Origin of the sequence: Winogradskyella flava (assembly GCF_014243395.1) — a bacterium.
GTDB classification, from domain to species: Bacteria; Bacteroidota; Bacteroidia; order Flavobacteriales; family Flavobacteriaceae; genus Winogradskyella; species Winogradskyella flava.
In genome coordinates this window covers 865071-922741 of record NZ_JACLCP010000001.1, presented here as the reverse complement: position 1 = coordinate 922741, position 57671 = coordinate 865071, and the positions used below count along the sequence as shown (strand labels likewise).

Below are 57671 nucleotides of genomic sequence, written 5' to 3'. Positions count from 1 at the left end.
ATTTCTAATTCTCAAGAATTAGAAAAATATAAATGGTCTAACCGTATTCTATTAGTTGTTTCTAAGACTGAAACATTTAACAAGGCTGAACTTCAAATTAAGAATTTATTGCTTAAGCCTAAAGAACTATCTGAGCGAAAATTATTAATCTATAGAATACATCCTAATACATACAGAATTGAGAACTCGAACGACAGTGACTGGATTATAAACTCAAAATTATATAAAACCTACAATGCTAAAGATGATGAATTCAAGATGGTCTTAATAGGCTTGGATGGTGGCATTAAACTCAGTCAGAATGATGTTTTAAGCACTGAGGCCTTATTTTCGAAAATTGATAGTATGCCAATGCGTGCTTCAGAATTAAAGAATAAACAATAAAAAAGCCTCAGTATAACAACTGAAGCTTTAATCTCTGTACAGGCGGCGAGACTCGAACTCGCACACCTCGCGGCACTAGATCCTAAGTCTAGCGTGTCTACCAATTCCACCACGCCTGCAAAAGGACTGCAAATATAAACAATACTTTATAAATTCAAATAGCAATTAAACAAGAAAATAGTCGTCCTAGTTTTCTTATTTTTGTTAGAAATCTGATTCACTTATGCAAACCATTCAATCTTATATAAACGAAAATAAAGATCGCTTTCTCAATGAGCTTATTGAATTATTGAAAATTCCATCTATTAGTGCAGATTCAGCGTATAAAAATGATGTTCTAAAAACGGCAGAGATCATAAAGACCAGCCTAGAAAATGCTGGCTGCGACCATGTTGAAATTTGTGAAACGGATGGTTATCCTATAGTATATGGTGAAAAAATTATAAATAAAGACCTACCAACAGTTTTGGTATATGGACATTACGATGTGCAACCACCAGACCCTTTGGATTTATGGAATTCACCACCTTTCGAACCAGTTATTCAGAAGACAGAGTTGCATCCTGATGGCGCCATATTTGCAAGAGGTGCTTGTGATGATAAAGGCCAAATGTACATGCATGTTAAGGCCTTGGAATATATGACCAAGAATGATGAGCTACCTTGTAACGTGAAATTTATGATTGAAGGCGAGGAGGAAGTTGGCAGTGAGAATCTAGGCATTTTTGTGACTAACAATAGAGAAAAACTCGAAAACGATGTTATTCTCATTTCAGACACAGGAATGATCGCCAAAGACGTGCCGTCAATAACTACAGGCTTGCGTGGCTTAAGTTATGTAGAGGTTGAAGTCACTGGACCAAATCGCGATTTACATTCTGGTTTATATGGTGGTGCCGTAGCAAACCCAATCAATGTATTAACTAAGATGATTGCTACGCTTCATGACGACAACAATCATATAACGATTCCCGGTTTTTACGACAATGTAGAGCATCTCTCTGAGTCAGAGCGTGCCGAAATGGCAAAGGCACCCTTTTCATTAGATAGTTATAAAAAAGCATTAGATATAGACGCTGTTTATGGCGAAAAAGGATACACCACGAACGAACGTAATTCAATTCGACCTACATTAGATGTCAACGGCATTTGGGGAGGTTATATCGGTGAGGGCGCTAAAACTGTGATTGCCAGTAAAGCCTATGCGAAAATTTCAATGCGGCTAGTACCTCATCAAGATTGGGAGGAGATTACCGAACTATTCAAATCTCATTTTGAAAGTATCGCACCAGATGCTGTTAAAGTAAAGGTAACACCACATCATGGTGGACAAGGCTACGTGACACCAATTGACAGTATTGGTTATAAGGCGGCTTCAAAAGCTTATGAACAGACGTTTGGCAAAGTTCCGATACCTCAGCGCAGTGGCGGAAGTATTCCTATAGTTTCATTATTTGAAAAAGAACTTAATAGCAAAACTATCTTGATGGGCTTTGGTCTCGATAGTGATGCCATTCACTCACCTAACGAACATTTTGGCATTTGGAATTACCTTAAAGGCATCGAAACTATTCCTTGGTTTTATAAATATTTTACCGAACTAAAAAAGTAAACCTACTCTTTCACAATCTTAAAGGTTGAGGATTTTGTTTGTGATTTGAGATTCACAAAATAAACTCCAGAAGACATGTCTTTGAGTTCAATTTCAATGTGTTGCTCTCTGGAGTTAGCTTTTCTGACCATTTTTCCAGAAATATTATTAATTGTAATATTCAACTCTGACTTTGTGAAGTTGTCGATCTTAATAACTGAAGTTACGGGATTAGGATATAATTTTATATCGTTTGGTGAAAATTCATCTGTGGATAACACGGCAAAATTAATACAAGGACTCATCTCTGTACAACTCCCATTTATAACTTCAACTGCATAATTTCCGCTTGCTGAAGGTGCAAATGTTTGGTTGGTTTCTCCCGGAATCATAATATCCGTATCACAATTAAACCACTGATAATTAGCCGCAGCTTCATTTGCGGTTAACGTTGTTGGTGACTGTGTTACCGAATTATCTAAATTCAATAGATTAGCTTGCGTTGCCATATAAGCCAGAACTAATTTTGTAAGTTCGGTCATATACTGAAAATCGATGTCCTCTGTTCTATCACCTGAGGTATGATAATCTGGTGTTTGATCATTTGTTTCCCAAGATTCACCCACCAAAACTGCAGAATAGCCCTGACTCCAAAATCGAGCGTGATCACTAGCTGTTGTTCCTGGGTTAACAACAATTTCATTCAAATCGAAAGTGTAGGTATTCAAAATACTAATTAAGTCGTCCTTTATTGCAATAGAATTGGCAATGTTTCTTACATCGATGTCAAAATCATTATCGCCTATTGTGCCAGGAGCATCACCATCATAACCAATCATATCCATATTTATGACACCAAGGATATTATCCCTCGAATTACCATTAGTTTCATCGGCGGCCTGTTGTGCATAAAAGTTGGCTCCAAGTAAACCTATTTCCTCTTCATCCCAAAGGGCGTAAATAATGGTATTATCTGTGCACTGTCCTGATAAAATCCTTGCAATTTCCAATACTGCTGAAACTCCGGTAGCATTGTCATCCGAACAGAATGTCGTCACCGAATCGTAATGCGCACAAACAATGTAAATGTTATCTGGATTTGTTTTTCCTAATTGTGTGGCAATAACATTCTTTCCAGTGCTATTAAAATTTTGAAACTCAACCGTAAGATTAGGTAAGGATTCTAGCTGTTCCTTTATAAAAGTCGCAGCTAAATCATTATTGCTTTGAACCCGACTTGTTATAGTTTGTGTTGTTCCATTAATAATTGCTGATCCCTCTCCCGAAAGTATCTCAACGTTGGTTTGCAGGTTCGCAGTACTAATTGCATTCATAAGGTCCTCAATGGATTGTCCATATGAAAAACCTATTATAAGAAAACATAAATACGAAAGAAGTGACCTATTTACCATAAAAAATTTTCTTTTTCTAACCATAACAAATATAAGGATTCGGTGTGCTTTTTAGGCTATAATTTTGAATATTAAAAATTTTACTCTACATTTGTAGAGTTAATTCTAAAAACGTAGAAGATGCAGCTTTCAAAAACCGAAGAACAATTAATGCAATACCTCTGGAAACTAGAAAAAGCTTTTATGAAAGATTTACTAGACATCTATCCAGAGCCTAAACCAGCCGTAACGACGGTTGCCACTTTGTTAAAACGAATGATTGGGAAAGGTTTTGTGGATTATAAAACCTATGGCAAGTCTCGCGAGTATTTCCCCTTAGTAAAGAAAGAAGATTACTTCTCAAGACACGTCAACGGGCTGATCAAAACGTTTTTTAATGACAGCGCCTCACAATTTGCTTCATTTTTTACAAGAAAGACGGATTTAACTAAAGAAGAGTTGGAAGAATTAAAGTCTATCATAGATCAAGAAATTAAAAATAAGTAGTCATGGTAACTTATCTATTAAAATTTTCGGCATGTCTTTTGGTCTTTTGGCTGGTCTATATTTTTATACTGGAGCGCCAAAAAATGCATTTTTTCAAACGATTTTACCTTTTAGGCTCTATAGTATTAGCTTCTATAATTCCGATGTTAACGATAACACATTATGTAGAACCCATAGTTAACGAGTATGAAGCTTTACCAAATAATATGCCGATTGAAGCATACCCAACAGAAATAGCTATCGAAGCTACACCAATCTTAAGTTTGGAAACTATTCTTTGGATCATATATGGCATTGGTGTAGTATTATTTGCTTTGCGTTTTGCGGTAAATCTATTCAAATTATACCAGAGAATTTCAGAAAACGAACGAGTACCTCAACGTTCTTTCATTTATGTATTGTTGAAAGACTATCGTATTCCACATTCATTTTTCAAGTATCTCTTTTTGAACAAATCGAAATTTGAAAATAATACTATTCCAAAAGAAGTTTTACTTCACGAAGAAACGCACGCCAAGCAATTACATAGTTTAGATATTATAATAGTTGAACTATTACAAATCGTATTCTGGTTTCATCCGCTAGTTTATATTTTAAAACATCACATAAAACTTAATCACGAGTTTTTGGCCGACCAAGCTGTTCTAAATCAAGGTACAGAAGCCAAAAACTATCAGAGTATTTTACTACAATTTTCATCAGGTACTCAAGAGTATCAATTCTCGAGTGCTATCAATTATTCATCAATTAAAAAACGATTTACAGTTATGAAAACACAAACGTCAAAAACCAGAATGTGGCTGAGCACACTGCTAATTTTACCAATCATTGCCATTCTTTTTTTCAGTTTTACTGAAAGAGAATATGTCCAGAGAGAAAAGCCAGATACTACAAAGGCAATTAAAAAAGAATTGGAAAAAGCTAACACCTACAAGTTGGAGTATGTTGGAGAGAATATTATTGAAGTATATTTAAAAAAATATGAGCAATATGAATCTCTAAGGGTTAAAAAACCACACTACATCAACAAATCGAACGAAGAACAAAAAGAAATGGATGCTTTGTTTTCCGATCTTGGAGGTATGTATTTTAGAATGTCAAAGACCAATAAAGCTAAAGTAAAAAGGCCTATCCCTCCAATTCTTCCATATGCTAAAATTACACTTAACGGTAAAACGTATTTCAAGAAAAAAAGTGAATTAAGTGAACAGGAAAAATCGACTTTGCCGCCTCCGCCTCCGCCATCTACTAAAAAGACAAAAGGTGGCCCTAACGATGGAGACACTCAAGAAGTATATAACCCTTCATTTATAGAATATGTCATAGAAATGGAAGAACTAGGAGCTTCTTTCTATCTGGATGACAAAAAAATAACGTCTGATGAGGCTAAAGCAATTGCTAAAAACAATAAAGGCAAACGTACTGCAATGACAACTCAGAGAGATGAGAATGGCCAATATTTGGTTAAGTTGTCTTCTTCTGAAAACAAGACACTTTATGCCAGAAGTATTGAGCTAAAAATATTAAATAATAATGCTTATTTAATAGATGGTATAAAAGCAACGAAGAAAACATTTGTGGAGGTGTTGAACCAACTGCATCAAGATATTACTTTCGAAGAACGCAATAAGATCATGAATATCCATGTAAGTTCATCTCATACAATTTCTGACAAAGAAACTTGGTTTATCTATAATTCACTGCAAGACTATGGGTTCTATCGTATTGTAACTCCTAATCAAGAAATAAATAGAGTAAAGGGCAATACGCCTTTTGCAATTGAGAGTCATATTTCAAAACAACAAAACGCCACAAAAGAACAAATTACCGAATACAATACTTGGGCAAAAAAACTAAATAAAAAAAATAACAATCTTGATAAGGTACATGAAAATGATAAACATGAGGGCTACCTCATAATTAGCCCAAAAGATTTTAAATATTATAAATCTATTTATGATAAAATGTCTGAAAAACAAAAAAGGGAATCTGAACCTCTACCACAAGGAGTCTTATTAGTTCAGAAACAAGACATGCCACAAAAAAACGCCACAAAAACTCAACTTGCAACATATAATAAGCTCGCCAAATATTATAACTCCATGATTGAGGAAGGTGGAAACATTCGAATTCAAATGAAAGATGTTGAAAAAATGAAGTATATATATGGTTTAATGAGTGATAAACAAAAGAAGAGTGCAGAGCCATTTCCTGATTTCCCTAAACCTCCACCTCCGCCAGAACCTGCAACTATTCAAGTTATCGAAGAGCAAGACATTCCAATACCACCACCTGCTGTCGATGCTCCTGAACCAATTGAAATTATTGAAGAAGGGGGAATTATGCCTCCACCACCTCCACCTGCACCAGAATCTCCTTTAGATTTTGTAATCAGAATGGCTAAAACCAATGCTAAATTTTATTTCAACAACAAACCGGTTTCTTCAGATAAGGCCATAGAACTTCTTAAGAACAGTACCAAGTTGAATGTAAGCGCTAAAAATACAGGTACTAAACAGCCTTTAATCTATATTTCCGAAAACCAATAGCCATAAAAGTGAAATAGAAAATAAAATACAATTATTTCTAAAGAAAAATTAAAAAGCCTCGATCCATGAGGCTTTTTTTTGCATTAAGCATGTAACAAATAGTATGTTTTAGCGTTCTAATAGACAATCAATCAAAAAACAATCCACATGTTAAAGCAATTCTTTATCCTGTGCTCAGGAGCAGATACCGATATTTTAAACGACTGTTCTATAGGTGAGCAAAACAAGTATGCTGGCATTGGTGCAACCGTTTTCTTTACAGCGCTGATGGCTACTATCGCCTCTAGTTATGCACTTTATACGGTTTTTGATAATCTCTACACCTCTATTTTTTTCGGAATAATTTGGGGCTTACTCATTTTTAATTTAGACCGCTATATTGTTTCTACAATCAAAAAACGAGATAATGTCTTAGATGAGATTCTACAAGCTACTCCAAGGATTTTTCTAGCAGTGATTATTGCCATAGTAATTTCTAAACCTTTGGAATTGAAGATTTTTGAGAAAGAAATCAACCAAGTGTTATTAGAACAAAAAAATGAGTTAACCTTGGCGAATCAAAACCAAATAGCAGAGCAGTTTAATCCTAAAATTGCTGATTTACAAGGTCAAATTTTAGGTCTACAGTCTCAAATTGACACTAAAGAAGCCGAGGTAAATGCACTTTATCAAACTTACATCACGGAAGCTGAAGGGACTTCTGGGACTCTGAAATTAGGTAAAGGCCCAGTTTATAAAGAAAAACGCGAAAAACACGATGCAGCTTTGGCAGAACTGCAGCAACTTAAAACAGATAATAAGGGTAAGATTACTGCAATAGAAAACGAAATCATTGCCTTACAAGGTGATTATAATGCTAATGTCGCCAAAACACAACCAGTCATTGATAATTTTGATGGTTTAATGGCAAGAGTAAATGCTTTGGGAACACTACCTTGGCTGCCTTCCTTTTTTATTTTCTTACTGTTTTTGGCCATTGAAACGTCTCCAATAATTGCAAAATTATTATCACCAAAGGGTGAATTTGATTACAAATTAGAAGACCAAGACACCACAGTGAAGAGTTGGACGATGCAACAAGTTGCTGAACGTAAGCTTTTAGTTAAAACGGACAATGATATTAACAACAAGGTCTATACCGAAATTGCCGACGAAGAAGAGGTGATGAACTACAAACGCAAAAAGGCAAGAGAACTGATGCAACATCAAGCGGATGCGTTTTTGAAAAAGCAGAAAGGTGTGCTGTAAATAATTTTTACTTCACTCAAAATGAGAAATCATTACTTTTAGGAAACTAAAATCTAATCGTGATGAAATACACATATCTATTTCTGTTTGTTATTCTAGTGAGCTGTGGCTCTATGCCTAAAACATATCAGAATACTTTTGAAGCGGATAAAGCCCACATAATAAAAGTCATGAAAGCGCAAGAGATCGCATGGAACAATCATGATCTCGAAGGTTTTATGCAAGGCTATTGGAAAAGTGATTCGCTTAAATTCTACGGAAGCAATGGTTTAACTCTAGGCTGGGACAATACATTAGCAAACTATAAACGAGGTTACCCAACAAAGGCAGAAAGTGGTTCGCTAAACTTTGTAATTAATGATGTTTCAAAAATTGAAAAAGGTAACTATTGGGTTATGGGTGAATATCATCTAAAACGCGAGATTGGGGATGCCGATGGTGTATTTATTATAATATTTAAAAAGATAAATGGTACTTGGAAAATTATTGCAGATATGTCATGCTAGAGCATAGAAAAAGTGTTTCCGAGAGTATTGATCTGTCACGAAAAATACTAGTCAGAAACACTTTATGATATATAAACCTGCTTTTAGGCAGCAACTATATTACTCTCTTCGGATTTAAAGTGCTCATAAAGTTCCTTACAACCTAAGCCTATTATAGATAATCGCTTTGATTTTGTAATAGATTCGTTGTGTAATTTGGCCAAGGCCATGACTCCGGATCTATCAATACTTTCCACACTTTCGATATCAAGTAGGATATTGTCGAGCTTATCGAAAATATTCGCAAAATGTGCATTGAACGTCTTGATGTTCAATTTGTTTAAGTTCCCTTTAATCTGAAATCGATTATTGTAGCTGGTAATTTGTAAGTCCATAATACATAGTGTTAATTCATTAATAAAAATCTAGGGCTATTAATCTGTAAATTTGGTGCTAATAATCAGAGGGATGACTACAATATCCGACTTTATCATGCGGTGTTTTGTATAAAATCGACAAATGGTAAAATTGACTAGATAATTTGGAAAAGCTTGTTTATTTTTTCGACAAACAACACATTTTAAGCACAATAGAAGTAAGAAAGTATAACAAGAATGCTATTTAGATTGAAGCTTCTTAAAATGTGCTTCAAAATCAACTGGTTTATGAACAACCTTTGTTGAAACAGGATATTTTTCTAGGAGGTGAGATGGCCTAATTGGTCGCTTTACGAAATCACCACCACAATTCGGGCAGACTTCTTTTAAAAGCGCAACACAATCTTTACAGTAGGTGCATTCAAATGTGCAAATCATTGCTTCCTTAGAATCGTAGGGTAATGATGTATTACAATTTTCGCAAGTTGGTCTTATCTCTAACATTTAAATTCTATGATTACATTTAAAAACTTCTCTATAGTTCCACTGAGCTTGTCGAAGTGTAATTCCTCATTCTTCGGAATAACTCGAAGCGACAAACTTAAGTTTTCTTAACGTATTGAGTAATAATAACGATTTGCTGACCATCGACTTTACCTTCAATATAGGACTCATTATCGCGATCTAATCTTATATTTCTAACAGCTGTACCTTGCTTGGCTACCATGCTAGATCCTTTTACTTTAAGATCTTTGATTAGCACTACGGAATCACCCGTTTCTAAAATGACACCATTGACATCGCGATGTACGGTTGTATTTTCATCATCTTCACCATCGCCAGACGCCTTTGCTAAATCCAGAATTTCATCTTCTAGATACATCATACCCAATAAATCTTGAGGCCAATCTGCTTTAATACGATTCAGCATTCGCCATGCCATAATCTTTACAGCATCATGTTCACTCCACATACTATCATTAAGACACCTCCAATGATTTACGTCTATTTTATCGCTATCATCCATCTGCTCAATACAAGTACTACATGCATATAAAGCTGAATTTAAATGATTCTCTTTAATATCTGGAACTCGATAAGTATTGAGATGCTCTGCATTACCGCATAGCTCACATCTATTATCACTTCGGTGCTCTATTTCTTTAATCAACGACATCATAAGTTATTGCAACAAATATAATGATAGGCTTTCTTATTTCATTAGATATTACGCTACGAAGCTAATTTCTTTGATTCCGCATCCTTAGGTTCAATAAAAACCTCCAACATTTTTGCTCCTTGAGAATTAAAGATAACGTCTTTACTATTTGCTGGAATTAGAATTGTTTCGCCTTTGAAAATAAACTCTGTATTATTATTTACAGTAATCTCAGCGACGCCTTCTACACACATAAAAACAACAAAGGAATCAACCTTACTGTAGTCCCTTTTGTGAAGACCTTTTAATTTAAAAATACTAGTGGTAAAAAACTCACAGTCTACGAGATTGATGGGTTTATCTTTTTTTATTTTATAATTACTTTTACCATTTGTACTAAATTTTTTGGTGGCCTTTTTTGCCATATCTGTATGTAGTTCTCTTTGCTCTCCCTTATCGTCTTTCCTGTCCCAATCATATACACGGTACGTGATATCACTTGTTTGTTGAATCTCAGCGACTAGAATACCCGCACCTATAGCATGTACTTTTCCTGCTGGTATAAAATAACAATCACCTTGCTTCACTTTTTCCACATTGAAAATTGAATTTACATTTGACGCATTAATATTATCTAGAACTTCAGTGCTAATTTTATTATTCTTTAAACCCAAAACTATTTCGGCATCTTTTTCATTTTCCATAATGTACCACATTTCTGTTTTTCCATATGAATTATGATGCTCTTTTGCCATTGTATCATCTGGATGCACCTGTACCGATAAATTAGTCTTTGCATCCAAAAATTTTATTAATAATGGGAAGTTCTCACCAAATGCTGAAATATTTCCCTCACCAAGGAAATCACCCTTAAATAATTTAATTAAATCATTCAATGACTTTCCTTTATATAACCCATTTGAAACTATAGAAATATTGTCTTGAACACCAGATATTTCCCAACTTTCGCCAATATGCTTTGAGTCTGAATTTTTATTCATGAATTGCGACAATTTTTCTCCTCCCCAAATTTTTTCTTTTAATATTGGTTTGAATTTTATTGGATAAGCTCTCATAATTATAGTTTTATAGTATTGATTGTTGCATGTTGCTGCTTTTGTCTAAATCATCATATTTAAAATAATCCAGAACTGAAAACACACTTTTAAATAGTGTTGACTTGGTGCGCTGTTCACTTTTATTTTTTTTATCGAAAGCAATTATTTCATCTTTTTTTTCGCATAGTGACGCCACAATCTTATTGAGATTATAATTATGCTCGATTAAAACACTAGTATCGATAAAACCAAGATGATTTAAATTAAAATCGTTGAACATAAATCTTGCTCCAGCGCGCTTTGCAGCTTCCTTAGATACTTTCTTTTTTATTTGAACTATGGATACTCTATTTGCACTTATATCTTTGATTTCTAATAGTTTTTCCAGAGTTTCATCTTTGCTTTCATTGTCTACAAAGCATATTTTAATGTGGTCTGCCGCATCAATATGCTTGACAAATTCCTTGGGATTTATATCTATTTCGTTGTTGTGAAATATGATGATTACGCCTATGTTCATTTTAAATCATTTTATTTTTAAATAATTTCAAGTTCGTTCTTAATTTTATAAAATGGTTGGTCTTTTTTACCTCTGTATACCAAAGCTATTTGTGCTAATTGCATGACGATTTTCACAGAGTCTTTTATAGATAGCTTAGATCCATCTGCATGTATCCATCGTTTAAGCGGTTGTTCGCAAAGCATAGATTTAGCTGTTTCTATCCCAAAATGTATTGTAATGCGTTTAAAAATCTCTACATCAAAAATCCATTGGGTTACAAACTTTTTTCTAAAAGCAATATCGATGACATCCTTATGAAAGATTTTAGCTCCACATTGTGTGTCTTTAAAATCCATTGAAAGAATTTTCCTGATTATGAAGTTGATCGTCAGACTAATTATTTTTCTGGCTGATTCTTTGGTAATATTAGCTCCCATTCTAGAAATTCGAGAACCACTTACAATCTTAAAACTTGAGTTTTCTATAGTCTTAACTAAATCATCAAAATCAGTGAGATCTGTTGATAAATCGGCATCTAAGAAGCCTATATAGTCTAAATCTTCTTTCTCTGCCATATGCAGCATTCCCAGTCTTACTGCTTCAGCTTTGCCTCCGTTTTTTTCACAATCATAAACCGTAATAAAATCTTCTCTACCTTGTCTAAGCTTATGTAGAACTTCTAGTGTCTTGTCTTTACTCCCATCATTGACAAAACACAAATGATAGCCAGAATTTTTATCTATAAAACTCAAAAACTCATCACTTAACAAACGTTCTTCCTCGTTGTAACAAGGGATAACAACACCAACACAACGTTGTTGTATTATAATACCAGAACTTGTGTTTATAACATTCTTTAGTTCAGGTGCTCCTATTAATCGCTTTACCCTTGCACATATTTCATTTAAGCTTAAAGGCTTTTTCATATAGTCATTTACACCGAGGTCAAAAGCATTGGTGATTACCTCATCATTTGTATTGCCTGAAAGCATCATTATTGGTGTTTCAGAGGATTTAGCAACACGTATATGATTTATAACATCTAAACCTGATACCACTGGCATATTAACATCCACAATAACTAGATCTGGATTAAAAGAATCAAATAGCTGTAATCCTTGTTGGGCATCTGTTTCAATTCTAACATCATATCCCAAATCTGTTAATCGTTTTTGTAATGGTAACAATACTAGCTGTTGGTCATCTATAGCTAAAACTTTCATAATAGTTTTTTTTGTTATTGATAGGTCAAAAGTACTTGAGAAGACGGGCTTAAAATTTTAATTTAGACAAGTGAAATGCTAAGTGTAGACGAATGGTAGATTGCTGTAGTCGATTAAAAATAGAACTGGGATACAATTTATATATCTTTACCCTGTTGATTCAATATCAATGTTTTAAATGAAGAACACCTCAAACAAATACCTAATTGTAGCCTTACTCATTGGTTTAGCCTTTCATGGAACTTCCATTTTTTTCACGTTAGAAACAACCTATGATGCACTTATTCATTTATTTTTCGCCGACCACTATGCACATAGTTGGTTTGAACCTTGGAACTATAAGTGGTATACAGGATTTACAGTAATGAGTTATCCCCCTTTAGTGCATCAATCTATTGCAGCTTTATCGCTCATCGGTGGACTTAAGTTTGGGATGTTTACAGTTGCGTTTATAGGTATTATCCTATTTATTACAGGTGTTTATAGGTTTTCATTGTTAATCACCTCAAATAGAACTGTCGCTGGTTATGCCTCTATTCTTGCGGTATTTTCTTCATCATTTGTTGAAACTCTGCACATCTTTGGACAATTACCAAGTATTATAGGTATCTCGGTTTTAATGCACGCATTGCCAGAAATCTATTTATGGCTTAAAACGGGTAAATGGCGTTATCTAATAACATCGCTTTCATTAATAGCCGTTACGGTAACATCACATCATGTAACACCTATTTTTGGGATGGTTTTCTTTATTTTCCCATTAATTGGTATGGTAATAATGGATCATTCAAAAGAACAAGTCCACGCTTTAAAGGACGTTACCTTTAGACTATTTTTCACTAGTTTTTTAGCATTATTTAGGCGCATTGTTGGATTTGGGAGTTTATCTTTAGTGATTATTATTGGATGTATTTTACCTTATTGGATCAACTCTAAAAACAATCCCATAACACAAGTTCCTATTCCACATGGGTCAAGAGACAATTTTTTCGAGATAACATCTTCTGGTCTTGTTTTCTTTTTAATTCCATGGGGCATTTTACTGATTTTACTTCCCTATATATTTTATAGATACTATAGCAAACGTTATCTGTTTTTTGGTCTATCAATAACTATACTTTTTATTCTTGGAACCGGAGGCACTACGCCTATTCCAAGATTAGTATTGGGTGAAACCGCCTTTAATATTTTAACTCTGGATCGTTTTACACTTTGGGCATCCATAATGTCCTTACCACTTTTTGGTGAGTTTAGTTACAGATTTGTTGAGGGTGATTTAAAACTATTAATTCAAGATAGGTTTGGTGCGGTGTATCACAGATTAGCTGGTGGATTATTGGCAGGTCTTTTTTTATTTATGACCATTTTCACCATGAGTTTGGGTTATTTTAAACCGTCTCAGCCTCAAAAAATAAAAATGTTACCAATTATTAATTTTCTTAATCAAGACCAACACGATCAATGGCGTTATATGACCTTAGGTTTTGGCGATCAAATGGCTTGGCTATCTGCCCAAACCAATGCCATGTCTGTAGATGGGAATTATCATTCTGCAAGGCGGTTACCAGAACTTACTACCAGGCCTATTGAGCGATTAGAAAATTCAAAATTCAAAGGTGTTGAAGGTATTGGCTCTCTACAGCAATTCTTAACGACTCCAGAGAAATACAACTTAAAGTATATTTTCTCTAACGATAAATTTTATGATCCAATCCTGTATTTTTGCGGTTGGCAACGCTTACGACAACTCGAAAATGGCATTATGGTTTGGGAAAAATTAAATGTCCCACCGTTGTCCTCAATTCTACCAAAAGAAGATGTTGGTACTTGGCAAAAATTACTTTGGGGTATTATACCTTTCCTGACCGTTTTAGTTGCCTTTTTTCTTAATTTACAAATGCTTTTCGTCCATGGTTTAAAGACAAAGCTCAAACCCTTACCTATTTACTTTTCATTTAAAAATAAGTACTCCAAATTTTCAAAAAACATATTAAGAATTACACATATTTGGTCCATAATATTGGTACTTATCATTGTATTTGGCTTATATCAATTCTATATTAAAAATGAGTCACACCACTCGCCCGAGAATGCCATTTTGGCGTATTACGATGCTCTAGACTTTAAAGAATTTGAAAAAGCACATCGCTTAATCAATCCTAAAAGTGATTTATCCATCTCGCAATATATGTTAGAGGTTTCCGTTACCGATGGTTTATTAAGTTCTTACGCCAAATTAGATGCTATCGACACAGAAATCTTAAGCCAAACCGACAGTTTAGCCAGTGTAAAAGTTAATACTTTCTGGATTACACCATTAGAAAAGATCAATAAAACCTATTACCGTTCATTAGTTAAAGTCGAAGACAAATGGTACTTACAACCAGAAGCTGTTAATGTAGACTTACCACCAGACCAACTTTATTCTGATAATAACACAAATTACTTCAATCAAGGACGACGACGAATTACGACAGAACAAACCCATCATGAAGATGTTTTAAAACAGCCTGTTTTAGAAATTCTAACAGCAAAACTCGTTAAATTTAATAATAGTTATGCCATTATTGGCGAAGTACAAAATATAGATAATGTCCCAGCCGATGTTGTTTTAAAAGGCACCTTGTATAATGATGACAATAAGGCTCTAGCAACTTATAGCGCTAAGTATCATATAAAGCACAAGTTGATGCCTAAAGAAGTAAGTTCTTTTAGAATTAATTTTGAAGGTATCGCTTGGTCAAAAATCAAGGATTCTATTCCAAAAACTTTTAATCCAGATGAATTTACACCAATTGAACTGGAAGAGCAACCTACCAAATTTAATCTTCAAGCTGCTGGAAATGTATCAGGATCAGATTTATTTAAAAATACATCGGTTTCCATTTCTGGAATTAATGAGGACCATATTACAGGGAGTCTATTTAATAGTGGGACAGACGAAGTTACCATTCCGCAATTATTAATATCGTATTTTGATGCTGATAAAAACTTAGTTTGGGTTGATCATTTATTTATTAAAGAAGGCATACGTCAACAGCGCAAACAAATATTTCAGTATGACATGTTAGACAATAGTAGTCTTAAAATCATCAACAAAGACATGGATAATTGTTTTGTAAATGGCTTACCTAATAAAAATATTTCAGATAAAATCGTCGCAGATCGCATTGTAAATCATAATAGCGAAGAATTACAATCTATAAATCATCCAAAATATAAATTCGTAAAACTAGAAGTCAATACCTATATTGGTAATCCAAATTAATGTCTTTTAAATATCTATACATAGTAATCATTACAATGACCATCATAATATCTGGTTTGAACATAAATCAAGATAAGGACCATAACAGCTATAGTTTAATTACAAATTTTAAGGAGCGAACAGCAGGCGATAATATTACTTTAGAGTTTGCCTTTCAAGGTAGTAGCGATGTTTTTTTGTATTGTTCTAATAGTTATGGTTCTATTATGTTGCGTCCAAAATTAGGAAAGACTCTTTTATTTGAGATTCCTAAAAGTATATCCAAGAAATCTGGAATTCTGAATTGGCAGTTACACTCAGATGCAAATCTAATGTCTGGACAGCTTTATATACGTCCCAAGTCTAAAATTGAAACTTTAGAAACCTATATAGGACCGCCAAGTATTGAGGCTGGAGGTACTGATTATACCATGCTCGTTATTGTACCAACTGATAATCTTGATAATCCCCTAGCAGATAGCACCAAAGTTATAATTAAACATCAATTTTTAGAGACTCATAAGCGCGATATCATATATACAGAGCATGGGTTTGGCTATAAAAATTTGTACGCCTATAAAGAGAATGGGCGAATGCTCATAAGCTCAGAGTGCTTAGGTCTCAATTCTAAAGAATACGACGTTAATGTGATGCCAGCTATACCGACAAATTTTAAAATTTTGGCAGATCGTATTCATAGTTATGCTGACGGTAATCAAATTACAACATTTAAAACTTCAATAATAAAAGACCGTTTTGATAATACCGTTAGTGATGGCACATTTGTTTCGTTTTATATAACTAATAAAACTGGCCATAAGTCAGTAACATCTGGTACAACTATTGATGGCATTGCTACAGCAAAAATGATACATCCAGACCAGGAGGAGCAATGGACCGTTAAAGCTTATATTGAAGGTATTGCCAATAGTGAACCAATAACTCTAAATTACGAACAAGCTGTTTTGGATTTAAATATATCCTTTTCTGAAAATAATAGATTAATTACCGTTGGACCACTTCAAAGCTTTATGAAACAACAGGTTCCTAACGGACTTAATATTCATTTAAAAATTTACAAAGATGATGCGTTAGTGCATCAATTAATAGAACAAAGTGTGGATGGGTTTGGGCACTTTAAATTATATGCAGACCGCTACCCAAAGGGTACATACACTGTAGAAATTAAAACTGCAGGACTCACTAAATCCTTTGCCGATATAAAACTATGAGTAACAACAGAAACATCTTAAGAAGCGTAATTCTTATGAGCTATGTTCTGATTATAGCCTTGGCTATCTATGGTATTTCGGCCGTTCTGTCCTACCTAAACACTGGTGCAGATCGCGGTAAAATGCTGCATACAGAAATAAAACAAGTAGACCAATATGTCCCAGAGTTTACTTGGACGTCTTTATCAAATAAAGGTAGACCTATAGATGCCCAAACGCTAGCTGCTATTGAAAAAGACTATTTAGATGCTTGGTATGTAAAACATGTGTCTTACTTAACAAATACTACTGCTGGTATAGATGATTATTATACCGAAAGTGCTCGGGAAAATATTTTTAATGTCATTTCGCTAAACGAACAACAAAAAACCAACATAGAAGGTACGACATTAAAACATCATCCAACACTCGAGTTTTTTAGTGAAGATGGTCAACTCGCTGTACTCACGGACCATGATGTTATTGAATATAAAAGGATATTTAATGCTGAAAAACTCGTAGCAGAAATCAATGAAAAATCGACTTACAAAGTTACGCTCCTATTGGAGGATGGGTTTTGGAGAATTAGACACTTAATTAGAGTTAAGAGCACACCTATTAAGACTTCAAAAAACACTAATCCAAAAGAATTTATAGGTTTCAAAGGTATTAACTATTATCCGCAAGCGTCGCCTTGGTCTATGTATGGCGACCAATTTGACACCAAAATTATCTCTAAGGATTTTCAAATCATTAAGAGTGCTGGATTAAATAGTATTCGCATTTTTGTGCCTTATGAGGACTTTGGAAGACATAATGTTTCTAAAGACAAATTAGAAAAGCTAGTTCAAGTCCTAGACCTTGCCGAAAATCACGAGCTTAAAGTACTCGTTACACTTTTTGATTTTTATGGAGATTATTCTGTTTTAAATTGGTCCTTAACACAACGTCATGCCAAAATCATAGTAAATACTTTAAAATCTCATAAAGCCTTGTTGGGTTGGGACTTGAAAAATGAACCGGATTTAGACTTTGAAAATAGAAGTAAAGATTTAGTAAGCGCATGGTTGGACAAAATGATAGCCTTTGTAAAGTCTCAAGATAGCATTCACCCTATAACCATAGGTTGGTCTAATGTAAAAAGTGCGCAGCTTTTAAATGAAACTTTAGACTTTATATCGTTTCACTATTATGAAGATTTAGAAGAGCTTACAGAACACTATAAGGTTTTAAAATCAAAGGTTAAAGATAAGCCCATTGCCATTACGGAGTATGGCATCTCGTCTTACAGTGGTTTTTGGAATCCCTTCGGAAACACTGAAGATGATCAAGCCGAATATCACAAAACTATTCAAAGTATTTTTTCAAAACAACAACTATCCTTTATGTCATGGACACTTTATGACTTTAACAAAATACCCAAGGAAGTTGTAGGTAAACTTCCTTGGCGTAAAAATGCACAAAAGCATTTTGGATTTATAGATATAAATGGGGCAAAAAAGGGTGCGTTTAAGTTTATCTCTAAAGAATAACTTCTTGGTTCGAATTGTTAGGGGTCATTACTTTTTTTCTATCTATAATTTCTTGAAAAGAGTCTAAGTACATATCGGCAATTTTGGACATTGGATGTGCCGTTGCAGCCTCATAATTAGCAATTGCAAGCTTCAATCTATAGGCATCATTAGTTACAATGGCTTTTATAGCATCTGCTAAACTTTCTGTACTTGTTGGGTCAAAGAACTCCCCTTTGTAACCTTCATCTTTGACCAATAAGGCCAAGTCTCCCAAATCTGGCATTACCACAGCCTTACCATAACTTCCTGCCTGATGTAATACCCCCGAGCTACCTGTAGTTGAGGTGTATGGAAATACGACCACTGCACTTTCGCTAAAAATTACTGGCACATCTTGTTCTTCGACATATCCCGTAAATCGTACTTGCGGTACATGTTTATATTTCTCTTTTACACTATCTAAATATCCTGGTACATTTGGGTTATCTGTTCCTGCGATTACAACTTCTAAATCTAAATCTGTCTGAGCTCTAACAATCTCAACAGCTTCAATCATGGCCTCAACCTTTTTGTAGGTGCCAAACTTCCCGAAAGTCATAATCTGAAATGGTCGATCTTCAGACAGCCCAAAATTTGGTTCTTCAGGAATCTCAAAAGTACCATGAGGTATAAGTCTAATGTTATTGGCAAAATATTTAAACTCTAGAATATTAACGTATTTCTGCATGGTTACCGCAACTGTATCTGCTTTAAGAATGAGCTTTGTTAATGCTGTTCCTATTAAACTGTAAATCTTCTTCATTACAATATTGTTAGTAAAACCAGCACTACCTAAATCGACTTCTTCTAAGATATTATGTAATAAAACGATATTTGGAATTTTCTTTAGTTTACATATCAATGGGAGCATAAGACCTAGAGCAGCAGCTACCTTTTTATCACCAAACTTCATAAACTGAAGATTGAATAATACAGCATCTGGTTTAGTTTGGCTAATAGCTTTAGTTACTGAAATTAAATTTTTATAACTATTAAAGGTCCAACATTCTTTCACTATAATCTTGCAGCCTGCTTCCTCAAACTGAAGCTCTTTTTTACCTTCTGTTGTATCGGTTAATAAGATTAATTCTGTAACCTCTCGTTTTTGTCTAAATTGTTTTACCAAATGGTAGGCATACTCATTCAAAGTAACTTTACTTGGAGGGTATGCTGTTACGATTGCTAGTTTCATTGTAATGGATTTTTAATTGTTATTTATTGATTACAGTACAAATGTGGGGTTTAAAAAAGACAAAAAAGGCTGTGCTTAGATGGGTTACTTTTTAGTGTAGACGAATGGTTAATTAGTTTAGACTAAGCTTTTTATCTCTTAAGATTTTATATCTAAAAAAGACAAGTTGAATCACCAATAACAAGGCCATGGCTATGATTTGCATATGCACTACTTGCGCTAAACTATCATGATAAAATATGACCAAAGCCACTTGAAGCATTCCAAAGATTCCAGAAATAATTACAGGCACATATTTATCTAATGACAAATAGTAATACGCAAAAATGTTGGATATAGCGAACATGGACGTTGCTATAGCGTACTTCCATAATAATGGTGCCATCGCGATATATGCCTCACCAAATAGCAGTTTTATAATGAGCTCTGGGCAACCTAAACATACTAATATGATTATGGCAGAAATTACAGCGATGTAACCTATATATTTAAATAGAACTGATGCTGTGTCTTTGCCTTCCTTTTGTAATGCCACAACTGCAGGTAAGAGCAGCATTACAAACATCCAGGCAATAAAATATACAATACGACCTATTAAAGCTAATGATGCATATAAACCTGCTTCATAAGTTTCAAAATAATGCTTCACTAATAAGATATCGCTATTGTTTATAATTATCTGGGTTAACTCATAAAAAGCCGTGAGCAAATAGAAACGCTTAATTTGTTTACTGTAAGTATTGTCTAATGATGCTATTTTTTTAAAACTAAATTGCTTCGCTTTAAATGGAAACAGTCCAAAACCAAAGGACAATAAGATCCCTATTGCAATAACCCAAGACGATTTAATATTACATAATAAAATAATACCAAGCGTTATTAACAAACGACTTAGCATTTCTGCTTGATACGTAATGGATAATGACTTGTAAGCCTTTTTGCCTTGATAGGCACCTCGGTTTACGCTCATTAAAAAGTATAACGGTACTCCAAACCCAAAAATGACAAACATGCTTGAAGACGAAGTATTAAAAAGTGATTGTAATTGAGACGCAAATACAATAATTAATAGGCCCAATAAAAGCCCAGTAAAAAATGCTTGTTTATAAACTTTGGCTATAAAACTTTTAAAAAGACCATCTTCAAATAGTACTGAGAATTTGGCAGTGACCAATTGAAACGTCATGGCAATAAATGAGAGTACTAACAAAAATGTAATGAGTACTGCAGCATCAGCAAATTGTGCTGGCCCTAATACACGACCTAAAATAAGGTTGTAAAGGTAGTTACCACCATTAACTGCCAAAACGCTTAACATAAATAATTGTTCTGGTGTTAATTTTCTCGATTTTAAAGTTGCTAATACTTGCATGATTTTTCGTTTTACATTAAAAATATAATTCTAGGCAGCATATTTGATAGCATTCAACTCGTCATGTAAAGCTTTGCTGATATTTCCGATAACCATAAACCCTCTATTCTGTTTTAAGGCATCTTTATACAAAGTTTCAATAGCCTTAATTCCGCTTTCATCAATAGCCACTACATTTTCAATATGAATGGTCAATTCTCCCTTGGTATTTAATAAAGTTTCACAATGGTTTTGAAAGTGTTGCGCAGTAGATGAATTGATTACACCCTCTACGATAAATGTGCCGTGTTTTTCTTTAATTGTAAGTGCCATAATTTTGTAATTTTTAAATGGTTATTGATTCATTTCTGACACAAATATCTTCTGCAATTCCATGTATGAGCGTTCTATTTCGATGGATGGTCGTTTGCTGTAGATGAATGAAGCGGTCTTCGTCCGTAACTTGCATTTAGTTAAATACAACAAACATGAAGACTTTAAAATCAGTAATTACCTATTGTATATTATGTATGGCTTTGAGCATTTCTGCACAGAATATGCAAGAGGGTTTTACCTATTTAGAAACTGGTCAATATGCACAAGCAGAAACCTTTTTTAATACGATCTTAAAAGACTATCCAAATAATAAAACCGCGCGACTATGTTATGGACGTGCCATTGGGTTAAACGGAAAAGCAGAAACTGCCAATCTATTATTTACTGATCTCTTAAAGGATTACCCAAATGATTTTGAAGTAAAGCTTAACTACGGGGAGTCTTTATTATGGAATAATAGCTTTACTGCTGCTAAAACCTATTACAAAGATTTAGTAACAGAAGATCCTAAAAGCTTTGCTGCTTTATTAGGTTTTGCCAATACTTTATCTAACCTTAAGGAGTACGAAAGTGCTTTAAACTATGTGAATAAAGCCTTAGACGTTTCTCCAGGTAACCCAAATGCATTAACCTCAAAAAAGTATATCTATTTAGGATATGCCTACCAAAACCAACAAGCACAAGATTATGACAAAGCCGAATTGCTTTTAACCAAGAACCTTGAATTATTTGGTGATGACAAAGACACCTTATTGAATTTAGCGAATCTATATTTAATATGGGAAAAGCTAGATGAGGCAGAAGTCACCTACAAACGATTAGCCGAACAACCAGAACATAAAACACAGGCTTTAAATGGACTGGCTTTGGTAGCGCACCTTCACGGAAAAGAAAAACAAGCTTTAGATTTTAGTACGGAAGCCTATAAACGCATAACAGATGCTACGGATGCTACTATCTCAAAACAAACCACAGAACGTTATGTACAAGCGTTGATTTGGAATAAAAAATATAAAGTCGCTCAAACGTTAATTGAACAGCTTATTACAGATTACCCAAACCAAAATTGGGTCTTAGCTTTACGCGCCACTTTAAATATTTATAAGAGCAACTTTAAACAAAGTTTGGCTGATTATAACCTAATCCTAGCTAACGATAGCACCTCTTTTGATGGTAACCTTGGTAAAGCAAATGTCTTAAAAGCTTTGGGTCGTTTTGATGATGCCTATGCTTCAGCAGAAAACACCTTAACCTTTTATAACAACCAAAAAGATGCAGTGAACTTTATTAATACAATGAACATAAGCTTTAGCCCAAACTTAGACTCTAGAGCCGCGCATACTTTTGATAATGGGGATAACAAAGCCTATACCTTTAACACTAACATCACTTATCCCTTATCTCGTCGATTGAGCATTTTAGGTAACTACAATTATAGAACTACAAACAATACGGTTACAGATAATACAGCTAACTCTAATAACTTATCTTTAGGGCTGGGGTACCAAGTGGTACCAAACATCACTTTTAAAGGCACTGCAGGTTTAACGTCTGCAAAAGCAGAAAGTACAGATTACACACAACTCTTAACTGACCTCTCATTTAATATTAAGACCTTTAAATTACAGACTTTAGATATTGGTTATAAGCGCCAGGTAGAAAGTTTTAATGCCGACTTATTAGATAGAGAGTTGGTACAAAATAACTATTACCTCAGCTATAACTTAAGCACCAATGTTAACTTAGGGTGGTACACGCAACTGATGCACACAGCACAAAATGATGGTAATACCAGAAACTTAATATTTACGTCGTTGTATTATAACCTTTTACCTAAGCCAAATTTAAAAGTAGGCGTCAATTACCAGTACATCACCTTTAAAGATCAGGTCCCAACCATCTATTTTAGTCCAGAACAATTTAATGCTTATGAAGTTTTTGTAAATCTTATTAAAGATGAAGCGACTGCCAAACCCAACCAATGGTTTTATAATCTAACAGGTGCTTTTGGCTACCAATTTATAGAAGACGACCCAAAGCAAACCGCTTATAGAGTACAAGGTGCGTTTGGCTATAAATTCTCTGAGCGTAGCTTACTCAATATCTATGGAACCCATAGTAACATTGCGTCTGCGACTGCTGCTGGTTTTACGTTTACGGAAGTTGGATTGCGGTTTAAGTGGGTGTTTTCAGGAAAGTAATGAAAAGATTTTCAATTATGAATTATCTTATATATGCGAAAGATTGAGGCGGGTTTAAACCAAAAGACTCTTTAATACAAAGATGACTATCATACATTTTTGGATTCTTTACTTTTATAGCAAATCCCTCATCTTTTCCTTCAAAATAATCAGTATAATAGTCCTGAGTTATTCCTGAAAATTCTGAGGTTTTACTCCAAAGAGTATTCAAATCTTGTTGAAAAATTGTATCGATTTCAAATTCTCCAATAACTTTACTAACTGGAGCAGAAGCGTAAACCACCACATTTTTGATTTCTTTATTTTTGAATAACACTCGACGAAATTCAAACTTCTTTGTCCCTTCAAATATCTTGAATGCAAACTCTGGTTTGATCGATAATATTACTTTCATAAATCTATTTAACTCTGTAAGCAAAGTTAGTTAAAGAATTGAATTGACTATTACTAATCTCAATGAATCCTCTAGGTATATTAAAAACACTTTCAATTATACCCAATTCTATGAGATTGTTTAAAGTAGGCTTAGGTGTGGGAAGAGAATGTGCGTAAAGCAAGTTAATAACAAAAGGCCTAACCTTTGGAATTTTATTCCACCAATTTGAATCTAATTCAGATTTAGTTATAAAAGTTCTTCTATTACAAATTTGATAAAAATCATTAAAGGATTTAATATTATCAAAAACTTCATCAACTATACAAATTGAAGTAACAGTGCTAGAAAATCTTTTCGGACTGGTTTCACCTATTCTATATATTATTACAATATCCCCTTTTTCTAAATGTCTATCTTTATTATGTGAGATATAAACCTTATCAATACGGTTTCGATGAGGTTCATTATCCATTAAACCATCCTTACTCTCTCTAGTATTTACACTGTCTGGAAATAATTCCCTATGATATTCAGGTTCTATTTTAATAATATATTTTCTCGTTTTTCTAGAAATAAAAGGAAAAGTTTCTTTAGGGTTACTTAAATTAATCGGTAAATTCTTTCCAAAAGTTCTAACATATACTTTTTCGTAACCATTTACAGTTTTTTTAATTCCCCATTCTTTAAAACCCCAATCTTGAAGCAAGTATATTAGGCGTCTTTGCTCTTCTCTTTTATCAAAAATTGTGACATAAATTTCTTCAACCTTATTTTCAAGTGCATTATCAAAAACTATTTTTAGGAATCTTTCTCCAAGCTTATAGCCAGTTGATGTTACTTTAAGAGTTCCTATTTTCAATCTCTTTTTAGGTATAAATGGAGGTGAAATGTCTGAGTAATTTTCTTGATTTTTTTTCTCAACCTTTAAGTAAAGAAAAGCTTTTACAGTATCATCAGTTATGCAGACATATGATACTTTATCAGACTTACGATTAAACCAATTTTCAAATTCTTTATAATCCTCTTTAAAGGAATCGAAAAAAACATCTTCTAAATCGATATTACCAAAATATTCTGTTTTTACAGCTAGAACCTGATAGTCTTTTAAATCCGGGTTTTCGGCAATTGATTTTTCCAAAAAATCATCTATTTTAAAAACTCGTTCTGATACTCCTAAAATTCTTGCCTTATGATGAATCCCTCTATCTTCAGTAATTAAATATTGAACTCTATTGTTGTAGACTTCTTTAATAATACTAGTGTCGATAGAATCGTTCTTGCTCTTATCTGTTTTTCTAAGTTCTAGTATTAAATCTTTATCATTGGATTCTGTTTTAAGAAGATTATAATTATCTATCTTCACTTTCATTGTCTCAACTACGTTCTTATCTTGATAAGTAGAAATTTCTTCAATAGAAAGCGGGTGAATACACTTTTCATAATTTAATCGATCTAACCAATTAAAAAGCAAACCAATATCCTTGTTTAGAACTCGACTGGCTTCTCGATGAATAATAATATTAGTATCAATAAGTACTCTCATAATGTCTCAAAAAAGCTTGAAGCGAAATATCATCACTTGTTTTAACATTAAAAAAGGGTATACTTAACTTAAGGGAGATTTCTTTGGCAAAGGTAATTTCTAAATCCTGCATATCTTGTAAAACCTTGATTGAATAATTCACTTTATCTCGGTTTTTTAATCTGCTTGATATTGTTTCTACATCACAAGTTATAATTATTATTGCAAATGGATTAATTTTAAGAAAAGTATTTTCTGGAACTCTTTCAGGTTCACCTTCAGAATTGAGTAAACAAAAATGACCATCAAGTAAATAATTATTAGTGGGTTCAATTATTTGTGATAATCCATATAGGAGTCTTTCTTGAGTTGAATTAATATTTAGAACTTTTTTATTTTTTTTATCACTAATCTCTTCCCATTTGAGAACATCACTTGCAGAAAGATGCTTAAAATTAAAACACTCACACAATTCTTCACAAATAGTACCCTTTCCTACACCGTGAATTCCTCCCATAAAAATTATGTTACTTCTCACCTGATAAATATAAATTATTACTCTTTTAAATTTAACTATAAAATTAACCCTCACAAAAAACAAAAGGCAAAAGCTTGCGCTTTTGCCTTACCATTAAGTAGGTTAATCCATGTAATCAATTAAGGGTTAATTAATAATCAGTTTTAAGGGATTAATGTTATACTGATCACTAATAATTTTACAGAAGTATAAGCCTGTGCTTAAGTCGTTTCTGTTAAGGGTGATGCTGTTCCTTCCTTGTACAGCATTATAAGTTGTATTATACACTTGCTTTCCTAACTGATCAAAGACTACAAATTGCAACGTTTCAGTTTGTGCTACTGTAAACTCAATTGTAGTTTTAGAGATCATCGGGTTTGGATATGCTCGGATGTTATTAGCATCTGCAATAAAATCGTCTACAGATAATGCACTGTCTAATGATAACCTCAGATTTTCTAAGTTCATCTCCTTAGAGCTCATAGCACCGTCCTCAGAGACCATAGTAAACACAATAGTAACCACATCATCTAATACCACACTAGTCGCCCCACCGTTTAATGTTTCAAAATCTTGTATTGGCAATACAAAATCTTGAAAAGCACTAGACAATGTGATTGTTGTTTTAAATTGGTCTTCCCAATTGGAAATACTTTCTTTTACAAACGTAATTTCTAGATTACCTGTGCCTTTCGCCCTCAATTTTAATGCACTATAATCCGTTAGATCTACAGCTTTAAAACGTGGCGTTAAGGCTCTATAAGCTGCTACATAAGTATTAGTTGTTGCTCTTAAGTCTACATTACGCTCTATGGGGTAATCGCTAGCTTCAAACTCAAAATTATTAGCTGTAACATCGTACAAAGCGACTTCTGTTCCTAATTGTGAAGCATCAATTCCCCAAGGCCCATCCGACATAAATAAGTCGTCTGGTGTGGCCATACCATCACCAATTCTAAATCCAATATCAAATAAATATCCGGTCTCAACCCTCAAATTGGTGATATATTGGCCGTTTAAGGCTAGGGTACTATTAATGGTTTCGAAATCGCTTGTTTCTGTCGCTCTATATCCAGCATCTAAATTGATACTTTCCGTTCCGTTAGTATTAATAATTTGCAAATCCAAACCGCCATTGATATACTGTCCTTTTCTTACAAATACTGTTGGTGGTGCTGAGTTATTATAAGTAGTAATTGGTTTTTTTACGTCTAATAAATTCAACAATTCTTCGCCTAAGTGGTATAAGTCGTCTATGGAGTTAGACCATATCTGGAAGTTATAGAACGTCACATCATCTTCGTACTGGTCTAAATTCCAATGGCTTTCTATAGCAAAGTTCTGATTATTATTAATCACCTTAGCCGATAAGCTTAAGACAAACTCATACGTCCCGTCTATATTTTTAATAATAGACTTAATAAATGCTTGGTCGTTAATAGTTATAGTGTTTACTGTGATTAACTCGGCACCTAATAAACGATCACAGATATACTTTGTATGCTCATATACACCATTCTCAGTTTTTAAGGCCAATATGGAGGCGATTGGTGTATCGACGTTCATATAATCTACTGCAAAAATCTCAGTAGCATTCGTAATACTTATCAAATCTGCAGGTGTAGAGTTTATGGTTTCCGTTTCGCCAATGATATCTAATGGAATAAAATCTTCTAAAGTAAAACCACTATTTGGATTTCGATGAGCATATTCTAAACCACGTGTTACTCGAGATGCACTTGATCTATCAAAGGTATAGCCTGTTCTCGCTCTATTGAAATTACGTGCATTAATCTGCTCTGAAAGTCTGTTATTACTTTCTAATCCGCCCTCATTTCCACCAGATGTCGGTGGCTCAATAACATCACACATTCCAAACCCAGAACATGATGGGTCTTGGCAATCTATAAGGCCATCACCATCATCGTCAATACCATTATCACATATTTCTTGTAATACAGGTGCTGTTGGGCAACGCGCGCCATCATTACTATTACTGGACGGTCCAAACGCAAATAGGTTAGAATCCATATCTACAGCAGACGTTACATTCTGTACTTCTTGAATCACGTATATAGTTCCTGTTTGGTTTGCTGACACATAGAAACGACCATCAGCATCAAAATACACTGCACCGTAGGTGTAATTATTACCATCTAAAATTGGCACTATTCCTAAAGAGGTTACTTGTCCATTTGATGGATTAATTCTATATAATTTATTAGAACCTTTCTCAACCGTATATAATTGACCATCTACGGCATTAAACGCCCAATCGTGGACGCTGATATTTAAGGATAAATTTTCTGTAGCTTGGTGCTGTGCATAGTTTGGAGAATCTGGATCTAAATCTATTTTATAATACGTTGTCCCACCACCTTTTAGATAATATATACCTGCTGCGCTTACATCACCTACATACCTGCTGCTAGTTGGCAACTCATCAATATAAAATGTAGATGTTGTAAAGTTTTTGCCTATTCTAACAATAGTCTTAGCAGGAGAGGTTAATGAACCCCAAATAAATCCGTCTGCTGGGTTGTAGGCTGCTGCATTTATATTTCCTGGTGTTACATCAGTAGCAACTTGATAAGAATTTCCAGACGCTAGGTCTATTGCGTAAACATCATTATACTGAAATAAATAAGCGTTATAGTCGCAATTAAAAGGAATATCCTCCTGTGCTAGACTACTAAAACTTAGAACTAATAGTGCTATTAGTGCAAGTTGATTTTTTAAAGAGTAACGCTGTATCATAATTCTGTTTCTTCTAATTGTTGAAACAAAACTAGCTTGTAATTACAGTTTATTTAGGGATTTTCGATTGACACAAAAATGATAGTGTTAGAATACGAGTAAGTGTCGATGAATGGTTTTTAGTAGCGTTCATGACTGCTTCCCATGAACTACAAAATGGTCGTCTTAAAGTAAATTAAGACGTTTCATTAACTCTGGACGATTAGAACGACTTACGGGAATGACATCTTTTTTTATCAAGACACTATTGTCTTCGATATCAATAATCTTATCGACATTGATAATGTAAGAACGATGTACTTTAAGGAATAAACTATCTGGTAGTTTTTCCTCAATTTTCTTAAGTGTAGAATGTACCGTGTAGTTCTTGTCCTCAGTCTTTACATGGATGTAGTCACCTTTGGCCTCTACCAAGTAAATACTAGGAATATCAATTTTAATAAGACGTCTATCAATGTTGACATAAAGATCGTTACCAGAGCTAGTTTCTACCTTGTTTGCATCGCCTTTTGGTTTTACAACACTTTTTACTGCCTCTGCCTTTTGAATAGCCTTTTGAAAACGTTCTGGTGTGATTGGTTTTACCAAATAATCTACAATACAATCGTACTCAAAAGCCTGAATAGCAAAGTTGGCATCTGATGTGGTCAACACTATTTTTGGAGGATTTTTTAAAGTTTCTATAAAATCGAAACCTGTAAAGTCTGGCATATGAATATCAAGGAAGATTAAATCGACCTCATTTTGATTAAGATATTTAATGGCTTGAATTGCATTTGGGAACTCCTCTAAAACATTTAAGCTTGCCACATTGCTGCACAATTGTCCAATTATGGCTCTTGCCGTAGCTTCATCATCAATAATAATACAATTCATAAAATACGCTTATAGGGTCTTTAAAAAATCTGTCATGATTTGCAAAATAGCCTCAAAATCATCCCTGCCTTTAGTGCTGTTTTCAATGAGATGATCTTCATAGTTCACTGCAACTTCATAACTTTTTACAAGTCCTAAAATACTAATTTTATGTTTAAGTTTATGAACGTTCTCAGCAGCTTCTTTAAAATTGCTTGCTGTAATATTATCAAAGTAAACATGCTTCTCTTCAGGAAACTCTTTTTGTATGATCCCAATAAGTTTTTCCTCAAAAGCTTTATCACCCCCTGACATACTCTCTATGTAGGATAAATTAGGCTGTTCCATTACTTTGTTTTTTCAAGGTGAAATAAAATGTTGTTCCTTTTCCCAACTCTGAAGTTAACCATATTGTGCCTCCATATAAGTCAACAATCTTTTTTACAATTGAAAGACCAATTCCTGTAGATGCTTTATTATTCTCCAGCTTTTGAAAGGTCTTAAAAATCTTTTCAAAATAGGTTTCTTCAATTCCTATGCCATTATCTTTAACAGAAAACTGCCAGAACTCATTTTGATCTTTAACATCAATTTCTACGAGGCCCTTGTCCTTATCGTTATAAGCAATAGCATTGGTTATTAAATTCTGAAATAACTGTTGCAGTCTATATTTATCACCTTTTATCACCGGTAAATCCTGTGTAATAATATAGATATGATCTGGTATTCTAATAAGACTGAGAACATCCTTAACAAGATTGTTAAGGTCTACATCATAAACCTCAAATCTATTCTTGCCAATTGTAGAATAGGCCAAAATTCCGTTAATTAAAGTGTCCATTTTTTCTACACTATTCCTAATAAGTCCAAGGTTCTTATTCCCAGAGGCATCCAATTTATCACTGTAATCGTCCTTTAACCATGCTGTTAGTGTATCTATACTGCGTAAAGGTGATTTTAAATCATGAGAAACCATATGCGCGTAATCGCTTAACTCTTGATTTTGAATTTCGAGACTCTTCAACAGTTTTTCCTGAGCTGAAAAAGCTTTACAAGCTTTTAAGCTTGTTGAGAACTTATTAATTACAGGTTGTAATTGTGTGATGTCTTTTAAGGAGATATTATCTTTTTTAGTGTATAAAAAGAGATAGCCTTGCGCATCCAAGTTAAAAATAGCTACAACGCCACTTTCTATCTCAATTGTTGCTATGGAAGCTAGAACATCATCTGCAGTAAGTAACTTACTTACTTTTACATCTTCTAATAAGGTCGCAATTGAAGCATTTTGTTCTTTTTTTACCTCATCACCTAAAGGAATTGAGTAAGAGGATTGTAAATGGTTTTCATTTTTTTCTAGAATCCACGATGCATTTAAATTTTTTCGCTTTAAGAGCAGTTTTAAAAACAAATCACAACTTTCTTTATAGTCCGATGATTTGCCTATAGCCATGGCGTATTCATAAAGTTGAAGAATATCTAATATATGATTTTCAATTTTCATTATTCAAAGAGTCCTACAACCACTGTTTTATTATAAAATTCTAAAAATCCTTCACCGTAAGAGGAAATTTCTCCAAGCGTTAAGGCACCACCAATTGAAACCTCTGGAAAATGATTTTGTATTGTACTTGTAATGGCCGTAAGTTCTTTGTCAAAGTTTTCTTCCAGGAACAATATTCTAGAAATACAATCTATAATTATTGCCTTTCTAGGCATTATAGCTTGGGCTACACTTTCCTTAGTAGCTTCTTCTGCCGCGGCAATTAATGATGCTTCATTACCATTTAAAATATCCACCAGCGTGTTATCTTCTAACTCGCCTACACAGACTAACTCATTATTTTCGTTAACCATTAGCGGATCCCTTACAATACATTCTGCATTATCCTTTACAATACCAAATGGATACCCTTTGGCAATATCGAAAAAATTATCATCTGTAAAGGTTTTACCTGAGTGCGCTTCCACAACTTCCTTGTAGACTTCAAATGGATTTCTCCAATTGATCTCTTTGATAATATTTCCTTCGGCTTTTGTAACAATAAATGGCCCTTCTACTTTGCTCCAACCATGTCGCACACCAATTCTAGATGACATACTCATAACGGCAAACACCGCTGCATCCTGAAAAATACCATCATTACAAAACACACAGGGTTGTTGTTCTAGAGATAAACTACCAGCGCCTCCGCCAAAGTAATTGGTCTGCATACCGTAGTGCTCGTAAAGCTCACTTAGATAGTGTGATATATTTGAGGTTAATCCATCGACATAAGTAAATAAGCTGTAATCTTGATTTTGCTTAAAATGAACCTCTGGGATTTCATAATCTTTAGTACTAATGTTTTTAATTAAAAACATAGATTCGAGATTATTAAGTGTATTAATCACAATCCCCTTGTCTAAAATAGAATTGCCATGAATCACCTTTGGAAAAAGGCCTCCCATAAAACGCAGTCCTGCTGTATTGAGCTCTTCAATTAAATTATCAATATCTATTTCAGTGTGCTCACCAACGGTGATTAAAGCCGCATTTTGATTAACATGATCGGAGATTACACTAACAATTTCAGTAATATTTGTAGATGTTATTAGCATATTATTTTTTTAGTGTAAAATAAAATATTGTTCCTGAACCTAATTCACTCTCCAACCAAATTTTACCTTGGTGAAGATTTACGATTTTCTTAACGATGGATAATCCTATACCCGAAGAATCCTTACTCTTTTTAAGGGAATGAAAAATTTTAAATACTTTGTCATGAAATTGAGGTTCGATACCAATTCCATTATCTTTTATTGAGAACCTGTAATATTTGCCTTCATCGGCAACATCAATTTCAATTAAGCCATTATCCTTATCGTTAAATTTTACGGCATTACTAATAAGGTTTTGAAAGACTTGTTGCAATTTAATTTGATCACCCATAACCTTTGGTAGCACGTTATGAATTGTAACATTTATATGTTCTGGGATGTAAAGTATCTTTAATAAATCTGCCACTAGACTCTCAATATCAACTTCAGCATTTTCACTATTATCTGCCGAAACACTTGAGTAGTTAAGAACATCAGAAATGAGTTGTTCCATCTTTTCCAATGTTGTTTGAATTAAGTCTAAATTCTGAAGACTTGCCGCGTCCAGTTTCTCTTTATTGTCCTCCCTTAACCAACTTACCAAAGCATCAATACTTCTTAACGGAGACTTTAAATCGTGTGATACAATGTGGGCATATTCTTGTAACTCATCATTACTTTTTTCTAGTTTTTGGAGTAATTTTTCTTTTTGGTATTCCAAGCTCTTGAGATCCGTAATATCTAAATGTATACCTATGGAACCTATAACTTCTCCATTTAAATTATAGTTTGGGGCACCGCTTATAAGCCAATAGCGCACATCTCCGTGTTTATTCTTTACCTTCAGTTCGTAAGAGTTAGACTCTCCTTTTTGACGCTTTAAGTTCTCTTCTGAAATTGTTTTTCCATCATCAATTGAAAAAAGTTTTCCTCCTTTTTTCCCTATAAGCTCTTCTTCGGTATATCCCGAAATTTCTAAAAAACTCTGATTGACCATTAAAATCTCATCATCATTATTGACCTCAACTAAACCAAGGTTCATATTGGCAATGATACTACTATACTTTTGCTTTTGTTTCTCTAAACTTTCACTGTAATTTTTTTGGAGTGTAATATCGCGATACGTCCACAAATGGCCTCGATAAATACCATCTTTTATTATTGGAACAAAGTCGCGTTCTAGAATTTTTCCATTTTTCATTACCAGTTCGTCACCGAGAACAGTTTGTCTTTTTTCTAGAACCTCATTTATTCTATTGACAAAATTATCTTCATCTTCAAAAAGAGTTTTACTCTGCTCTGCAGCACCAGAACAATCCTGTCCTTTAAGTTGATCGGGATCTACAGGAATATTGAATACATCACAAAACTTCTTGTTGGTTAATACAATTTTACGGTTTTCATCTTCCAACAAAACAGCACTATCAAGATTTACAATTAGCGAAGCCAATCTACTCTCGGATCTCAAAAGAGATTCAGCAGCAATTTTCTGTTCAGTTATATCTCTAACGATACCTTGAGCTGCAATTGGTGTTTTATCTCTATTATAAACTATGCTAGCGTTTATATGCACCCATTTAACTTCACCTGACTTCGTGTATACCCTCGCTTCATAGTCTTTAAAAAAACCTTTGCTTTGAAGTTCCATGTAAGATACCATGGCATATTCATAATCTTCTTTGTAAATAAGTTTAATAACATTTACTGGCTCTTGCTCTATATCATAGCCAAAAAGTCTAGCTGCTGCTTCGTTAAATTTGAGAACATCACCATTGAGATCCATAACAACATAGGCATCTACAATATTCTCAAAAACACCTTGTAGTTGAGATGACTTTTCATCTAATAAAAGTTCTAATTTTTGAGAGGTTTGATAAAGTTCTCGTGATTTCTCTTCGAGAATTTTTTCTGCAGCCTTTCTAGCTTGTTTCTCGCGTTCGAGTGCACGCTTTAGTATGTCAATTTGATCTTGACTCATTAATTTTTAGCAATCACAAACTTTACTTCGGTACCATCTTCTTTAATTTTCTCTAATGCAATGGTCGCTGTAGAATTAAAGTGCTCAAATGTTTTATTCATTAATCCCAAACCGAAATGATGCATTGCTCGACTCGATTTATAAATCATCACTAATGAATTTTCTTTTTTTTCCAGAACCTCAAAGGTTGGAAGTTCGGCATCTGGATATATTTTTCTTACCTCAATATGTATATGGTTTTCGATAGACGATATCATCTCAATAGGATCATTATATGTAGCAAGTAATCCAGGATAACTATCTTCTAAAACACTAAAAAAGTGCTCTGCATAGACCAACAATAGATCATCAATGGAAATTCCAGTGTGCGCACTTAAGTGTTGCAGCAACTGTAACATCTCAGAAAATTTGTAAGTACCAACAGATGTGTAGATACCATTAGAATCTAAAGTAGAAGCTCCAATAATTTTATCAACTACATCCAAACCAAACTTATCTTCGACTAAATCTAAAAACTCTGTAAATACTATGCCTTTCATTATGTAGTAATTAATTCATTAATACTCCAATATGCCAATAATTTCTCGATTTTAGATACATACTCTTCATATTTTAATGGTTTAAGCACATAGCCTGCAATCCCAATATTAAAACACTCTAATAAATCACGTTGATTATTGGAAGTTGTTAGAATAATAGTTGGTATATATTTCAATCTAGAATCAGACTTTAAAATCTTAAGAAATTCGATGCCATTTATCTTTGGCATATTTAGATCTAAAAGAATAATATCTGGAAGTTTATCTTTCTGCTCCAGTAATTTTAGAGCATCTTCGCCATTATTAGCTTCTATTATGGTATGATTAAGTTGGAGTGAACTTGTAGCTCTGTTAAGCTTCATCACTTCAATCATATCATCTTCAATTAATAAAACCTTTAGCTTATTCATTTTACTTCTTTAAAGAGGCAAATTAGATGATATTAAGCAAACATTTGATTAAACTTCGGTTGAGCGTAATTAAGTGTCGACGGATGGAAGATAAGTGTCGACGAATGGTTTTCCAAATTAAGCCGCTTTGTGCATATTGTGAGTTAAACGATTCGTAGATTTAAGCGCTGTTAATTGGGCTTCATGTTTTATTTTCTCAAACTCTTGCAGAAACTCAACTGAGAAATTTTTATGATTCTTATTCTCCAGATACATTTCAAACGTAGAAATAAACTCAAGATGTCTTAAACTTTTATTTAAAGTAACATTGCAACTTTCACCTACATGACTTGATAAAACATTAGAATTTGTAATCTCGTCGGTGGATACTTCTTGTCTTTTTACGGCATGATTCTTAGTTGCAATTGCATCACTCTCTTTATAGCCTAATATTAAATTTTTTAAACTGCTCTTTAGATATAAGTAAATACTTATCTGAGTAACTGTAAGGGTAAAGTAGGTAAATAGAATGTTCATAGTCTCAACTTTTCAATTAATTATAAGTCAAAACTAAAATCTACTCCCTAGAAAAATTTACTTTTTCGATGAGTAAACATTTAGTGAAGTTGAATAGAGAGCAACAATCTTTGAATTGAATATCGAAAAACTAAATACTATCTCTTACTTTTTTAGGCAAACCTTTTACGATCTCATCATAAGAATGATCGATTAGTTCCATAATGAATTTTACCGTTAATTCTCCTGTATGGAAATAAACGCTGTTCCAGGATTTTTTATGCATATGGTAACCAGGCTGAATACTATCGTATTCTGCCCGAAGTTCTGTTGCATACTCTGGATTGCACTTAAGATTTATAAAACCTTCTCCTTTTTCCCATTTGGAAAGCGAAGCCAAAGCGAACATTTTGTTGCATACTTTAAACACAAGCACGTCATCATCAAAAGGAAAATGTTCGGTAACCCGCTTTTTAGACATGCAATAGTTTCTATAGTCTTCTATGTTCATCTATTTACAATCTTTAAAAATAGCGTCTAACGAATCATAAGTATTCAATAATGTCTGGTTTACCCCTAAGGCCTTATCCCAAAGAAACATAAATTCACTCAATTGCGCTTCACTTTGCAAAAATGAGCCACTTGTTAATTCACCTAACCATTCTTTATTAACGTTGTTATTTTTTTGTTGAAACTGATAGACCTCTTCAAGTCCTGTAATACAGGTGAAACTCGTAATATTCATATAGTCTGTTTGCTTGTAGGATTGCCAAATCACATCATTTAGATCTAGTAAAGCCAATTTAGAACCCACAAACATATTCATCTCTCCTTTTACTTGAACGGTATCTCGATGTTTTAAATAATCTTCAAACCTTAAATCTTCTATAATTCCATCTGAATTTTCTTCAAATATCTTGGTAGAGTCTTTATGAATAAAAATTTCTATGTTAGCATTCATTTTTGAAAAAACATAAGATGATCTTTCATACATACGCCTGCAAATAGAATCATAGCGCAAAAGTTCTTCCCTGTTATTATCAATCTCTTGCTTTACCATTATAATAGCGTTCTCCTTCGATTCATTTAGTTGCTTCCCTTCATAATAATCTGTGAGATACAAACCAGCTATAACTCCAAACATTGTAGAAAACAGCGTAATCACCCAGTTGTCCTTAAAGAATTTTGAAAACTTTATTTTTTTTGAAGCCATTCTTCTTTAAAATTGAGATTTAACAATGCATCCTCTAGTACTTGGCGTGATTCTGCTTCTATCAAGTTTGTGTTAATTCTTAATTCGTCTGTCTCGGTATTTATAATATAATCCTCAGAAAAATACTTGACGTTCTTTATATGGGCAACTTCAACTTTCTTACCAAATGGCCAGTTTTGTTTTATGAATTCAGAGTTTATAGTGACATAGTTATTCTTTTTTCGATAAAGAAAAACTGTGAAAAATATTACAGATAAAAACATCCATCCTAAACCAAGCCAAGGTTGATCTTTCAGCAGCACCACCTGAAGAACACCAAGTATAAACCAGACTACGCTTAGGTACAAATTAGCTCGTAAACGTTTTTTGTTATATGCAATTTCCATACTATTCCAACAGCTTTTTATCCTCTCCAGCTTCTATCTTTAAAGCTGAATAATCCAATGTCCAACCAATAGTTTGCACTAAATTTTCAATAAGTTGAATCGCCTCTAAAGCTTCTAACTTCGCCACATTGTACAGTCCACTTTCCGGGACTTTATCCATAATATGTTCCTTAGCTTTGGAGTGTAATTCGGTTAAATCTGAAGCTTCAAATTTATTGAACATACCGTCTTGCTTGTCGTAATAGTTAATGTCGCTTTCTATAGATAAGACTTCTGGCTGAGGAAAGTGCGATAGTACTACGGTTTTAGATTTAGGATGAGAACTCATCCGCACCTTATTGAGATCAAAACCGACATATGCCTTTGCGTTGATTACGACCAGTGCTTTTTTTCTACTAGAAATTAGTTTTAAAAACTTTTCTTTAACATCTTCGTAATGATATATCTCTGCAAAGTCGCCCTCTACAGTAATAAACTTACAAACGCGCTTTATTTTATCTAAGAGCAAGATAGACTGCTCATTAGTCTTTTGTTTAGTCTTCCATTGTTTATAGACCGTAACCAAACCCAAGGTTACTAGTATACTTATAATGATTATAAAAAATGTTTCCATAGTTAATGTTTTCCGATACGACCAAGATGAGTATTGGCAAAGGCATCCTTAAATTTGAGCCCATAACCAAAAATTCTATCCATAGATGCATGCGCAAATAAAATAATACCTGTTAGTTTTAATAGTTCAGATTCAAAATATATGCCAAGAAAATAAATAAGGATTGCCAACCCTTTGTGATGACAAATATTATAGACTATTGCACCTACTTTACTATTGATGGTATATCCAAGCATTCCGATATCTGGCAAAAGAATCAAGGCAATAAACCACCACCAACTCATATTTAAAAGACTAAACAAATATAGTCCTAAGGCAAACATGAAAAGCTCTTCAATCTTTAGAATTGTATTCATAATTGATCTATTATTTTATACAAAACAGGTTTGCTAGGCGTAGCATCATTTTCAAAAGGTGCAATTTGCAAATTCAGCATATAACAACCATCTTCAATTTTATTGGAAACATATATAAACTCAGTAATCGTAGCATCCTTTCGAATTCGACCATGATAATTCCAAAAGGCCTTATGTCCTCTTAATTCGCCACCATCTTCTTCTCTATCTACACTAGGTAAATCAATAAGTAAATGCTTTATTCCTTTTCTAACCAATAACTTTATAGCATCTTCTTGAAAATAGGTCCAATTGGTATTGGAATATTGTTTTGATTTTTTCTCATTGGTATTAGGCATTGTTCTAATAACTATTGCGTCTCTTTTTTTATTTCCTATAGCAAATTGAAGTTGCTTCGCTGAAATCACATAGTCATCTTCAAACTTCTCAGGCGCCACGGTTATGACTTCGGCCAGAAAGAAGAACTGTTTGAGATGCTTATTAATTGAATATTTCTCTTTTGTAATATGACCAACGGTTTCCGTATGTGTTCCGTGAGAATGCGGATTAAACGTAATGGTGTTGAAGTTAACGGCTGCACCTTTCTCGACACTGATTGTATCTCCATCGAAAACTTCTGCCTCAATCTTTGGCGCACCAATATACCACGCATTAACATTGGAGATGTCACCTTTTATTGGTATTGAAATATCCAGGGGTTGAGATAAGTCTATTTTTAATTTTCTCGAATTGTATTGAATTTGTGCAATCACGCTAAATTTATTTTAAATAATTCTGAAGCAATACCATCACTTAAAAATTGCCCTTTTTTAGTGACTCGTAAATGTGCATCATCAATATACAATAAATGCTGATTTATAAAAACATTCGATTGCTCAATTAGATAATCTTTGAAAACCCTACCAAAATCGGTTTCAACCTTGGTTAAGGAAACACCCCAAATCGTTCGCAGTCCAGTCATGATATATTCATTATACCGGTCTGTTTGTGTTAGTGTCTCCATTTCTATTGGCAATTCCTTATTCTGAATAGCTTTAATGTATTTTGAATTATTTCTAACATTCCAACCACGCTGCCTACCATTAAAGGAATGTGCAGATGGTCCTATCCCTAAATACGATTTACCTTGCCAATAGGCCGAATTGTTCTTACTGAAATAACTAGGTTTACCAAAATTGGAGAGTTCATAATGGATGAAACCCTCTTCTTCAAGCTTTTCTTTTAAAATATGAAACTGTTCATGAGCTTGCTCATCATCGACATCTTCAATAATACCTTTTTTAATAAAAGACGCTAAAGCCGTTTTGGATTCTACCGTAAGTGCATAGCTCGAAATATGAGGCACATTATAGCTCAATGCCATTTCAATATTTTCTAGCCATTGTGTATTGGATGCTCCTGGAATTCCATAAATTAAATCGAGAGAGATATTGTCGAAATACTTAGTAGCTTCTTCAATGCAGGTTTTAGCTTCGTCAGCATTATGAGCACGATTCATTAGTTTTAAATCGGTTTCAAAAAACGACTGAACACCTATGCTTAGTCTGTTTATTCGTGTATTTGCTAATTCGCGGATTCGATTAATAGACAAATCATCGGGATTGGCTTCTAAGGTGATCTCAGGATTATGATCAACGTCATAATTAATATAAACAGCGTCTATGATTAATTGCAATTCTTCATTAGACAATACGGATGGTGTTCCACCTCCAAAATAGATAGTTTCAACTGTAATGTTTTTGAATTCCTCTTTACGAAGTTCTAACTCTTTGACTAATGCATTAATTAATTCATCTTTCTTCTTCAATGAGGTCGAAAAATGAAAATCACAATAATGACAAGCTTGTTTGCAAAATGGAATATGGATGTAGATGCCAGCCATTTATTTCTTAACTCTATCCTCATTCTGCTTTACAAAAGCTGACCAGCCTGTATAACTTTTACCAACAGTAACACGCCCTTGGTTATAAAAATGGCACACTGCAGCGGCTAGTCCATCCGTAGAATCTAAATTTTTGGGAAGTTCCTTGAGCTGCAACGTACTTTGTAACATTTTTGCCACTTGTTCTTTACTAGCATTTCCATTACCAGTAATTGCCATTTTAATTTTCTTGGGCGAATACTCAGTAATTGGAATCTCTCTTGATAAACCTGCAGCCATGGCAACACCCTGTGCTCTACCTAATTTCAACATACTCTGAACATTTTTCCCAAAAAATGGTGCTTCAATAGCAATTTCATCCGGATGATAGGTATCTATAAGTTCTACGGTACGTTCAAAAATAAGTTTAAGTTTTAGGTAATGATCGTCATATTTTTTAAGCTGAAGCTCATTGAGCTGCATAAACTGCATTTGCTTACCAACCACTTTTATAAGTCCAAAGCCCATAATCGTGGTTCCGGGATCAATACCCAATATAATTTGTTCTTTACTCATTCTACTAGTCACAAAATTGACAACCGCTAAGCGAAATTGCCAATCCAACAGTCACATTAAACACACTACCATTAAATGCTCCCAAACCACTCAAAACAGGATCGTAATCATCTAAAGACGTTAAACCATAAATAAAAGCCGTATCTATATAAACCGAAACCTTTTCTGCTATGGCGTAGTGGACTTCCAAGCCGCCCAATAGATTTAAATAGGACTGTTTATTATCGCTAAGGCCACTCAAGGGTTTTACAAACGAAAATCCAGGACCGGCATGCAGAATAGTTCTCAAGCGTACAGGTAAAAATCCTATATATTCTGTCGGATCAAACACAAATTGCGCATTGATTCGTGAGTAATTTATTTTCACGTCTGGTGATACTTCGTTAATCTTAAATCGATTAAACCCATAGTCTAATTTTATGCCATACTCTTTTTTAAACATATGCTGAATTCCCAAATTAACCGTTGGGAAATTTATGGTTTGTGCTTCCGCTCCCTCAATGAAACCATTAGTCGAAGGGGAATTAAATCCCAACGCTACAAGTGCTTTCCACTTGCTTGTATCCTTAAATTGAGCATGGCTGTTGAACGTCATAAAAACGACAAGACAAAAGAAAATGTATTGTTTTAAAAATCGCCTCATGTATAAGTTTTTGGTTTAATTTGCATTATGCACGGCAGCGTACCTTACAAAACTAAGCAATTCTTCTTTGTACTTATTAAGTTAAGTATTGTTGTTGGTGCATTTTATTTTATTTACTCAAAAATTGCTGAAAATGAAAATTTACGGTTCGGTGAATTTATTGGATTTTTGAAAGAAAATGGTACGTTTTCGCTCAAAAACATCTTTTTTTTAGTCTTTTTGAGCACTTTTAACTGGTTTTTCGAAATTTTAAAATGGCAATCTTTAGTTAACACTATAAAACAAATTTCTTTTAGGAATTCTCTTGAACAGAGTCTAGGCGGTCTCACTGCTTCCTTAATTACGCCAAATCGCATTGGAGATTACGGTGCAAAAGCTGTGTATTATGCCAAGCAACTTAGAAAGCGTATTGTGCTGCTCAATCTTTTAGGCAATATGGCGCAAATGACCATCACGACTATATTTGGAACTATTGGACTAGTGATTTTCGTGAATCGCTATCAAATTGATGTTAACTACTATCGGGTCGCGCGCTTTGTCTTCTTAATCCTTCTTGTGGGTATTTTCGCTGTTTTTGGAATAAGGCATAAACGATTCCGCTTAAAGGGTTATTCCATTAATCGCATCTTGGATGCAATAAAGACCATTCCAAATAAAGTTCACTTTATTAATCTGTTATTGTCTCTCGTACGCTACTTAATTTTCTCTTTTCAGTTTTACTATTTACTAACCATTTTTGGTGTTGACGTGGCGTATTCTAAAGCTATGGTTGTTATAACCAGCATGTATTTTTTGGCATCCATTATACCATCCATCTCTATTTTTGACGTGGTTATCAAAGGTAGTGTTGCGGTATTTTTATTTGGCTATGTAGAAGTCAACGAGCTCACAATTTTATCCATAATTACGATAATGTGGTTGTTGAATTTTGCACTTCCTAGTCTATTTGGAAGTTATTTTGTATTGAATTTTAAACTACCAAGAATCGAAGAATGATAGCAACCGTAGCCATAATCATCATGATTATATATCTGATTTTAATCGGAAGTTTGACTTATGGTCTTGATAACGTTGAAGAATTTAAACTTCAAGACATTAAATCTAAAACCAAATTTTCGATACTAATTCCATTTAGGAATGAAGCTCATAATTTACCAAGACTATTAGATTCTATTTTAAAATTGAATTACCCAAAGGATTTGTTTGAAGTAATTTTGGTTAATGATGATTCTGAAGATGATTCGGTAGACACTATTAATAAAATTCTAGACACAAAATCCTCCAAAAAGGATTTCACTCGAATTGATATAAAAACCATACAGAATATTCGTGTTTCAAATTCACCAAAAAAGGATGCCATTACCTCAGCAATTAAGTTTTCAAAACACGAATGGATTATTACTACAGATGCTGATTGCCAGTTACCTAAATATTGGCTAGAGACTTTTGATGAATACATCCAAAACAAAAGTCTTAATTGTATTGTTGCGCCTGTGACCTATAGTAGTAATAGTACGTTTCTTAATCGTTTTCAAACGTTAGATATGCTGAGTTTACAAGCTGCTACTATTGGCGGTTTCGGCTTGCATAAACCGTTTTTATGTAATGGTGCCAACTTTGCATATCGTAAATTGACATTCAACATAGTAAATGGTTTTGACGGTAACACTGCAATTGCGAGTGGTGATGATATTTTTCTATTGGAAAAATTTAAAACGCAAGATCCCAAGAAAGTAGCTTACTTAAGATCTTTAAAGGCTACTGTGTATACGCAACCTGTTTCAGGCTTTCAGCAATTGATTCAGCAACGCTTACGATGGGCTTCCAAAACAAGTCATAATCCGAACCTATTTTCCAAGTTATTGGGACTCATTATATTTATGGCGAATCTTGTATGTGTTATTCTATTTCCCTTGGTGATTTTCAATCTAATCAGCTCAAGGATCGCAATAGCTTTATTAGTAATCAAATTTGGTATAGATTTTTTACTTTTATTCAAGATAGCACGTTTTTTCAAACAGGAAAACATTTTGCTTTCTTTCATTTCTTCAAGTTTAATATATCCCTTTTTCAATATTTTTATAGTATTCTTCTCCTTGTTCAAATCTTATAGTTGGAAAGGCCGTACTTTCAGAAAATAATCCATATCGGATATTTTTGGTAGCTTTACTTTTTGAGTTAAATCAGGAAAAAAATAAGTCCAATAAACGCTCTAAACTATTAATGATTATGAGTTTAAGAAATTTTAAAACCTCGAATCCGGTTTTTAATGGTTATTTCTGGGATGATGGCAAATCATCCGCGAGGACCATGTCCGTAGCTGGCATTTTTATTAAATCTTTAGGAGGTATTTTAGTAATTGCGACCATAACGGCTTATTTGTGGAAACTCAACGAAGCTGGCACACCTATGCGATGGTTTACCTTGGGTGGAATGTTGGGAGCTGCAGTAATAAGTGTCCTCATTTCTATTAGACAAAATTGGGCACATATTCTTGTTCCGCTTTATGTGGTTGCAAAAGGGTTCTTTTTAGGTGGATTTTCATCTTATGCACATCGTAATTTTCCCGAACTGCCGTATCAGGCCATTGGTGTTACCATAGTTACCTTTTTTGTAATGCTTATACTCTATCAAATAAGAATAATCGTAGTTACCAAAAAATTAAGAAGCGTAGTTATAACAGCAACGGTGAGTATAATGGTGGTTTATATAATTTCTTGGATATTGAGTTTCTTTGGAATTAAAACCTATATCTGGGGCACCTCTTGGTTTGCGATCGCATTTAATATTCTTGCTGCTATTGTAGCATCCTTTGCGCTGCTATTAGACTTCGACTATATTGAACGTTATAAAAATAGGGCGCCAAAATATAAAGAATGGATTGCCACTTGGGGACTTCTAGCGACACTTATTTGGCTGTATGTTGAAGTCTTACGATTGATGCAGAAATTAGCGATACGCTTTTAATTAATTCTTACAATCACAGGCAGTTCAAAAGCCGTGGTGACTTGCTGCCCTCTTTTTATCGCTGGATATATTTTGGGAACACCTTTTAAGCTCTGACGTAATAAGCTATCAATTTCGGGAATCTGAAACTGGGTTTCTGACTTTACAACTATTGAATCTACTTTAATGAGTCCCTTATTATCAATAACGAGTTTTAATCGTATGGTATCATTCACGTCAGTTGAGACCACAATATTCTGTTGCTCTAAATACTGATTGACATTGGACAGTAATGTATTTTGAAAACAAATTTTACTTTCTTCCTTTGCCGTTATAGAATCGCAACTACTAAAGGTTGGATAGGTATCAACATCGTTCCAATTGAATGTTTGCAACTCTTCCTCAAGTAAATCTTCAGAATTTACTTTTTTCTTTTCAAAATAATCGCAAGATGTAAAAAGAACAATTAAAAAAAGACAAGCAACTCGGTTCATTAGTTTATTTTGATACCGAAATGTACGATTTTTTGGGATTTTAGTCTTGTTCTAAGAATTTTTCTTGTTTGAGTTCCTTAAGTCGCATTTCTGCAAAGGATTTAAATGGACTTTTGACTTTCTTTTTAAGAAAGTCCTCATACAGCTTTATTTTGGCATCAGTATCTGCATAAAATTCATCTTTTGTCCTAATTAAAAAGAACTCAGACATGATATTATTTGGGTCTTCCTTTAAAGATCTTTGAAAGGCTTTTATGGCTTTTTCATATTTCTTCTGACGGTTATAAATTGTACCCAAGCGTTGATATTCATTTGACAAGGACACATCTTGAAGTTTTAAGGATTTCGAAATAAAGTCTTCAGCCATTTCAAAATTGCTAAGTCGCTCGTAATAGGTGCCAATGACGAACATGGCATTAGCATCATAAGGATTGTATTTTAAGGCTTCCTTCCTGTGATAAATAGCATCTTCATAATCTGAATTCTGGGCATAGCTTAAACTCAATTTTTCATGTATGAATTCTGATTTTTCACCCATATCCAATAATTTATTAAACCACACTACGGCATGTGTATGAAAATCTTGATGGTAATAGGTTTGGGCCTTTAAGCTTATAAGCTCAATACTATTAGCATAGCTTTCTAATCCCTTATCGATATACTGATGTGCCTTTTCAAATTCTCGCTTTTGAAGATGATTTTTTGCAATTTTAAAGATTGCTTTTTGATGGGTCTGATCTAAATCAAAAGCTGTTTTAAAAGCATCCAAAGCTGCCGTATCTCTTTGCTTTTCTATAACCACACCAAATTCATAGTGGTAATTTGGGTTAAGGCTGTCTGATTCAATCAACGTTTTAAAAAGACCATTAGCATCGCTATAATTTTTGGTTTTTGCCAATAATTTAGCATACTCGTATTTTAGTTTGGCATCTTTGGGATTAGCTATAGTCGCCTTTTTATAGTAGTCCAATCCCTTACCATAGTTACCAATCGCAATATATGCCTTTGCAATTTTATCAAAAACGTTATTTGGGTTGTCTAAAGCCTTATAGGCTTCAATAGCTTTTGAATAATTCCCCAGTGCAAATAACTCATCTGCTTTTTGCTCAACCCTTTGTGAAAAAGCAATAGTTGTTATAGCAAATAAAAGAAGTGTCAACCGGTTTTTACTCATCTAATCCTTCTTCTTTTTATCATCTACAATTTGAAATGTAATTGGTAAACTATAAGCAACATCAACTGCCTTTCCATTATGTTCTCCAGGAATAAACTGTGGTAACAGATTAATAATCCTTTTAGCTTCTTCATCTAACTTTGGATGAGACGAACGCGATTTTACCGATTTTACCGTACCTTCCTTATCTATGGTAAACCCAATATATATTTGTTGTTTACCACCTGTCAAGCCTAGTTTTTCTGGTAAATCCATATTAAAGTTTCGATTTACATGCTTTTGAACTTCGGTAGATGTGCATTTTTTTTGCTCCTCTAAGGAATTAATCGTCTTGCAGTTTGGATGTATTGGAGCAATATTGATGACACTATATGGAATTTTAGTTGAACCATTATTTATTGCTTTATCAACTTCTCGTTTTTGTTTATTCCTTATGGATTTAACCAATACTTTGTCTATCGAATCAATCTGCTTATTTAAATTTACGACTACTGGGTTTTTTTCACTGGAACTTTGTAAGATACGATCTCTTTGAGCTATCAGATTTTCTAGTTTTTGTTTATTCTTTATGGGTTTGACCAATACTTTGTCTATCGAATCAATCTGCTTGTTTAAATTTACGACTACTGGGTTTTTTTCACTAGTACTTTGTAAGATACGATCTCTTTGAGCTATCAGACTTTCAAGTTTTCGTATATTTCTACGATTTAAAGAATCATTAAATCTATCATTATTTGGAGTATTAGCATTGCCTACGATTTGAAACACAATTGGCAAGGAATAAGGTACAACCACAGCTTTACCTTTTTGTTTTCCAGGAATAAATTTTGGTAAGCTTTTTATAACACGCTTTGCCTCGTCCTCTAGTGCTGGGTGAGCTGCTCTAGCAGAGACATAAGAAATATCACCGTTTTCATCTATCTTAAAGGATGTAAAAATTCGCTGCCTACCCTTTAAATTGAGCGAATCTGCTATGTCTTTATTAAAGTTTTTATTGACGTGGGTCGATACAAATGTACTCATACATCGTTTACGCTCTTCACTGGTTTTAAGACCTTGACATTCTATGGTTGTAGGTGCCTCATCTATAATCGCAAATGGGACTTCTACGTTTTCCTCGACTTCAATTATTTCTGCCGAAGTCGAAGTGATATTTTGTGGATCACTTAATTCCAGTCGAGATCCTCCCTTAGTATCGCACACAATAAGTTTGTGGAAATCTGGGTCGAAGTTCAACTGCTCAATAAGCGCATCGAAGCGTTTTTGTTCGGATTTGGTCTTGTTGGCTATATCATTAACCACTAAGCGAAGTTCACCATATTTGGCTGAGGCTTCCCAAAGGTCTTTGGCTTCTTGGGTCTTCTTCCATTCGCGGAATTCAGTATAGGACTTAGTTTTTGCTTTCATGTCTTCCATTCTATCAACATCATTTTGTGTAAGGTTACCGTTTTCTGACTTACTTTCAATAGTTGTTTGCATCAGATAGCGTCCAAAAGCAATAAGCTTTAAATAATCTTCTCTCGACTCAATGTATTTATCGTTATAGTCGACGCTAATCTTGTTAATGATTTCTCTATATTCAGATTCATCTTTATCCATTTGAAGAAATTCTTGGTAATATTTCTCAATCAATTCCTCGTCAGTCAATTCCTGAGAAATTCCTTCTTCAATAGTTTCTGTTTTTTCTTGCGCTCTTACCTCTGTTGATGTATATATTAACATTCCAAAAACCAAAGGAATCAGCAATGTATATTTTATAAGATGTAATTGTTTCGATTTTGATTTTTGAAGCATCGTGATTCGCTTTTTAATTAATGATGTTTTAAAAAATGTATTGGTAAAAGATATCGTATTAACATCAAACACTTGATTGAGTAAACTTTTATAATATTGCGTTTTCCCATGCTGTTTTACGGCTTTAGCATCTGCAATGAACTCATGTAACTCTTTGATTCTCATCTGATAGATATAGACTAACGGATTAAACCAAAGTATAATCCTCAACATTTCAAAAAACAGCAAATCCAAGGTATGTAGCTCCTTGACGTGTACCAACTCATGCTTAAATATGGTTGCCTTGTCGGATTCGGGAATTTGCTCTCCTAAAAAAATGGTATTGAAAAAGGAAAAAGCGGCACTACTCCTTAATAGTCTTACAATAAGGACATCCTTATACCAGCGTTTTGGGTTATGATATTTTAACCAATATAGTTTTGCAATCTTGAATAAAAAAATGAGAGCCGCAATGACAATTCCAGTTAAGACTATGGTCTTCCAGATAGGTAACTGTGGTTGTTCTAAAACAATGCCTGTTTGTTCGGCAACTAAGACTTCGTATTCAGTTGGGATTTTAGGACCAATGAAAACTTCAGGTAGCTGGATAACCACGTCATTCGATGTCATTTTTCGCAATTCCGGAAACTTTATAAACGGTAAAACTAAAGACAGTATCGACGTGACCAACAAGTAAACCCTATTATGGTTAAAAAAAGTCTCTTTCTTTAAAAACAAATCGTACACCAATAGAAACAGAGCCTGAAACGAAATAATTTGAATGATTGTATACAACATAATTAATCTTTTTTATCGATTTCATTTAGAATATTTTCGATATCCTTTATATCAAGATCATTCTTTTGAACAAAAAATGACACCATGCTTTTAAAAGAGCCTTGAAAATAATTATCAACCAATTTATTAATGGATTGATTGCTATAGGATTCTCGTTCTACGATAGGAAAATATATATGCCCCTTGCCTTGTTTTTCATAATCTACAAAGCCTTTGGATTCCAAAATTCTAACGATTGTTGAAACCGTATTGTATGCTGGTTTTGGCTTTGGTAGTAACTCAATAATAGACTTTACATTAGCTTTCTTTAATTGCCAGAGGGCTTGCATAATTTCCTCTTCTGCTTTGGTTAATTGTTTCATGATCCAAGAATTAATTACGCAAATATAACTAAATATTTAGTTTTAACTAAGGATTTAGTTATAAAATTGTAACGTTGGCTTACTTATTGCGTCCTATCAGTAGATTTAAATTATTTATATGGAACTATTTTTAGTACTTGTTGGACTATTGTTAATGCTGTTAGGAATTGTTGGTAGTTTTTTACCCATAATACCAGGCCCACTCACAAGTTGGGTTGGGCTTTTAGTTTTACACTATACTGATGGAGTGCAGCTGAGTCAAACCTTTTTAATTGTGACCCTATTGGTAGCTATCTTTATTTATATATTAGACTACATTATACCAGCCATTGGCACCAAACGCTTTGGTGGTAGTAAGTCCGGAATGATAGGAACTACTTTAGGTTTGGTTATTGGACTTTTATCACCAATTCCTTTTGGAATTATAATTGGGCCGTTTGTAGGTGCATTAGTGGGAGAAATGATTCATAGAAATGATATGGAAAAAGCCATAAAAGCCGCTTTTGGATCTTTCTTGGGATTTGTTGCGTCGACCTTTCTAAAATTTATTGTAGCTATTATATTTCTTGGTTTCTTTATCGCGAAACTCTCTGAACATAATACCAGTTTGTATTAGTAAAAAAACCTAGTCGCTTAAGTGCAACTAGGTTTAATTTTCTTGCTATTAACTCAACAATTACTTAAAGAGGGATTAATTAATTCTTGTTGACTTGATGTAAATATAAGTTAGCTATTTAACTTTTTGATGTGGTAAAACCTCACACTTGATGCGGAAAAACCGTAGTTCTCAATATTGACAAGACTTACACAACGATTTTTAGATCAAGAAAACTGACGTTTTTATAGATATCCTTTTTCTCTAGCTTCTTGAAGTAGTGTTTCATCCTTTCCATCGGAAACCGAGAACAACAATTTTAATTGTTTTTTTCGCTTTTCTATGGCACTAGTAGATAGTGGAATATACTCAGTAAGGCTTTTCGTTTTTATACCTTGAGATAATAAATGTAGAATTTTCCTATTGACATCGTCGACATATATCTCGCTAGTAATAGTCTTTTTTACATAGTTGCTAACCGTACTACTATAATATGGAGGGTATTTGAGAATTTGCTGAAATGCATCTGCCAGTTCCATGGAGGTTAAATCACTTTTAATTAGAAAACCATCAGGATTTATTTCCTTAATAATATTATGGATTCTAAACGACTCATTGAACATTGTAAGGATTATAATTTTTGCATCTGGTAGAACTTTTTTAGCTAAGAGTGCTAAATCTTCTCCAGAAGCATACTTACCATCTTCTGAAGCTGGTAAGCTAATATCAAAAAAACAGACATCGTAATGGGTCCCTTTTGAAGCGCGATTAATCATTAATTGTGCCGTATCGCAATTATTGGCCGTATCAATAAGCAAGGTTTGGTCGTCTCCTTTTGTAGCCATTAACACATTTTGGTAACCCTCAATAATTATTGGGTGATCATCTACCATAAGGATGTTAATATGTTTCATCTGGTCATCTTTGTTTTAATGATAGGATAGATGGAATTTGCCAATAAGAACCTTGAATGCCAACAAGTTTCTTTATGACTCATTTCATGTCGATTGGTTTGTATAGGGAATCTTAACATTAACCGTTGTGCCATTGCCAGATTGAGAGGTAAAGGTGATTTCGCCATCAATCTCCTCTACACGAGACGTCATGTTTTTTAAACCAATGCCTTTTTTGCTTTTAGAGGTATCAAACCCCTCTCCATCATCAATGATATCTAAGCAAATTACGTTTTTTTCTAAAGAAATACTAATTTTTATAGCTTTAGCATTAGCATGCTTATATATATTCTGCATGGATTCTTGTATAATCCTGTAAATGTTGATTTTAGTCTTATTGCTAACCAAATCCCAACTAATATCGTCTGTATATTCAAAGTCAGATTTTAAACTATAAGCTTGCGTTTGGTTATCAATGAGCTCTGAAACGATATCCATAAACCCAGTTCCAGAAACAAAGTCTGTATTTAATTCATGGGAAATTTTACGTATGTCTTCTTCAATGGTTTTAAGCTGGCCAATATAATTTGCCCTGGTCATCATAGCATCTTTACTATCCTTAAAATTCATGCTGTCGAGACTGAGTCGTGTTCCAAAAAGTCGTCCTAAAACACCATCATGCAATTCCTCCGAGATACGCTTTTTCTCTAATGTTCTGGCCTCATCTACCTTGTCTTGCTGACCGAGCATAAGATTATAAATATCTTCATTGGCCTTTTGTTGCACTTGTATGAGCTTTAATTTTCTGTTTTTAGCACGTTGAGAAATGACAACATATATTAAAATTGCTGTTAAGAGTAATCCAATGGATAAGATAGCTAAGTATAGGTTTTCTTTAGATATCTGTTTGTTTTCCGCTTCGAGTTCATCCGTACCATACTCAATTCTTGCAAACTTATTCCTTACATTACGCTCCACTCTAAGTAAGCTATCACTTAACTTAATGTGCTCTCTCAAATACTTTTTCCCTTCTTCTCCATCTTTCAATTCTGATAATAATATCATTGACTCTAATAGTATATCATTTGATGATATTTTCCTTGATAAATTATAAGCTCTTTCCGCATACTTTAATGTAGAATCTTTAACTTTTAAATGTTGATAAAATTTAGATAAATCTATAGTAACTGCAAGCTTAGTAATATCATCTGCCAGTCTTTCACTTAAACTATAAGCCTCATAGAAAATACTACTTATTTCATCATAGTCTTTATGCCCAGCAAGTAATTTAGTATATGCGAGATTGTCTATAATTAAAGGATAAAATGTAGGATCTTCTTCTTCATAGATATATCTTAATTCTATTAAATCATTATATAGTTTTATTGCTTTATCATACTTGTCAAGTTTACGATATACATTAGCTTGATTATTGTATGATATAGTTTTGTTATATGTACCCTTTTTCATATCATCTGCTATAACAATTGCTTTATCATGATATTCTAAAGCTTCGTTATAACGTTCAAGATTATAAGAAACATTACCTAGCAAGTTATTTAAACTCCATAAATCATCTAGAACTGATTCTGTTTCGGGTAATGTATTGAAAAGCTTAATGGCCTTAATTGCATTTTCCTCACTGCTTATATAAACTTTTTCTGTATTTTGAATTTTGGCTATATAAAAATATATTGATCCTATGATATCAGTATCCCCTATTTTATCATAATATTTTAAAGCATCTTTATAATAAGCATATGCACTGTCATATTGGATATCGTAAAACTGTTTTGCCAGACCTATATTTAGGTTAGCTACAGCGAGAGCTACGGTATCAGATAACTTATTAGCGAGTATTAAATTCTTTTTATTTTGACTTTGCCAAAGTTCTATCTTTCCAACATTATCGTAGACATATGCTAAATTTCTACTGCTTTTAAGAATAGTAGTATCACTTCCTATAGAATTTGACAACAATAATGCTTCTTGAGCATAAGATATTCTTAAATCATCCTTAATTGTTTCAATAGTTGAGAGTTCCCTTAGCTTGTAAATACTATCTAATCTAGATGATTTTAAATTTTGTGCAGATATCTTTACAAAAATCAGTGGACATACAAGAAAGAAAAATACTTGACGCATCAAATTATTTGATTAATTATTTAAAATCAATGATACGCTAAAAGTAATAAAAGAAAGTTTTATAATGAACAAACTTATGTAAACACATATAGCCCACTTATTATTCATAAGCAGGCTATAAACATTAAAATATTAAATCTATTGTTTTGACTTTAGCTTTGCCTTATCCTTATTATGAGCAATTAAATCATAACTGTTATATGTTTTATAAGTCGGCTCATTATCTACTACAATCTTGTCAGATTGCACTCCAGATACGGTTAAAACGGTAATTGCCAATAAGGCCAAAGTAATTTTTAGGGCTTTCATATATATTAATTTAGGGTTTACAAATAGTCAACATTAAACTTGTGCAACGACTAGCGTTACGTTGAGGGAAGGGAATGGATTATTAACTATCTTAGGTTTTCGCCTAAAATTGCACTAAAATAAAACGAGGGACGTTTTAGTAGACAACTCGTGCCTAATAGTAAAATGGATTAAAATTTCCTTGATAAGTGATTTGAGGACTTATGAAGGACATCAAACATAGGACTATTTTATGTGAAAACAAAAAAATCTTCGATTAAAAGGTATTTTTTATCGATTAAAAGGTGTTATTATGTTTATAACTTGTTGAAAACTCAAATAATTAGTGTCTTCATTAAGCAAGAAAAGCCACTTTGTAGTAAATACTACTAAATTTAATTATCGTTGTAATCTATTTCTTTTTCAAGCTTTCCGCTTTGGGTATACATCTTCCATACGCCAATTCTTTTACCTCCTTTTGAAAGACCTAACTCTCTAAGATATATTCCATCTATATCCTTGCCATATTTATAGCTCTTTATTCTAAAGGTGATTGATATCTCATCATTTCTTAAAAAGTAATCTTTGGGGCTTGATAATTCAGAATCAATCAAGGTTGCTGTTATTTCGCTTGATATAGAGCCCTCTTTATCATATAGCGATTTACGTAATAAATTACCCAGATTATCGTAAACAGATTCTGATTTAATAACGCCTGTATTGTAATACTCTAGCCATAAACCTGCTTTTTTAGAGTAGTTATATTCTGGCATATCATAATACAAATAAGCCCCTTCGCTTTTTACAGCACCATCAGAATAATGGTTCTCTATATATGAAGAATCGCTATATTCTATTTTTTTAATAAGACTTGTAAACCTCTCACTATGCTGGCTGTATGAAAGATGACATTGAAACAAAAAGAATGAAAAGATAATATATTTCATTATCGAGTTGGTATGTTTTGTAGTTAACGCATTAACAAGGTAAATATTTTAAAGTAACAACGCCATAAAACAAAAAAGCATCCCGATTTTTACTACGTAAAAAAAGGAAAGCCTTTCATTGGTAAGCTCTCAACTTAATTGAGAATCTCACTACTACTCCAAGATCGCTCTTGGAACAACACAACATTTTACAATTGCTTCAAAAAAAGCCTCAATTTCTTGAAGCTTAGTTTTACAATTTTTGCGGTCTGGACGGGACTCGAACCCGCGACCCCCTGCGTGACAGGCAGATATTCTAACCAACTGAACTACCAGACCGTTGCATAATTGCGAGGGCAAATATACATTGCATTTTTAATTTGGCAAACAAAAATCATAAAAAATAGGCAATTCTCTAAACAAATTTTTGTCGCTCTATCATATAGGTCGTGAGTATGCTATTGAATCCTTTATTAATATCTGCTTCGACATACTTTATTCTGTATTGTCCACACTTTATTCTTAGAGTATTAAAGTAATCCTTTACGGCTTTTTCGTAGTTCTCTTTAATGTTATCGGGATACAGATTAATGTATTCACCCGTTTCAATATCAATAAAACGTTTGGGTCTACTATCAAAATCAAAACTCAGCTCCTTGGAGCTATCAAACACATGAAATAAAACGACCTCATGTTTATTATGTTTTAGATGTCGCAAAGCTTCAAACAGCTTTTCATCATCCTCAGACGTTTGAAACATATCTGTAAATACAAAAATTAAAGAACGTCTATGAATCTTTTCTGCTATCTGATGTAAATATCTATACGTCTCTGTTGTTTTAGATTCTGGTTTAGAGACAGCTGCCTCGCTCAATTTACCTAATAGCATTTGGTGATGTCGTTCACTCCCCTTTTCAGGAGCATAAAAGTCATAATTATCGCTATAGATGCTCAATCCAACCGCATCGCGTTGCTTTTTGAGGATATTCATCAAAGACGCGCAAGCTAAGGCCGAAAAAGCCACTTTATTCAGATTATTAATTGTTGTACCAGCAGATTCAGGGTAGTGCATAGAGCTACTATTATCAACTATGAGATGACAACGCAAATTGGTTTCTTCATCATAGCGCTTCGTGTATAAACGATCTGTTTTGGCATACAATTTCCAATCGATATGCTTTGTACTCTCTCCTTGGTTATAAATCTTATGTTCGGCAAACTCAGCAGAAAATCCATGAAACGGACTCTTATGCATTCCGGCAATGAAGCCTTCAACGACTTGTCTAGCCAATAGTCCTAGGTTCTTAAAACCTCCTGCTTTATTAAGTTCTAATTGCAAATCCATGAGCTACCGAAACTAAAAAAGGTTTGCCGTACTGGCAAACCTTTTATCATTTCTTTTAGAGTATTCTCTATAAAAGTGCGTCGATAGCTTCAGCATAAGCATTTTTAGGTGCTACACCCACTTGTCGTCCTACAACTTCTCCGTTTTGAAATACCAATACTGTAGGTATATTTCTAACGCCGTACTTAGCAGCAAATTCTTGGTTTGCATCAACATCTACCTTACCAACTACTGCCTTTCCTTCGTACTCCGAGCTAATCTCATCAATGATTGGTCCAACCATACGACAAGGTCCGCACCATGCTGCCCAAAAATCAACCATCACTGGTTTATCACTCTTTAATACTGTTTCTTCAAACGTTGCATCTGTTATTTCTAGTGCCATAATATTTAATGTTTATTGTATTCTACTTTAATTACACAAAATTAGTCAAAAATTCTGCCAAACCTTACAATGGCAGTATTTGATTTGATTATGATACCATTTACTCTACATATGCTCTTTCTTTGGGCGCAACCACAACACTTCGACAAGCTCAGCACATTGCCTCAGCCAACATGCAAAAAAGGATGTCACTTCCATCCTTTGCGCTAACTTAAAACCAATTATGCAACTAAAAAGTTGCATATAAATCAAAACAACGAACATTATGACAAAAACAATCACAAAAGAAAAGGTATTTATTCATCCAATCGATCAGATTTGGAATGCCATTACAAATGCCGAAGAAATTTCAACATGGTTCCTAGAGGCAGATTTTAAAGCCGAAGTCGGTTATAACTATGTGTTTAATTCTTCGGGAGAAGATTGCTCACCAATAATTGGCGAAGTACTAGAAGCTAATCCATACATTTTAACCTATACTTGGATTGTAAAAGACACACCAGGTACCACAATAGTAACTTGGAAATTGGAAGATCTAGGTGGTTCTACTAAGCTCACTTTAGCACATTCTGGTATAGAAAACTATGCTGGCGAAACAGCTATAGCTATGTTTGAGAGTTTTAATGGCGGTTGGGATAATTGTATCAATGGTTTAACTAGCTATTTAAAAGAAGAAGTCAATGCAAGATAATATCAATAAACTATTTAAAGCTATTGCAGATCCTACAAGGCGTGATATTTTTCACGCCTTAGTCTTGGCGACCTCAGCCCTTTCCATAACTCAGATTTCAACACAGTTCGACATGAGTCGGCAAGGGGTTACTAAGCATATTAAAATACTTAATGATGCTGGTTTAGTACAAATGAACGAACAAGGCAGAAATCGGTTTTGCTATGCCGACCCAAAACCTTTAAAAGAGGTGAATAAATGGATGCAATTCTATTCGCAATTCTGGGATGATTCTTTGGATAAACTAGGAAACTATTTAGATACTAAACAAACTTAAGCTTACAATTCGGATAAGGCTTTAACAATAGCCTCGTTGATATTTACTCGCAAAATCCTTTTGTCTCTATCTAAAACAAACACTGCAATACTCGAATTTAATTCAGGGAAATAATTGACAGCTGTTCCCCAAAAACCACCATGACCATAGCCTTTTAAGCCATCAAAATCCACACTAGATATGCCTAAATAATAATCACCTTCCATTGGCTGTTCTGGATTGGCTTTGGCATAAATTAAATCTAAAGTATTTGCTTTATCAAAGATTTTATTGTTGAATAGACTTTGGCAAAATACAGCCAAGTCCTTACTTGTTGACGCGATTCCACCACCTCCATATAAATCGAAAGAATGATCTACTTCGTAACTGTCTAAGCCTTCAGAGGTCCAATACTGGTGTACTAATGGTTTTGTGTTTTGAGGATAGTCTTCTAAAGTAGAAAACCAAGTGGTTTGCATACCAAGTTTTTCATAACCAATCAACTCTCTTAAAGCTATATAAAAGGGTTTATCAGTAATGCCTTCTATAATTTCTGTTAGTAACAAGTAATTAGTGTCCGCATAGGCAAAAACTTCTCCCGCTTTACCCAGAGGGTTTCCCATAGAAACGGCTAATTGTATTTGCTCGTTTCGAGAATAGCGATGCTTTGGGTCATCTTTAATCAATTGCATGTACTCTTCAGTACCTGCATAATCATAAATACCACTGGTATGATTTAATAATTGCGCTATTTTAATTTGAGACGTATCATATCCATCAGTTTTCAGTAATTTATTAGTCTTCTCAAAAATTAAAGTATCAATGGCTTGATTCAAATCAAATTTTGATTGCTCCACCAATTTTAAAATGGCGGCACTTACATAAGTTTTAGTATTGCTTGCAATTAAAACAGGTTGATCTTTTTCGAGCTCAGTTTCACTTTTATCTGAATAGCCTGCTACTCCGCTCCAAGAGATCCCCTTATCTGGCGACTCAATATGTATCATTAAACCGACGGCATCTTTATTTTGATTATAAATGGAATCCAAGATGGACTGGAAAACTTCGGTTTTATGAGCAACTTCAGCGGATGTCTTCTTTTCTTCTTTACAGCTAAAGACAAATATTAAGAGTAATACATATAGAATTTTAGGATATTTCATCTTAATTTTCTCTAATTCAACTTATACCTAACATCTTGTTCCTCCAGTTCATTCAACAACTCTTGGGATATCTTAATCTTCTGTTTTCGACTTGGCATAGTGAGCTTTAATTTTTCTGCATTGTCATAAACCAAAAAATTCAAGGCATTATTACCATCA

59 protein-coding genes and 2 tRNA genes (2 of these 61 cut by a window edge) are annotated in these 57671 nt (G+C 33.8%); 16 read left to right on the top strand and 45 right to left on the bottom strand.

The annotated features are described in order from the left end of the window. Nucleotides 1-384 carry the 3' portion of a DUF4174 domain-containing protein gene (locus H7F21_RS04095; protein WP_185787945.1) on the top strand. Its footprint begins 42 nt before the window's first position, so 384 of the gene's 426 nt are visible here — the last part of the coding sequence; the start codon falls outside the window, past its left edge; it ends in the stop codon at nucleotides 382-384. Nucleotides 385-421: 37 nt separating this feature from the next. On the opposite strand, the gene H7F21_RS04090 is transcribed toward H7F21_RS04095, so the two are convergent. Continuing rightward, nucleotides 422-503 (bottom strand) — tRNA-Leu (locus H7F21_RS04090). Nucleotides 504-607: 104 nt separating this feature from the next. Between H7F21_RS04090 and H7F21_RS04085 the strand changes: the two genes are divergently transcribed. Continuing rightward, the gene (locus tag H7F21_RS04085; RefSeq protein WP_185787944.1) at nucleotides 608-1996 is read left to right on the top strand and encodes a dipeptidase; all 1389 of its coding nucleotides are present in this window, start codon (nucleotides 608-610) and stop codon (nucleotides 1994-1996) included. Between the two features lie 2 nt (nucleotides 1997-1998). On the opposite strand, the gene H7F21_RS04080 is transcribed toward H7F21_RS04085, so the two are convergent. Beyond that, entirely contained in the window at nucleotides 1999-3309 is a 1311-nt protein-coding gene (locus H7F21_RS04080; RefSeq protein ID WP_185787943.1) for a M28 family peptidase, read from the bottom strand. Between the two features lie 198 nt (nucleotides 3310-3507). On the opposite strand from H7F21_RS04080, the gene H7F21_RS04075 reads away from it, so the two are divergent. From H7F21_RS04075 to H7F21_RS04060, 4 genes are all read left to right on the top strand, one after another. Next, nucleotides 3508-3873: a BlaI/MecI/CopY family transcriptional regulator gene (locus H7F21_RS04075; protein ID WP_185787942.1), complete on the top strand. Its 366-nt coding sequence runs from the start codon at nucleotides 3508-3510 to the stop codon at nucleotides 3871-3873. Between the two features lie 83 nt (nucleotides 3874-3956). Further along, nucleotides 3957-6422: a M56 family metallopeptidase gene (locus tag H7F21_RS04070; protein WP_185787941.1), complete on the top strand. Its 2466-nt coding sequence runs from the start codon at nucleotides 3957-3959 to the stop codon at nucleotides 6420-6422. A gap of 147 nt (nucleotides 6423-6569) precedes the next feature. Next, nucleotides 6570-7670, top strand: coding sequence for a DUF4407 domain-containing protein (locus H7F21_RS04065; protein WP_185787940.1), 1101 nt, complete (start codon nucleotides 6570-6572; stop codon nucleotides 7668-7670). A 62-nt stretch (nucleotides 7671-7732) separates the two neighbouring features. After that, nucleotides 7733-8176 (top strand): YybH family protein, encoded by a 444-nt coding sequence (locus tag H7F21_RS04060; RefSeq protein WP_185787939.1) that lies wholly within the window; start codon nucleotides 7733-7735, stop codon nucleotides 8174-8176. A gap of 83 nt (nucleotides 8177-8259) precedes the next feature. On the opposite strand, the gene H7F21_RS04055 is transcribed toward H7F21_RS04060, so the two are convergent. From H7F21_RS04055 to H7F21_RS04030, 6 genes are all read right to left on the bottom strand, one after another. Beyond that, nucleotides 8260-8550 carry an STAS domain-containing protein gene (locus H7F21_RS04055; protein ID WP_185787938.1) on the bottom strand — a complete coding sequence of 97 codons (291 nt, stop codon included), beginning with the start codon at nucleotides 8548-8550 and terminating at the stop codon, nucleotides 8260-8262. 222 nt (nucleotides 8551-8772) lie between these two features. Next, entirely contained in the window at nucleotides 8773-9036 is a 264-nt protein-coding gene (locus tag H7F21_RS04050) for a DUF1272 domain-containing protein (RefSeq protein WP_185787937.1), read from the bottom strand. A 97-nt stretch (nucleotides 9037-9133) separates the two neighbouring features. Then, nucleotides 9134-9709 (bottom strand): PhnA domain-containing protein, encoded by a 576-nt coding sequence (locus H7F21_RS04045; RefSeq protein ID WP_185788551.1) that lies wholly within the window; start codon nucleotides 9707-9709, stop codon nucleotides 9134-9136. A gap of 56 nt (nucleotides 9710-9765) precedes the next feature. Next, entirely contained in the window at nucleotides 9766-10767 is a 1002-nt protein-coding gene (locus tag H7F21_RS04040) for a type I phosphomannose isomerase catalytic subunit (protein ID WP_185787936.1), read from the bottom strand. Between the two features lie 10 nt (nucleotides 10768-10777). Next, entirely contained in the window at nucleotides 10778-11269 is a 492-nt protein-coding gene (locus H7F21_RS04035) for a glycosyltransferase (RefSeq protein WP_185787935.1), read from the bottom strand. Between the two features lie 17 nt (nucleotides 11270-11286). Beyond that, nucleotides 11287-12474, bottom strand: a complete 1188-nt coding sequence (locus H7F21_RS04030; RefSeq protein ID WP_185787934.1) for a response regulator — start codon at nucleotides 12472-12474, stop codon at nucleotides 11287-11289. A 178-nt stretch (nucleotides 12475-12652) separates the two neighbouring features. Between H7F21_RS04030 and H7F21_RS04025 the strand changes: the two genes are divergently transcribed. Genes H7F21_RS04025 through H7F21_RS04015 form a run of 3 tightly spaced genes read left to right on the top strand, consistent with a single transcriptional unit; the run spans nucleotide 12653 to nucleotide 18464 of the window. Continuing rightward, nucleotides 12653-15742 (top strand): hypothetical protein, encoded by a 3090-nt coding sequence (locus H7F21_RS04025; RefSeq protein WP_185787933.1) that lies wholly within the window; start codon nucleotides 12653-12655, stop codon nucleotides 15740-15742. After that, entirely contained in the window at nucleotides 15742-16953 is a 1212-nt protein-coding gene (locus H7F21_RS04020) for a hypothetical protein (protein WP_185787932.1), read from the top strand. The genes H7F21_RS04025 and H7F21_RS04020 overlap by 1 nt, the downstream gene beginning before the upstream one ends. Further along, nucleotides 16950-18464 (top strand): glycoside hydrolase family 2 TIM barrel-domain containing protein, encoded by a 1515-nt coding sequence (locus tag H7F21_RS04015; RefSeq protein WP_185787931.1) that lies wholly within the window; start codon nucleotides 16950-16952, stop codon nucleotides 18462-18464. Before H7F21_RS04020 ends, H7F21_RS04015 begins: the two co-directional genes overlap by 4 nt. Here the strand turns inward: H7F21_RS04015 and H7F21_RS04010 are convergent. The 3 genes from H7F21_RS04010 to H7F21_RS04000 form a co-directional block, all read right to left on the bottom strand. Further along, nucleotides 18454-19677, bottom strand: a complete 1224-nt coding sequence (locus tag H7F21_RS04010) for a glycosyltransferase (protein ID WP_185787930.1) — start codon at nucleotides 19675-19677, stop codon at nucleotides 18454-18456. The genes H7F21_RS04015 and H7F21_RS04010 overlap by 11 nt on opposite strands. 112 nt (nucleotides 19678-19789) lie before the next feature. Further along, the gene (locus H7F21_RS04005; RefSeq protein WP_185787929.1) at nucleotides 19790-21049 is read right to left on the bottom strand and encodes an oligosaccharide flippase family protein; all 1260 of its coding nucleotides are present in this window, start codon (nucleotides 21047-21049) and stop codon (nucleotides 19790-19792) included. A 30-nt stretch (nucleotides 21050-21079) separates the two neighbouring features. Continuing rightward, on the bottom strand, nucleotides 21080-21361 hold the full coding sequence (locus H7F21_RS04000) for an STAS domain-containing protein (protein WP_185787928.1): 282 nt from the start codon (nucleotides 21359-21361) through the stop codon (nucleotides 21080-21082). A 155-nt stretch (nucleotides 21362-21516) separates the two neighbouring features. On the opposite strand from H7F21_RS04000, the gene H7F21_RS03995 reads away from it, so the two are divergent. Next, entirely contained in the window at nucleotides 21517-23565 is a 2049-nt protein-coding gene (locus tag H7F21_RS03995) for a tetratricopeptide repeat protein (RefSeq protein ID WP_185787927.1), read from the top strand. A 22-nt stretch (nucleotides 23566-23587) separates the two neighbouring features. Here the strand turns inward: H7F21_RS03995 and H7F21_RS03990 are convergent, their stop codons facing one another. The 21 genes from H7F21_RS03990 to H7F21_RS03890 form a co-directional block, all read right to left on the bottom strand. Continuing rightward, a complete protein-coding gene (locus H7F21_RS03990; protein WP_185787926.1) occupies nucleotides 23588-23959 on the bottom strand; it encodes an ASCH domain-containing protein in 372 nt (123 codons plus the stop codon). 4 nt (nucleotides 23960-23963) lie between these two features. Further along, the gene (locus H7F21_RS03985; protein ID WP_185787925.1) at nucleotides 23964-25484 is read right to left on the bottom strand and encodes a PIN domain-containing protein; all 1521 of its coding nucleotides are present in this window, start codon (nucleotides 25482-25484) and stop codon (nucleotides 23964-23966) included. Further along, complete coding sequence (locus H7F21_RS03980) at nucleotides 25468-25980, bottom strand: ATP-binding protein (protein WP_185787924.1); 513 nt, start codon at nucleotides 25978-25980, stop codon at nucleotides 25468-25470. The genes H7F21_RS03985 and H7F21_RS03980 overlap by 17 nt, the downstream gene beginning before the upstream one ends. Nucleotides 25981-26127: 147 nt before the next feature. Next, complete coding sequence (locus H7F21_RS03975) at nucleotides 26128-28737, bottom strand: T9SS type A sorting domain-containing protein (RefSeq protein WP_185787923.1); 2610 nt, start codon at nucleotides 28735-28737, stop codon at nucleotides 26128-26130. Nucleotides 28738-28902: 165 nt separating this feature from the next. Continuing rightward, entirely contained in the window at nucleotides 28903-29613 is a 711-nt protein-coding gene (locus H7F21_RS03970) for a LytR/AlgR family response regulator transcription factor (protein WP_185787922.1), read from the bottom strand. A 9-nt stretch (nucleotides 29614-29622) separates the two neighbouring features. Then, entirely contained in the window at nucleotides 29623-29940 is a 318-nt protein-coding gene (locus H7F21_RS03965; RefSeq protein ID WP_185787921.1) for an Hpt domain-containing protein, read from the bottom strand. Continuing rightward, nucleotides 29927-31093, bottom strand: coding sequence for a sensor histidine kinase (locus H7F21_RS03960; RefSeq protein WP_246431413.1), 1167 nt, complete (start codon nucleotides 31091-31093; stop codon nucleotides 29927-29929). The genes H7F21_RS03965 and H7F21_RS03960 overlap by 14 nt, the downstream gene beginning before the upstream one ends. Continuing rightward, nucleotides 31093-32190: an FIST signal transduction protein gene (locus H7F21_RS03955; protein WP_185787920.1), complete on the bottom strand. Its 1098-nt coding sequence runs from the start codon at nucleotides 32188-32190 to the stop codon at nucleotides 31093-31095. The genes H7F21_RS03960 and H7F21_RS03955 overlap by 1 nt, the downstream gene beginning before the upstream one ends. Nucleotide 32191: 1 nt before the next feature. Then, a complete protein-coding gene (locus H7F21_RS03950; RefSeq protein WP_185787919.1) occupies nucleotides 32192-34147 on the bottom strand; it encodes a PAS domain-containing sensor histidine kinase in 1956 nt (651 codons plus the stop codon). Further along, entirely contained in the window at nucleotides 34147-34686 is a 540-nt protein-coding gene (locus tag H7F21_RS03945) for a heme NO-binding domain-containing protein (protein ID WP_185787918.1), read from the bottom strand. Before H7F21_RS03945 ends, H7F21_RS03950 begins: the two co-directional genes overlap by 1 nt. Further along, the gene (locus H7F21_RS03940) at nucleotides 34686-35096 is read right to left on the bottom strand and encodes a response regulator (RefSeq protein ID WP_185787917.1); all 411 of its coding nucleotides are present in this window, start codon (nucleotides 35094-35096) and stop codon (nucleotides 34686-34688) included. The genes H7F21_RS03945 and H7F21_RS03940 overlap by 1 nt, the downstream gene beginning before the upstream one ends. Before the next feature lie 117 nt (nucleotides 35097-35213). Further along, the gene (locus H7F21_RS03935) at nucleotides 35214-35612 is read right to left on the bottom strand and encodes a hypothetical protein (protein WP_185787916.1); all 399 of its coding nucleotides are present in this window, start codon (nucleotides 35610-35612) and stop codon (nucleotides 35214-35216) included. Between the two features lie 130 nt (nucleotides 35613-35742). After that, nucleotides 35743-36102, bottom strand: coding sequence for an MmcQ/YjbR family DNA-binding protein (locus H7F21_RS03930; RefSeq protein WP_185787915.1), 360 nt, complete (start codon nucleotides 36100-36102; stop codon nucleotides 35743-35745). Continuing rightward, nucleotides 36103-36804, bottom strand: a complete 702-nt coding sequence (locus tag H7F21_RS03925) for a hypothetical protein (RefSeq protein ID WP_185787914.1) — start codon at nucleotides 36802-36804, stop codon at nucleotides 36103-36105. After that, a complete protein-coding gene (locus H7F21_RS03920) occupies nucleotides 36786-37190 on the bottom strand; it encodes a hypothetical protein (RefSeq protein WP_185787913.1) in 405 nt (134 codons plus the stop codon). Before H7F21_RS03920 ends, H7F21_RS03925 begins: the two co-directional genes overlap by 19 nt. Before the next feature lies 1 nt (nucleotide 37191). Then, nucleotides 37192-37803 carry a DUF4230 domain-containing protein gene (locus H7F21_RS03915; RefSeq protein WP_185787912.1) on the bottom strand — a complete coding sequence of 204 codons (612 nt, stop codon included), beginning with the start codon at nucleotides 37801-37803 and terminating at the stop codon, nucleotides 37192-37194. A 2-nt stretch (nucleotides 37804-37805) separates the two neighbouring features. Further along, a complete protein-coding gene (locus H7F21_RS03910) occupies nucleotides 37806-38159 on the bottom strand; it encodes a DUF4260 domain-containing protein (protein ID WP_185787911.1) in 354 nt (117 codons plus the stop codon). Beyond that, on the bottom strand, nucleotides 38156-38911 hold the full coding sequence (locus H7F21_RS03905; RefSeq protein WP_185787910.1) for a cyclase family protein: 756 nt from the start codon (nucleotides 38909-38911) through the stop codon (nucleotides 38156-38158). The genes H7F21_RS03910 and H7F21_RS03905 overlap by 4 nt, the downstream gene beginning before the upstream one ends. Then, nucleotides 38908-40041, bottom strand: a complete 1134-nt coding sequence (gene hemW / locus H7F21_RS03900) for a radical SAM family heme chaperone HemW (protein ID WP_185787909.1) — start codon at nucleotides 40039-40041, stop codon at nucleotides 38908-38910. Before hemW ends, H7F21_RS03905 begins: the two co-directional genes overlap by 4 nt. After that, nucleotides 40042-40596, bottom strand: a complete 555-nt coding sequence (ruvC, locus tag H7F21_RS03895) for a crossover junction endodeoxyribonuclease RuvC (protein ID WP_185787908.1) — start codon at nucleotides 40594-40596, stop codon at nucleotides 40042-40044. A gap of 4 nt (nucleotides 40597-40600) precedes the next feature. After that, nucleotides 40601-41239 (bottom strand): cell envelope biogenesis protein OmpA, encoded by a 639-nt coding sequence (locus H7F21_RS03890; protein WP_185787907.1) that lies wholly within the window; start codon nucleotides 41237-41239, stop codon nucleotides 40601-40603. A 27-nt stretch (nucleotides 41240-41266) separates the two neighbouring features. On the opposite strand from H7F21_RS03890, the gene H7F21_RS03885 reads away from it, so the two are divergent. The 3 genes from H7F21_RS03885 to H7F21_RS03875 all read left to right on the top strand — a co-directional run bounded on the left by H7F21_RS03885 (nucleotide 41267) and on the right by H7F21_RS03875 (nucleotide 44206). Beyond that, nucleotides 41267-42235, top strand: coding sequence for a lysylphosphatidylglycerol synthase domain-containing protein (locus H7F21_RS03885; protein ID WP_185787906.1), 969 nt, complete (start codon nucleotides 41267-41269; stop codon nucleotides 42233-42235). Then, on the top strand, nucleotides 42232-43380 hold the full coding sequence (locus H7F21_RS03880; protein WP_185787905.1) for a glycosyltransferase family 2 protein: 1149 nt from the start codon (nucleotides 42232-42234) through the stop codon (nucleotides 43378-43380). Before H7F21_RS03885 ends, H7F21_RS03880 begins: the two co-directional genes overlap by 4 nt. Nucleotides 43381-43468: 88 nt before the next feature. Beyond that, entirely contained in the window at nucleotides 43469-44206 is a 738-nt protein-coding gene (locus H7F21_RS03875; RefSeq protein ID WP_185787904.1) for a Bax inhibitor-1/YccA family protein, read from the top strand. Here H7F21_RS03875 and H7F21_RS03870 read toward each other — a convergent pair. From H7F21_RS03870 to H7F21_RS03855, 4 genes are read right to left on the bottom strand one after another with little or no spacing between them, the layout of a single operon-like run. Continuing rightward, nucleotides 44203-44679, bottom strand: coding sequence for a hypothetical protein (locus H7F21_RS03870; protein ID WP_185787903.1), 477 nt, complete (start codon nucleotides 44677-44679; stop codon nucleotides 44203-44205). The genes H7F21_RS03875 and H7F21_RS03870 overlap by 4 nt on opposite strands. Nucleotides 44680-44719: 40 nt before the next feature. Then, on the bottom strand, nucleotides 44720-45853 hold the full coding sequence (locus H7F21_RS03865) for a tetratricopeptide repeat protein (RefSeq protein ID WP_185787902.1): 1134 nt from the start codon (nucleotides 45851-45853) through the stop codon (nucleotides 44720-44722). After that, nucleotides 45854-48424 carry a M56 family metallopeptidase gene (locus H7F21_RS03860; RefSeq protein WP_185787901.1) on the bottom strand — a complete coding sequence of 857 codons (2571 nt, stop codon included), beginning with the start codon at nucleotides 48422-48424 and terminating at the stop codon, nucleotides 45854-45856. A gap of 2 nt (nucleotides 48425-48426) precedes the next feature. Further along, the gene (locus H7F21_RS03855; RefSeq protein WP_185787900.1) at nucleotides 48427-48786 is read right to left on the bottom strand and encodes a BlaI/MecI/CopY family transcriptional regulator; all 360 of its coding nucleotides are present in this window, start codon (nucleotides 48784-48786) and stop codon (nucleotides 48427-48429) included. A gap of 118 nt (nucleotides 48787-48904) precedes the next feature. Here H7F21_RS03855 and H7F21_RS03850 point away from each other — a divergent pair, with 118 nt between their 5' ends. After that, complete coding sequence (locus H7F21_RS03850) at nucleotides 48905-49402, top strand: DUF456 domain-containing protein (protein WP_185787899.1); 498 nt, start codon at nucleotides 48905-48907, stop codon at nucleotides 49400-49402. A 224-nt stretch (nucleotides 49403-49626) separates the two neighbouring features. On the opposite strand, the gene H7F21_RS03845 is transcribed toward H7F21_RS03850, so the two are convergent. From H7F21_RS03845 to trxA, 7 genes are all read right to left on the bottom strand, one after another. Further along, a complete protein-coding gene (locus H7F21_RS03845) occupies nucleotides 49627-50295 on the bottom strand; it encodes a response regulator (protein ID WP_185787898.1) in 669 nt (222 codons plus the stop codon). 84 nt (nucleotides 50296-50379) lie between these two features. Next, a complete protein-coding gene (locus tag H7F21_RS03840; protein ID WP_185787897.1) occupies nucleotides 50380-52419 on the bottom strand; it encodes an ATP-binding protein in 2040 nt (679 codons plus the stop codon). 138 nt (nucleotides 52420-52557) lie between these two features. Beyond that, nucleotides 52558-52728 (bottom strand): hypothetical protein, encoded by a 171-nt coding sequence (locus H7F21_RS03835; RefSeq protein WP_185787896.1) that lies wholly within the window; start codon nucleotides 52726-52728, stop codon nucleotides 52558-52560. Nucleotides 52729-53102: 374 nt separating this feature from the next. After that, nucleotides 53103-53654 (bottom strand): toxin-antitoxin system YwqK family antitoxin, encoded by a 552-nt coding sequence (locus H7F21_RS03830; protein ID WP_185788549.1) that lies wholly within the window; start codon nucleotides 53652-53654, stop codon nucleotides 53103-53105. A 244-nt stretch (nucleotides 53655-53898) separates the two neighbouring features. Beyond that, a tRNA-Asp gene (locus H7F21_RS03825) sits at nucleotides 53899-53972 on the bottom strand. A gap of 76 nt (nucleotides 53973-54048) precedes the next feature. Then, nucleotides 54049-54978, bottom strand: a complete 930-nt coding sequence (locus H7F21_RS03820) for a DUF58 domain-containing protein (protein WP_185787895.1) — start codon at nucleotides 54976-54978, stop codon at nucleotides 54049-54051. 67 nt (nucleotides 54979-55045) lie between these two features. Then, nucleotides 55046-55363: a thioredoxin gene (gene trxA / locus H7F21_RS03815; RefSeq protein WP_185787894.1), complete on the bottom strand. Its 318-nt coding sequence runs from the start codon at nucleotides 55361-55363 to the stop codon at nucleotides 55046-55048. A gap of 265 nt (nucleotides 55364-55628) precedes the next feature. Between trxA and H7F21_RS03810 the strand changes: the two genes are divergently transcribed. After that, a complete protein-coding gene (locus tag H7F21_RS03810; RefSeq protein ID WP_185787893.1) occupies nucleotides 55629-56054 on the top strand; it encodes an SRPBCC family protein in 426 nt (141 codons plus the stop codon). After that, on the top strand, nucleotides 56044-56370 hold the full coding sequence (locus H7F21_RS03805) for an ArsR/SmtB family transcription factor (RefSeq protein WP_185787892.1): 327 nt from the start codon (nucleotides 56044-56046) through the stop codon (nucleotides 56368-56370). The genes H7F21_RS03810 and H7F21_RS03805 overlap by 11 nt, the downstream gene beginning before the upstream one ends. Before the next feature lie 2 nt (nucleotides 56371-56372). On the opposite strand, the gene H7F21_RS03800 is transcribed toward H7F21_RS03805, so the two are convergent. Further along, the gene (locus H7F21_RS03800; RefSeq protein ID WP_185787891.1) at nucleotides 56373-57512 is read right to left on the bottom strand and encodes a serine hydrolase domain-containing protein; all 1140 of its coding nucleotides are present in this window, start codon (nucleotides 57510-57512) and stop codon (nucleotides 56373-56375) included. 11 nt (nucleotides 57513-57523) lie between these two features. Beyond that, a protein-coding gene (gene dnaE, locus H7F21_RS03795) for a DNA polymerase III subunit alpha (RefSeq protein WP_185787890.1) crosses the window boundary here: on the bottom strand, nucleotides 57524-57671 show its final stretch. 4238 nt of this gene lie beyond the right edge of the window; the window shows 148 of its 4386 coding nt (coding positions 4239-4386); its start codon lies off the right edge, out of view — the gene reads right to left on this strand; its stop codon occupies nucleotides 57524-57526.

What these genes read in the sequence shown, in the direction of transcription:
- H7F21_RS04085 (WP_185787944.1), top strand. Translation starts at nt 608, where the DNA reads ATGCAAACCATTCAATCTTATATAAACGAAAATAAAGATCGCTTTCTC.
- H7F21_RS04080 (WP_185787943.1), bottom strand. Translation starts at nt 3,309, where the DNA reads ATGAATGCAATTAGTACTGCGAACCTGCAAACCAACGTTGAGATACTT.
- H7F21_RS04075 (WP_185787942.1), top strand. Translation starts at nt 3,508, where the DNA reads ATGCAGCTTTCAAAAACCGAAGAACAATTAATGCAATACCTCTGGAAA.
- H7F21_RS04070 (WP_185787941.1), top strand. Translation starts at nt 3,957, where the DNA reads ATGCATTTTTTCAAACGATTTTACCTTTTAGGCTCTATAGTATTAGCT.
- H7F21_RS04065 (WP_185787940.1), top strand. Translation starts at nt 6,570, where the DNA reads ATGTTAAAGCAATTCTTTATCCTGTGCTCAGGAGCAGATACCGATATT.
- H7F21_RS04060 (WP_185787939.1), top strand. Translation starts at nt 7,733, where the DNA reads ATGAAATACACATATCTATTTCTGTTTGTTATTCTAGTGAGCTGTGGC.
- H7F21_RS04055 (WP_185787938.1), bottom strand. Translation starts at nt 8,550, where the DNA reads ATGGACTTACAAATTACCAGCTACAATAATCGATTTCAGATTAAAGGG.
- H7F21_RS04050 (WP_185787937.1), bottom strand. Translation starts at nt 9,036, where the DNA reads ATGTTAGAGATAAGACCAACTTGCGAAAATTGTAATACATCATTACCC.
- H7F21_RS04045 (WP_185788551.1), bottom strand. Translation starts at nt 9,709, where the DNA reads ATGTCGTTGATTAAAGAAATAGAGCACCGAAGTGATAATAGATGTGAG.
- H7F21_RS04040 (WP_185787936.1), bottom strand. Translation starts at nt 10,767, where the DNA reads ATGAGAGCTTATCCAATAAAATTCAAACCAATATTAAAAGAAAAAATT.
- H7F21_RS04035 (WP_185787935.1), bottom strand. Translation starts at nt 11,269, where the DNA reads ATGAACATAGGCGTAATCATCATATTTCACAACAACGAAATAGATATA.
- H7F21_RS04030 (WP_185787934.1), bottom strand. Translation starts at nt 12,474, where the DNA reads ATGAAAGTTTTAGCTATAGATGACCAACAGCTAGTATTGTTACCATTA.
- H7F21_RS04025 (WP_185787933.1), top strand. Translation starts at nt 12,653, where the DNA reads ATGAAGAACACCTCAAACAAATACCTAATTGTAGCCTTACTCATTGGT.
- H7F21_RS04020 (WP_185787932.1), top strand. Translation starts at nt 15,742, where the DNA reads ATGTCTTTTAAATATCTATACATAGTAATCATTACAATGACCATCATA.
- H7F21_RS04015 (WP_185787931.1), top strand. Translation starts at nt 16,950, where the DNA reads ATGAGTAACAACAGAAACATCTTAAGAAGCGTAATTCTTATGAGCTAT.
- H7F21_RS04010 (WP_185787930.1), bottom strand. Translation starts at nt 19,677, where the DNA reads ATGAAACTAGCAATCGTAACAGCATACCCTCCAAGTAAAGTTACTTTG.
- H7F21_RS04005 (WP_185787929.1), bottom strand. Translation starts at nt 21,049, where the DNA reads ATGCAAGTATTAGCAACTTTAAAATCGAGAAAATTAACACCAGAACAA.
- H7F21_RS04000 (WP_185787928.1), bottom strand. Translation starts at nt 21,361, where the DNA reads ATGGCACTTACAATTAAAGAAAAACACGGCACATTTATCGTAGAGGGT.
- H7F21_RS03995 (WP_185787927.1), top strand. Translation starts at nt 21,517, where the DNA reads ATGAAGACTTTAAAATCAGTAATTACCTATTGTATATTATGTATGGCT.
- H7F21_RS03990 (WP_185787926.1), bottom strand. Translation starts at nt 23,959, where the DNA reads ATGAAAGTAATATTATCGATCAAACCAGAGTTTGCATTCAAGATATTT.
- H7F21_RS03985 (WP_185787925.1), bottom strand. Translation starts at nt 25,484, where the DNA reads ATGAGAGTACTTATTGATACTAATATTATTATTCATCGAGAAGCCAGT.
- H7F21_RS03980 (WP_185787924.1), bottom strand. Translation starts at nt 25,980, where the DNA reads ATGGGAGGAATTCACGGTGTAGGAAAGGGTACTATTTGTGAAGAATTG.
- H7F21_RS03975 (WP_185787923.1), bottom strand. Translation starts at nt 28,737, where the DNA reads ATGATACAGCGTTACTCTTTAAAAAATCAACTTGCACTAATAGCACTA.
- H7F21_RS03970 (WP_185787922.1), bottom strand. Translation starts at nt 29,613, where the DNA reads ATGAATTGTATTATTATTGATGATGAAGCTACGGCAAGAGCCATAATT.
- H7F21_RS03965 (WP_185787921.1), bottom strand. Translation starts at nt 29,940, where the DNA reads ATGGAACAGCCTAATTTATCCTACATAGAGAGTATGTCAGGGGGTGAT.
- H7F21_RS03960 (WP_246431413.1), bottom strand. Translation starts at nt 31,093, where the DNA reads ATGAAAATTGAAAATCATATATTAGATATTCTTCAACTTTATGAATAC.
- H7F21_RS03955 (WP_185787920.1), bottom strand. Translation starts at nt 32,190, where the DNA reads ATGCTAATAACATCTACAAATATTACTGAAATTGTTAGTGTAATCTCC.
- H7F21_RS03950 (WP_185787919.1), bottom strand. Translation starts at nt 34,147, where the DNA reads ATGAGTCAAGATCAAATTGACATACTAAAGCGTGCACTCGAACGCGAG.
- H7F21_RS03945 (WP_185787918.1), bottom strand. Translation starts at nt 34,686, where the DNA reads ATGAAAGGCATAGTATTTACAGAGTTTTTAGATTTAGTCGAAGATAAG.
- H7F21_RS03940 (WP_185787917.1), bottom strand. Translation starts at nt 35,096, where the DNA reads ATGAATAAGCTAAAGGTTTTATTAATTGAAGATGATATGATTGAAGTG.
- H7F21_RS03935 (WP_185787916.1), bottom strand. Translation starts at nt 35,612, where the DNA reads ATGAACATTCTATTTACCTACTTTACCCTTACAGTTACTCAGATAAGT.
- H7F21_RS03930 (WP_185787915.1), bottom strand. Translation starts at nt 36,102, where the DNA reads ATGAACATAGAAGACTATAGAAACTATTGCATGTCTAAAAAGCGGGTT.
- H7F21_RS03925 (WP_185787914.1), bottom strand. Translation starts at nt 36,804, where the DNA reads ATGGCTTCAAAAAAAATAAAGTTTTCAAAATTCTTTAAGGACAACTGG.
- H7F21_RS03920 (WP_185787913.1), bottom strand. Translation starts at nt 37,190, where the DNA reads ATGGAAATTGCATATAACAAAAAACGTTTACGAGCTAATTTGTACCTA.
- H7F21_RS03915 (WP_185787912.1), bottom strand. Translation starts at nt 37,803, where the DNA reads ATGGAAACATTTTTTATAATCATTATAAGTATACTAGTAACCTTGGGT.
- H7F21_RS03910 (WP_185787911.1), bottom strand. Translation starts at nt 38,159, where the DNA reads ATGAATACAATTCTAAAGATTGAAGAGCTTTTCATGTTTGCCTTAGGA.
- hemW (WP_185787909.1), bottom strand. Translation starts at nt 40,041, where the DNA reads ATGGCTGGCATCTACATCCATATTCCATTTTGCAAACAAGCTTGTCAT.
- ruvC (WP_185787908.1), bottom strand. Translation starts at nt 40,596, where the DNA reads ATGAGTAAAGAACAAATTATATTGGGTATTGATCCCGGAACCACGATT.
- H7F21_RS03890 (WP_185787907.1), bottom strand. Translation starts at nt 41,239, where the DNA reads ATGAGGCGATTTTTAAAACAATACATTTTCTTTTGTCTTGTCGTTTTT.
- H7F21_RS03885 (WP_185787906.1), top strand. Translation starts at nt 41,267, where the DNA reads ATGCACGGCAGCGTACCTTACAAAACTAAGCAATTCTTCTTTGTACTT.
- H7F21_RS03880 (WP_185787905.1), top strand. Translation starts at nt 42,232, where the DNA reads ATGATAGCAACCGTAGCCATAATCATCATGATTATATATCTGATTTTA.
- H7F21_RS03875 (WP_185787904.1), top strand. Translation starts at nt 43,469, where the DNA reads ATGAGTTTAAGAAATTTTAAAACCTCGAATCCGGTTTTTAATGGTTAT.
- H7F21_RS03870 (WP_185787903.1), bottom strand. Translation starts at nt 44,679, where the DNA reads ATGAACCGAGTTGCTTGTCTTTTTTTAATTGTTCTTTTTACATCTTGC.
- H7F21_RS03865 (WP_185787902.1), bottom strand. Translation starts at nt 45,853, where the DNA reads ATGAGTAAAAACCGGTTGACACTTCTTTTATTTGCTATAACAACTATT.
- H7F21_RS03860 (WP_185787901.1), bottom strand. Translation starts at nt 48,424, where the DNA reads ATGTTGTATACAATCATTCAAATTATTTCGTTTCAGGCTCTGTTTCTA.
- H7F21_RS03855 (WP_185787900.1), bottom strand. Translation starts at nt 48,786, where the DNA reads ATGAAACAATTAACCAAAGCAGAAGAGGAAATTATGCAAGCCCTCTGG.
- H7F21_RS03850 (WP_185787899.1), top strand. Translation starts at nt 48,905, where the DNA reads ATGGAACTATTTTTAGTACTTGTTGGACTATTGTTAATGCTGTTAGGA.
- H7F21_RS03845 (WP_185787898.1), bottom strand. Translation starts at nt 50,295, where the DNA reads ATGAAACATATTAACATCCTTATGGTAGATGATCACCCAATAATTATT.
- H7F21_RS03840 (WP_185787897.1), bottom strand. Translation starts at nt 52,419, where the DNA reads ATGCGTCAAGTATTTTTCTTTCTTGTATGTCCACTGATTTTTGTAAAG.
- H7F21_RS03835 (WP_185787896.1), bottom strand. Translation starts at nt 52,728, where the DNA reads ATGAAAGCCCTAAAAATTACTTTGGCCTTATTGGCAATTACCGTTTTA.
- H7F21_RS03830 (WP_185788549.1), bottom strand. Translation starts at nt 53,654, where the DNA reads ATGAAATATATTATCTTTTCATTCTTTTTGTTTCAATGTCATCTTTCA.
- H7F21_RS03820 (WP_185787895.1), bottom strand. Translation starts at nt 54,978, where the DNA reads ATGGATTTGCAATTAGAACTTAATAAAGCAGGAGGTTTTAAGAACCTA.
- trxA (WP_185787894.1), bottom strand. Translation starts at nt 55,363, where the DNA reads ATGGCACTAGAAATAACAGATGCAACGTTTGAAGAAACAGTATTAAAG.
- H7F21_RS03810 (WP_185787893.1), top strand. Translation starts at nt 55,629, where the DNA reads ATGACAAAAACAATCACAAAAGAAAAGGTATTTATTCATCCAATCGAT.
- H7F21_RS03805 (WP_185787892.1), top strand. Translation starts at nt 56,044, where the DNA reads ATGCAAGATAATATCAATAAACTATTTAAAGCTATTGCAGATCCTACA.
- H7F21_RS03800 (WP_185787891.1), bottom strand. Translation starts at nt 57,512, where the DNA reads ATGAAATATCCTAAAATTCTATATGTATTACTCTTAATATTTGTCTTT.